Source organism: Falsigemmobacter faecalis, from assembly GCF_003863335.1.
GTDB lineage: Bacteria > Pseudomonadota > Alphaproteobacteria > Rhodobacterales > Rhodobacteraceae > Wagnerdoeblera > Wagnerdoeblera faecalis.
In genome coordinates this window covers 113684-168232 of record NZ_RRAZ01000005.1, presented here as the reverse complement: position 1 = coordinate 168232, position 54549 = coordinate 113684, and the positions used below count along the sequence as shown (strand labels likewise).

The following is a 54549-nucleotide window of genomic DNA, read 5'->3' as shown; positions in this document are numbered from 1 at the left end:
GAGGAGCCCCCCATGCTGACCGATGATCCGCTGTTTTTTGTCGCCGTCGCCGCGACCGTTTTCGTCGCCGCAATCCTGATTTTTGGCGTCGTGACCTTCGCGCGCGGGGGGGAATTCAACCGTAAGCACGGCAACCGCATCATGCGATGGCGGGTGGGGGCGCAGTTCGTGGCCGTTCTGCTCATCATCCTCTTCGCCTGGTCGCGCATGAATGGAGGCAACTGACATGGTTGTTTTGTCAAAAATCTACACCCGTACCGGCGACAAAGGCGACACCGCCCTGGTCGACGGCACCCGCGTCGCCAAATCCTCTGCCCGGGTTGAGGCCTATGGCACCGTGGATGAGACCAATGCCACCGTGGGCCTTGCGCGCCTTCACGCGCATGGCGATCTTGATGCGGCCCTCGCGCGGATTTCGAACGATCTCTTTGATCTCGGCGCGGACCTGGGCCGCCCGGCGATGGAAAAAGATGCTGAAGCCGGATATCCGGTGCTGCGGATGATCGACCCCCAGGTCGACCGGCTTGAACGCGAGATTGACGCGATGAACGCGGATCTGTCGCCGCTGCGCAGTTTCATCCTGCCCGGCGGCTCTGCCCTGGCGGCGCATCTGCACCTCTGCCGCACCGTCTGCCGCCGTGCAGAGCGGCTGGCCGTTGCGCTCTCGCAGCACGAATCAGTGAACCCGGCGGCAATCCGCTACCTCAACCGCCTGTCAGACTGGTTTTTCGTGGCCGGGCGAATTGCAAATGATAGCGGAACCAAGGATGTGCTCTGGGTCCCGGGCCTGACAAGGGGCTAATGGCAACGCCACGTTATGATCTGTCCTGCGTCTTTTTGACCTGTCCTAAAAGATGTGGACAGGCTAACACCGCTTCGGATCGGATCTGTGACCTGCGCGTCAGGTCACGTCAGGATGGAGAGATGTGCCGATGAAGGTTCTTGTCCCCGTAAAGCGGGTCATCGACTATAACGTGAAGGCCCGTGTGAAAGCGGACGGCTCGGGGGTTGACCTCGCCAACGTGAAAATGTCGATGAACCCCTTTGACGAAATCGCCGTCGAAGAGGCGATCCGTCTGAAGGAAAAAGGCGTGGCCACCGAGATCGTCGTGGTCTCGATCGGCGTGAAACAGGCTCAGGAAACCCTGCGCACCGCGCTGGCCATGGGCGCGGACCGCGCGATCCTGATTGAAGCCTCTTCGGACGTTCACACCGACATCGAGCCGCTGGCCGTTGCCAAACTTCTGGCCGCCGTCGCCAAAGAAGAGCAGCCGCAGATCATTCTGGCTGGCAAGCAGGCGATCGACAACGATCTGAACGCCACCGGTCAGATGCTGGCGGCCCTGCTGGGCTGGGCTCAGGCAACTTTTGCGTCGGAAGTCTCGGTTGAGGGCGATGCCGCCACCGTGACCCGCGAAGTCGACGGCGGTCTGCAGACCATCAAAGTGAAGCTCCCGGCGGTCATCACCGCTGACCTGCGCCTCAACGAGCCGCGCTATGCCTCGCTGCCGAACATCATGAAGGCGAAGAAAAAGCCGCTCGAGGAAAAGACCGCTGCCGATTACGGCGTCGATGTCACCCCGCGCCTGACCGTGGTGAAAACCGCAGAGCCCGCCGGTCGTAAAGCCGGTGTGAAAGTCGGCTCGGTGGATGAGCTGATTGCGAAACTGAAAGACGAAGCGGGGGTTCTCTGATGGCTGTTCTGCTGCTTGCTGATGTCAACAACGGCGCACTGGCAACCGATGCCGTCGCCAAAACCCTCTCGGCGGTGAAAGCCCTGGGCGAGGTCCATATCCTCGTCACGGGCCCCGCTTCGGCGGCCGCGGAGGCTGCAAAGCTCGACGGTGCGGCCAAAGTTCTGCACGCCGAAGACGCAGGCCACGGCCTTGCGGAATCGGTCGCGGATCTGATCGTTTCGCTTGCGGGCAACTATAGCCACATCGCGGCGGCGGCCACCGCCTTCTCGAAGAACGTGCTGCCCCGCGCAGCGGCGCTTCTGGATGTCATGGTTCTCTCCGATGTTGTGGACGTCGTGGACGCCGAGACCTTCTCGCGCCCGATCTATGCCGGTAACGCCATTCAAACCGTAAAGTCTTCCGATAAGGTTAAGGTCTTTACCGTTCGGACCGCTGCTTTCGCGGCGGCGGGTCAGACCGGTTCGGCGGCGGTCGAAGCGGTGGCTGCCAAAGCCTCGGACCTCTCGGCCTGGGTGGAAGACAAGGTTGCGGCCTCGGATCGTCCGGACCTGACCTCGGCGAAGATCGTCGTTTCGGGCGGTCGTGGCGTCGGCTCGGAAGAGAACTTCGCGATTGTGGGCCAGCTGGCTGACAAACTCGGCGCGGCTGTTGGCGCCTCGCGCGCGGCGGTCGATTCGGGCTATGCACCGAACGATCTGCAGGTCGGCCAGACCGGTAAGGTCGTGGCACCGCAGCTTTATATCGCGGTCGGCATCTCGGGTGCGATCCAGCACCTTGCGGGGATGAAGGACTCAAAGGTCATCGTTGCGATCAACAAAGACGAAGAAGCACCGATCTTCCAGGTCGCGGACTACGGCCTTGTTGGCGATCTCTTCCAGATCGTTCCGGAACTGACCGGCAAACTCTGATCCGCTTCGGCGGGGCAGGATGCGGAAAGGGCGCCTTCGGGCGCCCTTTTTGACATCCCTGTCAGAGCATGTCGCGCAGACGATCCGCTATTCTGCGGTGGGAGGCGGCGTCCGGGAAGTGGCCTTCGGGGCCCTGCGCCCCTGGCGGCGGAGAGACATTCACCTCAACCACCGCACGGACCTGATTGCGCAGCGCCTGCACCAGATCCGCGCCGGGCGACAGCGCCCGCGGCTGTGGCATATGCAGCCATAAAAGCACAACGGGTCCCGGAAGATCCGCCAGAAGCGCGCCCATACGGTCCAGCCAGGCCCTTGCAGCCGCCTCCTGCACCAGGGCGAAGCGGCGCGGGCAGATGCTTTCAAGCAGCCGCAGGAGATGGCCCGAAAAGATCACTTCCGCCAGATCCAGCTCCGGATAAAGCGCCTTCAGCGGCGGCAGCACACGGATGATACGGTCATTGCGGCGCGGATGCAGCTGCCAGAAGCGGTTTGAGACGCGCAGGCAGCAGGGCAGTTCGACAATCTGCAGCGACGACCGCAGGGCAAGGGCCATCAGATCATCATCCTGCGCCCAGGCCTCCGGCCCTGTTTGCGGCACAGCGAGGTTGCGCAGCCGCAGCCCCGCACCGCGTGCCAGAAGATCAGGCCATGGCTCGCGGCAGAACCGCCCGAAACTGATCCCACTGCCGAGTACCGTAACATCAGCGCGCCCCAATACAGTCTCCTGCGCACGAAACCGCAGACGCGACTGCCCGAACTGGCACGTCGCAAACACCGGCTCGGCGCTGAGCGGCATATGCCTGCTCATGACCACCCCCTTATTTCACACCCGCTCTCTGTTTAGCCGGGGAGTGATAAAATCGGGTTAAGCGCTGCGGCCTTGCACTTCTGCAGCCACGCGGCCTAATGTCGCTCTCGGACATCTCCCGGAGGCAAATATGGAAATCCGTTCAGTTGGCGTCATTGGTGCCGGACAGATGGGAAACGGCATCGCGCATGTCTTTGCGCAATCGGGATATGATGTTGTTCTGACTGATATTTCCGCTGAGGCACTGGAAAAGGCCGTGGCCCTGATTGCGCGCAATCTGGAGCGTCAGGTGAGCCGGGGGAAAACCACGGAAGGGGAGATGACGGCAGCGCTCGGGCGCATCCGCACGACCCAGGTCCTGGCCGAGCTTGGCCCCTCTGATCTGATCATCGAGGCCGCGACGGAGCGGGAAGCGGTGAAGGTGAAGCTTTTTGAGGAGCTGCGCCCGCATCTGGGGCCTGAGACGATTCTCACCTCCAATACCTCCTCGATCTCGATTACGCGTCTGGCTGCAGGGACCGAGCGTCCCGAGCGCTTCATGGGCTTTCACTTTATGAACCCGGTGCCGGTGATGCAGCTTGTGGAGCTGATCCGGGGCATTCAGACCAGCGAAGAGACCTATCAGGCGCTGCTGAAGGTGGTGGCGACGCTGGGTAAGACCGCCGCTTCGGCAGAGGATTTTCCCGCCTTTATCGTCAACCGCATCCTGATCCCGATGATCAATGAGGCGGTCTATGCGCTTTATGAAGGGGTGGGGAATGTGCGCTCGATCGATCAGTCGATGAAGCTGGGGGCCAATCATCCGATGGGGCCGCTGGAGCTTGCGGATTTCATCGGGCTTGATACCTGCCTCTCCATCATGAATGTGCTGCATGAGGGGCTGGCAGATACCAAATACCGCCCCTGCCCGCTTTTGGTAAAATATGTCGAAGCCGGCTGGCTGGGCCGCAAGGTCAAGCGCGGATTTTACGATTACAGCGGTGAAGAGCCGGTGCCGACGCGCTGAGGCGGAGTGAAAGACGGCGAGGCCGGGGGCGCTGCCCCCGGGCCCCCGGAGTATTTCTAAAAAGCCAAAGCCTTAGGGTGCTTCAGATCGCGAGATCGTCGCGGTGGATCAGTGCTGCGCGGCCGGGATAGCCGAGGATCCCCTCAATGGCAGAGCTGTGGTGGCCGGCAATGGCGCGGGCTTCGGCATCGGTGTAGCGGATCAGACCCTTGGCCAGTTCTGCCCCGTTCGGGTCGGTGATCTGAACCGCCTCTCCGCGCCCGAAACTGCCGCTGACGCGGGTAACACCAGCCGGGAGAAGCGATTTTCCGGCATGAAGCGCCCGCACTGCCCCCTCGTCGAGTTGCACAGCGCCGCGGGGCTTCATCGCGGCAATCCAGCGCTTGCGGGCATGTTGCGGATCTGAAAGCGGCAGGAACCAGGTGCGGTTGGCATCCTTTGCCAGTGCTGAGAGCGGCCGGTAGACCGAGCCCTCCATGATCGCCATGGCGCAGCCACCGGCCACGGCCGTTTTGGCGGCCATCAGCTTGGTCTTCATACCGCCCTTGGAGAGGCCCGAGATCGGGTCCCCGGCCATGGCTTCAATGTCGGGGGTGATGTGATCGAGCAGATCAAAGCGCCGCGCGGTGGGGTCGGTCTTCGGATTGGCGCTGTAGAAGCCGTCGACATCGGAGAGCAGAAGCAGCTGATCCGCCCCGATGGTCACGGCGATCTGTGCTGCCAGCCGGTCGTTGTCGCCAAAGCGGATCTCATCCGTGGCGACGGTGTCATTTTCATTGACGATCGGGATGACACCGAGGCTCAGCAGCGTTTCCAGCGTCGCGCGGCTGTTGAGGTAGCGGCGGCGGTCCTCGGTGTCCTCAAGGGTCACCAGGACCTGGGCCGCCTTCAGCCCATGCGGGGCCAGGACTTCTTCGTAAGCGCGCGCAAGACGGATCTGCCCCACTGCGGCGGCAGCCTGAGACTGCTCAAGCGGCAGTGCGCCCTCTGGCAGGCCAAGGACGCGGCGGCCAAGCGCGATCGAGCCTGAGGACACGAGCACAACATCGGTCCCCCGCGCACGTGCGCTGGCGACATCTTCGGCCAGGCCGCGCAGCCAGTCACCGCGCAGGCCCGTCACTCGGTCCACCAGCAAAGCGGAGCCGATTTTCACCACCAGGCGGCGCGCCCGGGTCACATCAGGGGCAGTCATCTCAGGGCCTCACCTCAGGGGCGCCAGGGCCCCGCCTCATCATCTGCTGCTTCAGCTTTACGGGCTTCGATTTCGCTCATCAATGCCCGAAGCACCTCCTGCAGACCGATGCCTGCCGCGCCCGAGATAGCATGAACCGGGCCACCGGCGGCTTCTTTCAATTCTGCCAGACGCTCAGCCAGAGTGTCAGGGTCCAGCGCGTCAACCTTATTCAGGCAGGTGATGCGGCGTTTCTCAGCCAGTTCCCCGCCATAGGCTTCCAGCTCACCGATGATGGTGCGGTAATCATCCGCCACCGTCTCGGAGGTGCCGTCGACGAGGTGCAGAAGAACGGCGCAACGCTCAACGTGGCCAAGGAACTGATCGCCAAGGCCGCGCCCTTCGGAAGCGCCCTCGATCAGGCCCGGGATATCGGCCATGACGAATTCTTTGCCATCAACACCCACAACACCGAGGTTCGGGACCAGGGTGGTGAAGGGGTAATCCGCGATCTTCGGACGCGCATTGGAGGTGGCAGCGAGGAAGGTCGATTTGCCCGCATTGGGCAGGCCCAGCAGGCCCGCGTCTGCAATCAGCTTCAGACGCAGCCAGAGGGTCCGCTCCACGCCTTCCTGACCAGGATTCGCGCGGGAGGGGGCGCGGTTGGTCGAAGATTTGAAGCGAAGGTTGCCCCAGCCGCCGTTACCGCCATGCGCCAGCTCAACGCGCTGCCCCACTTCGGTCAGATCGGCGATCACGGTTTCTTCGTCTTCGTCGAGGATCTCAGTGCCGACGGGAACGCGCAGCACGATGTCTTCGCCGTTGCGCCCGGTGCGCTGGCTGCCCATGCCGTATTGGCCGTTCTTGGCAAAGAAGTGCTGCTGATAGCGGAAGTCGATCAGCGTGTTCAGCCCGTCCACCGCTTCGGCATAGACCGAGCCGCCGTTGCCGCCATCGCCGCCGTCAGGGCCGCCGAATTCGATAAACTTCTCACGCCGGAAGGAGACCGCACCGCCGCCGCCGCCGCCCGACCGGATATAGACCTTGCACAGATCAAGAAACTTCATGGCAATATCCTTTCGCGCGGCACCCAAAGGTTGCTCCTACCCCGAAATGGGGTGGAGGCTCAATCGGGAAAGTGCCGCAGGCTCAGCTCTGCAGGCAGCGCAGAACCCAGACATCGTAACGCGGATGATCCAGCGCCGAAAGCGCCGGTGAACTCGCCAGCATCCAGCCGTTGAAGACCGCCTTATCTGCCACCGAGTCGCGGATGGTCAGATGGGCCCAGGCCTCCGAGGTGGAATTGTCCGCCGGAGAGCGGCAGCTGTCGAGCTGAATGGTCAGCCGCCCCCAGACCGCAGCCTGGCCGCGCGACAACTCCACATCCGCCGTCTCGCCCGACATCTTATCAAGCCAGCGCAGCTCCGCTCCACGCCCCTCTGTTACCGCCTGCGCCGCCGCAGGCGTGGCCATCAGCAAAGCCAGAAGGGCCACACGGATCATTCCGCCTCATCCTTTTTGTCGCCGCCCACGAATTTCATCAGCAGCGAAATCAGCCCGACCGCCCCTTGGGTATCCTCAACCTCTGCCCCAGGCGGCAGCACGTCGGGCGAACCGCCAGGCGAGATTTCCACAAAGTTGCCGCCCAGCAGCCCCTCAGAGGAGATCATCACGGTGCTGTCCTCGGGGATCTCCACGCCGTCACGCACGGTAAACCGCGCCTCCGCCATGAAGCTCTGCGGATCGAGCGAAGTCGAGGTCACGGTGCCAACCTTCACACCCGCGATCCGCACATCCGTCCCGGCGCGCACCCCTTCAATCGAGCGAAACTGCGCCCGCAACTCATAAGCGCCACCCGAGGGACCAAGACCGGTCACCTGGGCTGCGTAAATCAGAAACCCGGCTGCGACCGCGAGCACTGCTGCTCCGACCGCGACCTCTGCCTTGCTGCCCTCGCTCATTCGGGCTGCCAGGCCTCATAATCGCGGCGCTGCACAGGGGCCGCACGCATCAGCGAGCCGGCGGGCGCATAGGCCGCAGAGGTGCCCGTCGGGTTCTCCATATGCGGCTTTTCCCAGACCTTATGGGCCAGCGGCGCTTTGGTCGGCGGCTCAGCGAAGGTGTGATGCATCCAGCCATGCCAGTCGGTCGGCACCCGGCTTGCCTGCATCTCACCATTGAAGATGACCCAGCGGCGCTTGCCGTCTTTCGACTGGTAATAGATATTACCCTGCGGATCTTCGCCGACCTTCACCCCGTGACGCCAGGTGTGGAAGCGGGTGTTCAGCGTCTGGCCATTCCACCAGGTCGCGAAACTGAGGAGAAAGTTCTTCATGGCGACTCCACGCGTTCAGTTGGCCCGGTTATAAAAAAACCGCAGCCCGGGGTCCAGAGGGCCTGCGTTTATTCGCCACAGACCGCCGTCACTTCAATCTCGATTTTCATCGCATCCTCCATCAGACGCGCCTCAATCATCGTCGCCGCCGGGCGCGCCTGCGCAAAGGCCACCCTCAACTGCGGCCAGCATTTCGGAAAATCCCGCCGGTCCGGCAAAATATAACGCACCCGCACCACCTGATCGAGCGAGGATCCGGCCTCCTCCAGCACCCGGCCAAGGGTCGCAATCGTATTGGCGCATTGCGCCTCCACCTCTTCCGGCAGGGTCATGGTCGCATAATCATAGCCCGTCGTGCCCGAGACATAGACCATCCCGCCCTGTACCACCGCCCGACTATAGCCGATCTCCGCCTCAAAGACCGAGCCGGACGAAATCCGCCGCACCATCCCACGCCCCCTGACTTTGGCTTTTTCAAAAATACTCTGCGGGGGTCCGGGGGCGCAAAGCCCCCGGGTGCCGGCCACAAAAGCAAAGGGCGGGAGTTTCCTCCCGCCCTCATCCGTCTCAGGCGCTTGCCGCCTGCTTTTTCTTCGCCGCATCGGTATGCACCAGCAGCGGTTTTGACGCGCCGTTCACGACGTCGTCACTGATCACCACTTCCTGCACATCCTCCATGCCCGGCAGCTCAAACATGGTATCCAGCAGGATATCTTCCATGATCGAGCGCAGACCCCGCGCACCGGTTTTGCGCTTGATGGCGCGCTTGGCGACGGCCGACAGCGCATCACCCGTGAAGGTCAGCTTCACATTCTCGATCTCAAAGAGCTTCTGGTACTGCTTGACCAGCGCGTTCTTCGGCTCCGAGAGAATCGTGATCAGCGCGTCTTCATCCAGATCAGCAAGCGTCGCGATCACCGGCAGACGGCCAACGAATTCCGGAATCAGACCGAATTTCAGCAGATCTTCCGGCTCCAGCTCTTTGAAAAGCTCGCCCGTGCCCCGCTCTTCCGGACCCCGCACTGCCGCGCCAAAGCCAATACCCTTCGCGGAACCGCGCTGTGCAATGATCTTTTCCAGACCCGCAAACGCGCCGCCGCAGATGAAAAGGATATTGGTGGTATCGACCTGCAGAAACTCCTGCTGCGGATGCTTGCGCCCGCCCTGCGGCGGCACAGAGGCCACGGTGCCCTCCATGATCTTCAGAAGTGCCTGCTGAACACCCTCGCCCGAAACGTCCCGGGTGATCGAAGGGTTGTCCGACTTGCGGGTGATCTTATCCACCTCATCGATATAAACGATGCCGCGCTGCGCGCGCTCAACGTTATATTCCGAGGCCTGAAGAAGCTTCAGGATGATATTCTCAACATCCTCCCCCACATAGCCCGCTTCCGTCAGCGTGGTCGCATCGGCCATGGTGAAAGGCACATCGAGGATCCGCGCCAGGGTCTGCGCCAGCAGGGTTTTCCCCGTGCCGGTCGGCCCGATCAGCAGGATGTTCGATTTCGCAAGCTCGATGTCACCGGCTTTGCCGCCCGAATGGTTCAGACGTTTGTAGTGGTTATGAACCGCCACCGCGAGGACGCGCTTGGCATGTTCCTGTCCCACCACATAATCATCGAGCACCTTCGCGATCTCGCGCGGCGTCGGCACACCATCTGCAGATTTCAGCCCCGAAGACTTGGTCTCTTCGCGGATGATATCCATGCAAAGCTCAACGCATTCATCGCAGATGAACACCGTCGGCCCGGCGATCAGCTTGCGCACCTCGTGCTGGCTCTTACCGCAGAACGAGCAGTAGAGGGTGTTTTTGCTGTCGCCCGAATTGCTTGCCATGCGTTCCGTTCCTTTGGCCCTGCCGGGCCCTCATAAGCTGCTCCCGCGAGATTACGGGAGCACGGAGTCTCTCTCAACCCCCGAAGGCGTTACTTTGCGTCCGGGTCGGCTTTGCCGCGGGTCTCGACGATTTCGTCGATCAGACCCCAGGCTTTCGCCTCTTCGGCCGACATGAAATTGTCACGCTCAAGACCGGCTTCAATGGTCTCATAGCTGTTGCCGGTGTGTTTGACGTAAATCTCGTTCAGACGGCGCTTCAGCTTTTCGGTCTCGCGGGCGTGGATCATGATATCCGTCGCCTGGCCCTGATAGCCGCCCGAAGGCTGGTGCACCATGACGCGGCTGTTGGGCAGCGAATAGCGCATGCCCGGCTCACCCGCGGTCAGCAGCAGCGAGCCCATCGAGGCCGCCTGGCCGACCACCAGGGTCGAGACCTTCGGTTTGATATACTGCATCGTGTCATAGATCGACAGGCCCGAGGTCACAACACCGCCGGGGCTGTTGATATACATGCTGATTTCTTTGTTCGGGTTTTCCGCTTCCAGAAACAGCAGCTGCGCCACGATCAGCGTCGACATGCCGTCATGCACGGGGCCCGACAGAAAGATGATCCGCTCCTTCAGCAGGCGCGAGAAGATGTCATAGGCCCGCTCGCCACGGCTGGTCTGCTCAACCACCATGGGCACGAGGGTGTTCATGTAGAAGTCTGCCGGATCACGCATCTTTGCCCGCCTCTGATTTCACTGGCTCTGGAACCGCCCTGACAGGGTTATGCCACAGCACTCTTGTCAGAGTCTTAGTATCGCGTCCGCCCCCCCGCAAGGGGCGCAGGGAAATTGCGGCCCCAGACCGCAGGTCCGCCCGCCCCCGCACAGCGCCCCGGCTGAGGCTGCGCCGCAACAGACAGGGGCCATCAGCCATGGCTTCAAACTGCCCTCTTGCAGGCCGTGACGCCCGGGCCTAGCGTCCCCGCTTATGAGCCAGACAGCCCCCCTCACCCCCGCCCCCGATGACCGGCTTGCCCGGAAGAACGTGTTTGTGCTCGTCGCGGCTCAGGCCGTGCTGGGCGCGCAGATGCCGATGATCTTTACGATCGCGGGCCTGGCGGGGCAGTCTCTCGCCTCCAACCCCTGCTGGGCCACGCTGCCGATCTCGGCCACGGTGATCGGCTCGATGCTCTCGGCCACGCCTTTGTCGTCGATGATGCAAAAGCACGGCCGCCGCGCGGGCTTTGTGGCGGGGGCAGTCGGGGGCATGTTCGGGGCGATCCTTGGGGCAATTGCGCTTTATATTCAAAGCTTTCCGCTTTTCGTTCTCGGTGCGCTGTTCACCGGGATCTATATGAGCGCCCAGGGGTTTTACCGCTTCGCCGCCACCGATACAGCTTCTGAGGCTTTCCGCCCCAAGGCGATTTCCTGGGTGATGGCGGGGGGGCTGCTGTCCGCCCTCCTTGGCCCGCAACTGGTCAAACTGACGGCTGAGGCCTTCGTTTTCCCCTTCCTCGGCACCTATCTGGCGGTCATTGGTCTTAACGTTGTCGGCGTGTTCCTGTTCGCCGGGCTGAAGATCCCCAAGCCCCCGGCCCCGGTGCCCGGAGCCTTCCAGGGCCGCAGCCGGATGGAGCTGTTGAAAACCCCCGCCATTGCGGTCTCGGTGATCTGCGCCACGGTCTCTTATGCGCTGATGAACCTCATTATGACCTCCTCGCCGCTGGCGGTGGTGGGCTGCGGCTTTGAGACCTCCGATGCGGCCAATGTGGTCACCGCCCATGTGCTGGCGATGTATGCGCCTTCATTTTTCACCGGCCATATCATCGCGCGCTTCGGGGCCACCAAAGTTGTGGGCATGGGCCTTGTGATCCTCGCCTCCGCCGGTGCCGTCGCCATGAGCGGCGTCGCGCTGGAGAATTTCTTCCTTGCGCTGATCCTTCTCGGGGTCGGCTGGAACTTCGGCTTTGTCGGTGCCACCGCCATGCTGACCGCCCATCACAGCCCCGCCGAGCGCGGCCGGATGCAGGGTCTGAATGATCTGATCGTCTTTGGCGGCGTGACCATGGCCAGCTTTTCCTCGGGCGGTCTGATGAACTGCGCCGGAGGCTCGGTGGAAGAGGGCTGGCAGGCGGTGAATATGGCCATGCTGCCCTTCCTCGTGCTGGCGGGGGCCGCGCTGATCTGGCTGTTGGCGCAGCCCAAAGCCGAGGCGCGCTGATCCGGAAAGCCCCGCCTTATCAGAGGCTTCGAATTTTTCTCCTGGCGCGTTTTTTCCTCTTGCAGAGCGCCACGGCGGGACGTAAACACCCCCTCACAGAGAGCGGGCGTAGCTCAGGGGTAGAGCATAACCTTGCCAAGGTTAGGGTCGGGCGTTCGAATCGCCTCGCCCGCTCCAGTAACAAAAAAGCCATCCTTCGGGATGGCTTTTTTGTTGTTCCAGGCTGTGCACCGGGCAATCTTTACCAATCCGAAATATGGTGCGGCCATACTTCCCTCTCCGCTGTGCAAGAGGAGAAGTCATGGAAGCTGTAATCGCATCTCTGCTCCTTCTGGCTTCACTGGCAATGGCCAGAAGCCGGAAGCCCTGCTGTGATTCTCTCACATCCTCTGTACCTGGGACGTCAGGAAGCTTCATTGAAAGGTTCGGCCCGCATGCCACCCCGGGTGACACAGGACCGGTCGGGGAAATAATCCCGAATGCAGCCCCGCCCTGAGAGGGCCGTTCAGATCAGCCGGGCGATGGCAGAGGTTCGCAACGCTGTGATCCCCCTCTGCTTCTCGGCTCAGCGTTTCAGCGGGCATCCTCCAGGATCATCTTCGCCGCTTTCTCCGCGATCATCAGCGTGGGCGAATTGGTATTGCCTGAAGTGATGACCGGCATCACTGACGCATCAGCGATCCGCAGACGGCCCAGAGCCTTCATCCGCAGACGCGGATCCACCACCGCGCCGTCATCTGCGCCCATGCGGCAGGTGCCGACAGGGTGGAAAATGGTGGTGCCGATATCGCGGGCGGCGCGCCGCAGATCTTCATCTGTGCTGTAGGACGGACCTGGCTTGAACTCTTCCGGGCTGTAACGCGCGAAGGCGGGCTGCGCCGCAATCTCGCGCGTGCGCCGGATGGAGCGGGCGGCGACCTCCAGATCGCCCTCAGTCGAGAGGTAGTTCGGCCGGATCGAAGGGCCTTCGCGGAAGTCGCCGGATTTAATGTGAATGCTGCCCCGGCTTTCGGGGCGCAGATTGCAGACGCTGGCGGTAATGGCGGGAAAGCTGTGCACCGGATCGCCGAATTTATCGAGGCTGACCGGCTGCACATGCCACTCCAGATCCGGGGTCGCCTTTTCCGGACCCGAAGCTGAGAAAATCCCCAGCTGGCTGGGGGCCATCGACATCGGGCCGGAGCGGTTGAAGAGATATTCCGCTCCGATCATCGCCTTACCGAACAGGCTTGAGGCCCTTTCATTCAGGGTGCGCACGCCCTTTACCTTATAAATCAGCCGAAGCTGGAGGTGATCCTGCAGATTTTCCCCGACCCCCGCGACCTCTGCGACCTGGCTGACCCCGGCTGCAGACAGCACCTCCCCGCGCCCGACGCCCGACAGCTCCAGCAGCTGCGGCGTGCCGACCGCGCCCGCACAAAGCACCGTTTCACGCCGCGCCCGGGCCGACATCTCCTGCCCGTTCACGCTCCAGCGCACGCCCTGAACCTCACCGCCCTCAATCATCAGCCGCCCGGCCTGAGCGCCGGTGATCACCTTCAGATTGGGCCGCCCCATAACCGGATGCAGGAAGGCCTTCGAGGCATTCCAGCGGATCCCGCGCCGCTGGTTCACCTCAAAGTAGCCCGCGCCCTCATTGGTGCCTTTATTAAAATCATCGGTTGCCGGGATCCCCGCCTGCAGCGCCGCATCGCGGAAGGCATCCAGAACCGGCCAGTGCAGCCGCGCCTTTTCCACCCGCCACTCACCACCCGCGCCATGCAGATCAGAGCCGCCCCTGTAGTGGTCCTCCATGCCCGTAAAGAGCGGCAGAACATCCTCCCAGCCCCAGCCGGTGCAGCCCATCTGCGCCCAGGTGTCATAATCCTGCGCCTGACCGCGCATATAGATCATGCCATTGATCGAGGAGCAGCCCCCCAGCACCTTGCCGCGCGGATAGATCAGGCTGCGCCCGTTCAGCCCCGCTTCGGCTTCGGTCCGGAAGCGCCAGTCCGTGCGGGGATTGTCGATGCAGTAAAGATAGCCGACCGGGATATGGATCCAATGGTAATTGTCCTTCCCCCCGGCCTCCAGCAGCAGCACCCGGTTGCGCGGATCGGCGGAGAGGCGGTTGGCCATGACGCAGCCCGCGCTGCCGGCACCGACGATGATATAGTCGAAGTCTTCCATGGCTGCCCCCCAAGGCGCTGTGCAGATCCGTTCAGAACCCGCCGCGCGGCCCGCTCTCCCCCGGCCGCAACAGCGCCGGAGTTTCCGGCAGGTCAGCCATTTGCACAAGGGGGCAAGGCGTGAAACTCTGCGCACAGCAACTGAACGAAAATGAACAGAGATGGATCACTTCAACTGGGACGACCTGCGGTTCTTTCTGGCGCTGGCCCGCGACGGGCAGCTCAGTGGCGCGGCGCGGGCGCTTGGCACCTCGCATGTCACCGTTGCGCGGCGGATTGAGCGGCTGGAGGAGGGTCTGGGCCAGCGGCTCTTTGAGCGCTCGGCGCGGGGCTATGGGCTGACCCCGGCGGGGCGGCGGCTGATCGCCCAGGCCGAAAAGATGGAAGAGGCCTCGGCCCTTGTCAGCCCCGATGAGGCCCGCGACCCCGGCCTCTCGGGCGTGCTGCGCATGGCGGTGCCCGAGGGGTTTGGCGCGTTTTTCAGTGACCGTCTGCTGGGGCGGTTTCTGACGCGCTTTCCGGGACTGACGCTGGATCTGATTACGCTGACCCAGGTGCTGTCGCTTTCGCGGCGGGAGGCGGATGTGACCGTGACCCTTGATCCGGTGCAGCGCGGCGGCTGGCAGTCGGAGAAGCTTTGCGACTATGCGCTGTCGCTTTATGGCGCGCCCGCGCTTCTGGACGAGAAGGGCCTGCCGGAGCGCGCGGCCGACCTCAGCGCGCTGCCCTTTGTGGGCTATATTGAGGAGATGCTGATCACCCCGGCGCTGGATTATCTCGATGAGCTGCGCCCCGGCCTGCGCCCGGTCTTTCGAAGCGCCAGCATTTTCAATCAGGCGGTGGCGGCGCAGCGCGGCCTCGGCCTGGCGGTGCTGCCCTGCTATGTGGCGCGCACCACGCCGGGGCTGGTGCCGGTGCTCAGCGATCAGATCCGGCTGCGGCGCAGCTATTGGCTGACCGCGCACCGCGATCATATTGGCACGCGGCGGCTGCGGCTGGTGCGAAGCTGGCTGATGAGCGAACTGGCCGCCCATCAGCCGGAGCTGTTGTAAACCTTAGTCTTTGCGCCCGCCCCGCGGACGCGGCGGGGCTTCGGCCTTTTTCACCTCGACCTCCAGACGGTCGGCAAAGGCGCGGCGGCGGCTGTCGTCCATGGCAATGACGTGATCGCGGATCAGCTCATTGCCAAGCGACATCCGCTCCATGGCGCGGGCGGTGATGCGGTCGGTGATGGCGGCAAAGGCTGCGGCCTCAAAGGGCGTGGCGCGCAGCGCGTCGAGAAGCGCGCGGCGGTCGGCCATTTCGGCCTGGCGCAGCCCGCGGAAATCCATCCCCCGCGCGTCAAAGGCCTGGCGCAGCGCACGATGATCCTCGCGCTCCAGCCCGGCGGCCCATTGGCCAAAGCCCAGACGACGCTCAGCCTGGGGCGGCTCGGGCGGCGGGCCGGAGTGGCGCATCCAGGTCCCCAGACCCAGCCCCGCCACCAGCACATTCGCAGCCAGCGAGAGTGTCAGGATCCAGGTCCGCGCCCGGGCTTTGCGGGCCGGAGGGGTTACCAAAGGCTCAGTCATTGCTTTCGTCCGTCCCCAGATCCATGCCCAGCTCCTGCGCCCAGATATCGAGCCCATCGGGCAGAAGTTCAATCGTCTCAATCAGTTCGGCGTCGATATTTCCGGCAACCCCAAGGCTTACGGGCTGCACCAGCCCCATCCAGACCCCGGCCACGGCGGCCAGTGCAATCCCCGCCAGCTGCCCGGCGTAAAGACTGCCGCCGAAAAGCCCGCGCAGAACACCCGCAATCGTGCCGCGCCGCGCGGGGGTGCGCGGGGGCAGAGCCGCCACCGCGGGCTGCATCTCAGCGGCGAGTTGCAACACCCGGTCGCTCAGCGCCTCCGGCACCGGCTGAGGTTCTGCCCGGGCAGCCGCAAAGAAGGCATCGAGGAATGCATCATCATCGTGATCTCTCAGCGATTTATCAGCGGTCATCTTCATACCCCAACTCCTGCTTCTGCCCTGCGAGAAGGGCGCTTAAGGCGCGTTTGCCACGCGCCGTCAGACTTTCCACGGCCTCAACCCCGATCTCCATCACCTCCGAGATCTCAGGATTGCTTAAGCCCTCAAGGTGGCGCAGCACCACCGCCTGGCGCTGCCGCTCGGGCAGCTTTTGCAAGGCGGCCTCCAGGGCTGCGGCACGATTGGCCTGAACCATCTGCTGCAGCGCCGTGGGCGCGTCATCTTCCGGCTCGGGCGCATCTTCCAGCGCCACCCCACCGCGCCTGCGCCGCAGACGGTCGGTGCACAGATTGGCCGTCACCCGCCAGAGCCAGGTCGAGACCTGCGCCTCTCCGGCCCGCCACTCGGGCGCAATCCGCCAGAGCCGCACCATGGCCTCCTGAGCCACATCCTGCGCCTCATCGCCATCGCCCAGCATCCGCCGCCCATAGGCCAGAACCCGCGGCAGAAAGCGCCGCGACAGCTCCCGCGCCGCCTGATCGTCGCCATTGGCATAGAGACGCAGCAGCGCCTCCTCAGAGGCCGGGCCGAGATCAGAATCCAACGCCATTTTCCTTGACCACACCCCCACACAGACCGAAGGCCCTGCCCCCGGCGAAGGTCAGACCTTCGCCGGGGAAACTGTCAGTTTGCGGCGGGTTTGTCAGCCCCTGCTTCAGGGGCAGCCCCGGGGCGCGGGCCACGGGGGCCGCGGTCGCCATCAGGACCGTGGTGGCCGTGGTGGGTTTTGGCACCATGGCGCGGGCCGCGCTCCATCATCCTTTTCGCGGCCTCAAGCTCTTCGGCGCTCAGCACGCCGTCTTTGTCGGTATCGAGGCGGTCAAAGAGACTGGCGTGGAAATCGCCCCCCATTGGGCCCATGCGCTTGCCCTGCGGGCCATGGCCTTTACCGCCTTTCGGACCCGGACGACCCTCAGGGCCTGCCATCATGGCCTCTGCCGCCGAGATTTTGCCGTCGCCGTCGGCGTCGAGACGCTGGAAGCGGCGCTCTGCCATGGCTTCGGCGCGTTTGGTGGCGCGGGCCACGGCATCAGCCTTCATCTCTTCCAGGGTGACAAAGCCATCCTGATCGGGATCCATGGCCTTCAGCCGCTCAAGACGGGGGGCGTCATATTCGGCGCGGGTGATGCGGCCATCGCCATCGGTGTCGAGCTGCATCAGCGGGGCCGGGCGTTTCGCCGGTGCCGCGCCTGCATCCTGTGCGCTGACCGCGCCGGTTGCAAGCACGAGGGCCAGAACCGAAGCGAGAGCCGGTGCCACCGGGCGAAGGGTCTTGCTGATCATTTCCGTCTCCTTTTCCTCCGGGCTCAGTGCCCGTCGATACAAGTCAAACGGCGGGGCGCGGAGTTTCCGTCGCCAGGGGGATCGAAAAATTTCGCAAAGGTCTTTCACAGCCCTGTGAGGTGCAGGAATGGCGCAAAGCGCAAATGCCCGGAAAACAGGCTATTGCGGCACCTTGCCGCAGTCTGGCACAAGCGAAGTGCGCTATGCCTTCGGGCGACCCATATACGTTCAGGATCTGAGGGAAGGGCACTACCATGAGCCAGGCAATCACCGCTACGCTTGCAGACGATCGTCCGATGTGGCCGGCAATGAAAAAGGGCTATCTGCGCCGCTGCCCTCATTGTGGCGAGGGATCGCTGTTTGACGGCTATCTGAAAGTGAATGCCGGCTGCGCGGAATGCGGCGAAGAGTTTCATCACCACCGCGCCGATGACGGCCCGGCCTATCTGACCATCGTGCTGGTCGGCAAAATCCTCGGGCCGCTGCTTTATGTGGCGTTTACGAAGTTTCGTCCTGACCCGCTGATGCTTTCGCTGATCTTCTCGGTGGCGGCGATTGCGATGTCGCTTTATTTTCTGCCCCGTCTGAAAGGCGCGCTGATTGGTATTCAGTGGTCGCGCCGTATGCATGGCTTTGGCCGCGTGACGGCAGGCTGACGCGCGATCAGGGGGGGGAGAGGAAGAGCATGTCTGAGGATAAAAGCCGCCTGCGCGATGCCGCAACGATCATCCTGGCGCGCGAGGGCCGCGAAGGGCCGGAAGTGCTGATGGGCCAGCGCGGTGCGGCTGCGGCCTTTATGCCCAATAAATTCGTCTTCCCCGGCGGCGCGGTGGACCGCGAAGATGGCGCTGTGCCGCTTGCCCGCCCGCTCAATCCGCGCTGCGAGGCGCTGCTCTCGGCCTGGCCGCAGGAGACCGTCCTGCCCGGCCTGACGGCCTCGACCCTCGCCGTCACCGCAGTGCGCGAATTGTGGGAGGAGACCGGCCTTACCCTTGCGCAGCCCGGGGTCTGGCCCGTCAGCGCGGCGAAAGACTGGGAAAAGCTGGCCGCCCGGAATTTGCTGCCGGATGCAGCGGGGCTGGAGTTCGTCTTTCGCGCCATCACGCCGCCCGGGCGTCCGCGCCGCTTTGATGCGCGGTTTTTCCTCGCCGATGCGACGGCGGTGACGGGCGATACGGATGACTTCTCCGACGCCCAGGATGAGCTGTCACATCTGCAGTGGATCCCGCTGCGCCGGGTGCGCGCCTTTGATCTGCCCTTCATCACCGAAGTGGTGCTGGCCGAGATCGGCCATCACTTTGACGGCCGCAGCCGCGATGAAGGCGTGCCGTTTTTCGACAACTCCGGCCCGAAGCCGCAGTTTCGCCGCATCACCTGAGCGGCAGCCACTCTGTCAGCCCACCGATGTCGCGCAGCACGACATCGGCCACCGGGGCCAGATCGCGCTCGGTGGCGATGCCGGTCAGAACGGCCACCGCCGTCATCCCCGCAGCTTCCGCCGCATGCAGATCATGGGTGCTGTCGCCGATCATCGCGACCTCTTCGGGCACCAGTCCCGTCACCCGACAAAAGGCTTTCAGCTGACCCGCCGCGGGTTTGGCGCCAAAGCCGGAATCGCACCCCGCCACAAAGTCGAAATATTCGGCAATGCCGCTGCGGCTCAGATGCGCCCGCGCCGGGGCTTCGGCATCATTGGTCGCGAGCCCAAGGACATAACCCTTGGCGATCAACCCCTCCAGCAGCGGCTTCAGCGGCACCACCTCTGAGAGCGGCACATCTTCCGCCAGACGGTTCATCAGATCCACCAGAGGGGCCAGGTCCTGCCCCGGCAGGAAGGGCAGCAGAAGTGCCGCCACCTCTGCGGGGGTTCCGGCGATCACAGGGCTCAGGGGGCGGAAATCGAGTTCCTGCAGACAAAAGCCAATGGCCCCGGCCATAGCCTGCTGGCGGGGCGTATCACCTGGTGCCAGATGCTCCAGCAGTTGCGCCGCCCAGGCCGCCCAGGTGCGGCGGAAGTCGAAAAGCGTGCCGTCTTTGTCGAAAAGAAGGCCCCGGATCGGCAATACCGTCAGATCTGTCAGGTCCAATGCGGGGTCTCCCCGCCCGGCAGAGCCTGGCGCGCCTGACCGGGCGAAGTGGGCGCCACGCCCGCCGCTTCTGCAAAGCGCAGCACGCGGTCATCTTCCATCAGAATGAAGTCCAGAACGGCGCCCAGAAAATGCGCATTGCCCGCCTGCTCGCGCAGATCATCGCGGCTGGCCCCGGTGGCGTTCATGAATTGCCCAAACAGATCATCCTGCCCCGCGATCCAGCCAAGCGCCTGAAGCGCAAGCGTTTCCGCCATATCCCGTTTCATCTCAAACCCCTGCCGCCGCGCTCTCTCGCGCGTCCGGCAGGGCCGGCGCTCCGGGTCTGCGCAACGAATTGTTAACCAATGGTCTGCAAGGTGACGCAAAGGCGGAGCCAAGGCAAGGCTCCGGGGTCTCAGGCGGAGGAAAGGAACCCGGATGCTGCGCCGCATACTCATTATTGACGAGGCAGCGACACGCCGGGTCGGGCTGCAGGCAAGGCTGCGCGCCGCCTGCTATGATCTGCGCGCCGCCTGCGGTCTGCGTGAGGGGCTGGCGCAGCTGCGCGATCATTCGCCCGATCTGATGCTGCTCAGCGGCTCGATCCCGGGCTTTGGCGGCGCTTCGGCCTGTGAGCTGCTGCGCAGGCGTTCCGGGCTGCCCGGACTGCCGGTTCTGACGCTGCTGCGCAGCGCAGATGGCCCGGCGCGTCTTACCGCGCTGATGGCGGGGGCCAGCGATGTGCTGTCAGCTGAAGCGCCCTCAGCGCTGTTGATGGCGCAGATCCGCAGCCTTCTGCGCCAGAGCGGCCCCCTGCTGCGCGACCCCCTCAGCCTTTCCGAAGAGATGATCGACGGCTTCCGCGAACCCTCACCCGCCCCGCTTCTGCCCGCTCAGATCGCGGTGGTCGCGCCAAACCCCCTGGCAGAGCGGCTGAGCGGGCGCCTGACCCCGCTGATCGCCCCGCACCGGCTGGTGCCCGTCTCCCCCGCCGCCGTGCTGGAGCTGGGCGATGCAGACACCGACGCCATCCTGCTTTGCCCCGACACCGCGCCCTGTGGTCAGGGCCTGGATCTGCTGGCCGAACTTCTGGCACGGCGGCTGCCCTCCGGCGCCCCCGTGATCTGGGCCAGTCCGCCCGAAGGGGAGGCTGCGGCCGCCGCAGCCCTTGATCTGGGCGCAGACGGCGTGCTGCCCGCCGGTTTTACCCCGCCTGAGGCGGCCCTGCGCCTGCGCCGCCTGCTTCAGCGCCGTCAAAGCGCCAATGCCCGCCTGCGCCTGCTGCATGACGGCCTGCGCCTCGCGCTGACCGATCCGCTGACCGGCCTCAGCAACCGCCGACACGCGCTGCCCGCCCTGTCGCGGATGCTGGAGGAGGCCGCGGCCTCCGGCGAGACCTGCGCGGTGATGCTGCTTGATCTCGACCACTTCAAGGCGGTCAATGACACCTTCGGCCATGCGGCGGGGGATGATGTGCTGACGGAAGTTGCGCGACGTCTGCGCAGCGACCTTCCCCCCGGCGATCTGGTCGCACGCTATGGCGGCGAAGAATTTCTCATCGCAGCAAGGCTTTGCAACGGCCGCGATGCGCTGGCGCTGGCCGATCGTCTGCGGCGCAACCTGACGCTGAGCCCGTTTTTATTACCCGCAGAGCGCCGGTCGCTGCCCGTCACCGCCTCCATCGGCCTTGCCCTGAGCGGCGGCGCTGCCTGCCAGGCGGGAGAGATGCTCAGACGCGCCGATGAGGCGTTGCTGATCGCCAAGCGTCAGGGCCGCGATCAGGTCTGCCTTGCCCGGCAGATTGCAGCCTGACCTGAAGAGACGGTGGCGCCCCTGCGCCCTCTGAACCGAACCGAACCGGAAGATGTGGAGATGAACTTCGGGGGATCTGCCGCGCATCCTCACTCAATCCCTGTGCAGCTCTACAGCCACCGGCCCGGCAAAACTGCGCGATTTTGGCAGCCCTCAGGTGATGGCGCGAAGAGCCTTGCCGATATCCGGACGCCTGGGGGCGATTGCTCTGACGGAACTGAAACGGGGATCTTCCGACACCGCGCTGAAGCGAAGATGAAGGGCATCAGGCGTCCCCGGCATCGCCGCACAGCCAGAACGCCCGACAGGCAGGCGGCTGAAGTGCAAATCTGTGCCGCCATCCTGAATCGCTTCACAGCTTCCGGACCCGGGATCACCGAGGCTGTTGCATGAAACCCAAGGAATAAGGGGCAGAATACCAGACAGCTTATTTGCGTAACAAAGCCGCAGGTCAGGGGCTATGGGGCGTTGCACTCTGGCGTGAGGCTGCGAAAGCTGTGGACAGCTGCAGGACCCTCACCGGCGTGGTCAGGCGCTGCGCTGCAAAAAAACGCCCCGCCGATTTTGGCGGGGCGTTTTTCGTGACCGGAAAAACGGCGCTCAGCCGGCGTGGATGCTCGGAGCGTCCAGCGCGCCGAAGCCGTAGTGGCGCAGCCAGCGCAGGTCACTCTCAAAGAAGGCACGCAGATCGGGAATGCCGTATTTCAGCATGGCCATGCGGTCGATGCCCATCCCGAAGGCAAAGCCCTGCCATTCGTTCGGGTCAATGCCACCGGCCTGCAGCACTTTGGGATGCATCATGCCCGAGCCGAGAACCTCCAGCCAGCCATCACCCTCGCCGACTTTCAGCTGACCGCCGACCCAGGAGCATTGGATGTCGACCTCCGCCGAAGGCTCGGTGAAGGGGAAATGCGAGGCGCGGAAACGGGTCTTCACCTTGGTGCCGAAATAGGCCGAGAAGAACTCCTCCAGCACCCATTTCAGATTCGCCATCGAGATGTCCCGGTCGATCGCCATGCCCTCGATCTGGTGGAACATCGGCGTATGGGTCTGGTCCATATCCATGCGGTAAACCCGGCCCGGCGCGATCACGCGGATCGGCGCGCCCTGATCCAGCATGGCGCGGATCTGCACCGGCGAGGTATGGGTGCGCAGCACATGCGGCGGGCGGGCATCGCCCTCGGCGCGGTGCATAAAGAAAGTGTCATGCTCCTGACGCGCGGGATGCTCAGGCGCGATGTTCAGCGCATCGAAGTTATACCAGTCGGTCTCAATCTGCGGACCTTCGGCGACGCGGAAACCCATATCGGCGAAGATGGCCGAGCATTCTTCCATCACCTGGCTGACCGGGTGAATGGTGCCCATGCGGCGCGGACGACCCGGCAGGGTCACATCCAGCCATTCGGCCTTCAGACGCTCATCGAGAGCCGCATCGGCGAAAGCCGCTTTGCGCGCGCGCAGCAGAGCGTCGATTTCGTCTTTCAGCTCATTGAGCGATTTGCCGGTGGTCTGGCGCTCTTCGGCGCTCATTTTGCCCAGTTCGCGCATCAGAAGGGCCACTTCGCCCTTTTTGCCCAGGGCGGCCAGGCGCAGCTCTTCCAGCGCAGCCTCATCAGCGGCCGCACGGATACCCTCCAGATAACGGGCGCGCAGCGTATCAAGCGGGATCATCGGAACCTCTCCAGAAGTGTCGGCTCGTGCTAGCGCCGGGGGCGCGGTTTGTCCAGAACCGCGGGGCTGCTTCACAGCGCCCCGGGGCGGGGCGCGACGATAATCCGCGATTTTTGCAGAACCGTCGCATTGTCACTGCTCTGTTACAAACATGCAGCAGAAGCGTCACAGAACCGCATTAGGACAGCCCGTGAGAGGCCAAGACCCGGCCCGGACCCTGAAGGAGCGATCCATGTCTTTTCTGAAGATCTCCGTTTCTGCTTTAGCGATTTCCACAGTGGCGGCTTCTGCTGCTTTTGCACGTGACAACATTCAGGCTGCAGGCTCCTCGACGGTGCTGCCCTATGCCACCATCGTTGCCGAAGCCTTTGGCGAAAACTTTGACTTCGCAACCCCGGTCGTCGAATCGGGCGGCACCGGCGGCGGCATCAAGCGCTTTTGTGAAGGCACCGGCCCGACCACCGCCGATATCGCCAATGCCTCGCGCCCGATCCGCGACAAAGAGCTTGCTGACTGCGCCGCCAATGGCGTGACGGATGTCATGGAAGTCCGCATCGGCTATGACGGCATCGTCTTTGCCTCGGATATCAATGGCGCGGAATTCGCCTTCACGCCGTCGCAGTGGTTCAATGCCCTGGCCGCCGAAGTCGTCGTCGACGGCAAGCTGGTCCCGAACACCCGCAAGTCCTGGAAAGAGGTTGACGCAAGCCTGCCCGACCAGCCGATCCTGGCCTTCGTTCCGGGCACCAAACACGGCACCCGCGAAGTCTTTGAGGAAAAAGTGCTGCACGCAGGCTGCAAGGCCACCGGCGCGGAAGATCTCTTCAAAGCCGCCAAGGGCGACGCGAAAGCCTGCACCCTGCTGCGCACCGACGGCGTTTCGGTTGATATCGACGGCGATTACACCGAGACCCTGGCCCGCGTGGCGGCCAATAAAAACGGCATCGGCATCTTCGGTCTGTCCTTCTATGAGAACAACACCGACAAGCTGCGCGTGGCCACCATCGACGGCGTGATGCCCTCGACCGAGACCATCGCGACCGGCACCTATCCGGTGTCACGTCCGCTCTACTTCTACGTCAAGAAAGCGCATATCGGCGTGATCCCGGGCCTGCAGGAATTCGTGGAATTCTTCGTCTCGGACGATATGGCCGGCCCGGAAGGCCCGCTGGCACAATACGGCCTCGTCTCGGATCCCGAGCTGGCCGCGACCCAGGCTGCTGTGGCCGCTCAGGACGTTCTGAAAAAGTAATCTGTCCCGCGGGCAGCGCGAAGGCTCGCGCTGCCCGCCTTTCGCGCGGAGAGACATGATGTCCCCTGGCCTTCTGATCCTCATCATTCTTTGCACCGGGATCGCCGGGCTGGTGCTGGGCCGCCGTCGGGCGCTGCTCCGCTCTGAAAGCTCGGGGCAACGTCTGCACTCGCTGCCCATGGCCTATGGTCAGTCGGTTTTCCTTTTCGCCACCGTGCCTGCGCTTTTGCTGGTTGCAGTCTGGCTCCTGCTGCAGCCGGTTTTCCTTGAAGGCCGCGCTGCGGGCATGATCCCCACCTCGGATATTCCGGCCGGATCGGGGATCGCACTGCTGCTTGATGAAGCGCGGCGGATCGCAAACGGTCTGCCGGCGACCGCGGCCACCCTGCCCTCTGTCATCGCCGCCGCGCAGGCCCTGAACGAAGGATATGAAAGCGCGCGCCTGAGCCTGAGCATCGCAGCCCTTGCGCTCGCCCTTGGGGGGGCGATCTGGGCGTTTTTGCGCATCAAGCCCGAGGCCCGCGCCCGCAATCTGGTCGAGCAGTTCATTCTGGCAATGCTGATGGGCGCCTCGCTGATTGCCATTCTGACCACCTTTGCCATCGTCGCCTCGCTGATCTTTGAGACGGTGCATTTCTTCCAGGTCTATGAGGCGCGGGACTTCTTCCTCAGCCTGACCTGGTCGCCGCGCTTTGGCGGTGGCTCGCAACTCGGCCTCTGGCCGCTGTTGTGGGGCACGCTTTACATCTCCTTCATCGCGCTTTTGTTCGCGGTGCCGGTGGGGCTGATGGCGGCGATTTATCTCTCGGAATATGCCGGGCCGCGGATGCGCGCGGTGGCAAAGCCGCTGATTGAGATCCTGGCCGGTATTCCGACCATCGTTTACGGGCTTTTCGCGCTGATCACCGTGGGCCCCCTGCTGCGCGATTATCTGGCGCAGCCCATGGGCCTGGGCGACAGCTCCTCCTCGGTGCTGACGGCGGGTCTGGTCATGGGCATCATGCTGATCCCCTTTGTCTCTTCGCTCTCGGATGACATCATCAACGCGGTGCCGCAGTCTTTGCGCGACGGCTCTTATGGCCTTGGCGCCACGCGCAGTGAGACCATCCGTCAGGTGGTTCTGCCCGCAGCCCTCCCCGGCGTGGTCGGCGCGGTGCTGCTGGCCGCCAGCCGCGCGATTGGGGAGACGATGATCGTGGTGATGGGCGCAGGCGCTGCGGCGAAACTTGACCTCAACCCCTTTGAGGCCATGACCACCATCACCGTGAAAATCGTCAGCCAGCTGACCGGCGACACCGAATTTGCCAGCCCCGAGACTCTGGTGGCCTTTGCACTTGGCCTGACGCTTTTCATCTTCACCCTTGGGTTGAACATCCTGGCGCTGGTGATCGTGCGCAAATACCGGGAGCAATACGAATGAGCACCCCGTCTTCACTCTATGTCGCAGATCCGCGCAGCAAAGCCCGCCGTCGCTCGGAAAGCCGCTTTCGTCTGATGGGGCTGGGCGCCGTGGGGCTCGCGGTGGCGGCCCTGGTTTTCCTGCTGTCCTCGGTGCTGGGCAATGGCCTTGGTGCTTTCCGTCAGGGCGTCATCACGCTGGATATGACGCTTGATGCGGCGATCATCGCCCCCAAAGGCACCGATCCGGAGGCCCTGCAAAAGGTCACCACCATCGCTTATAAGCGCCTTCTCGACCGCGAGCTTGCGCAGGATCTGGCGGCAAAGGGCCTCAGCACCGAAGGTCTGAGCGACAAAGCCATCGCGGGTCTGCTGTCGCAGGAAGCCCCGGCGGTGCTGCGCCGCATGGTGCTGGCGGATCCCGCGCTCATCGGGCAACCGATCCGCTTTGAGGCTCTCGCCAATGGTCGTGTCGACGGCTTCCTGAAGGGCCGCGTGACGATGGAAAGCGCAAAGCTCGACAGTAATATCAGCCCCGAGCAGCTGACCCTGGCGACCGTCATGCGCGACGCGGGCATGCTGAACCTCAGCTTCAACCCTTCGTTCCTGACGGCACCCGATGCCTCTGAGCTGCGCCCCGAAGCTGCGGGCCTGGGCGTGGCGATCCTCGGCTCGGCCTATATGATGCTGATTGTGCTGTGCATTTCAGTGCCGCTGGGGGTCGCTGCCTCGATCTATCTTGAGGAATTTGCCCCGCAGAACCGGCTGACCGATCTGATTGAGGTGAATATCTCGAACCTCGCGGCGGTGCCCTCGATCGTCTTCGGGATCCTGGGGCTTGCGATCTTCATCAATTTCGCGGGCCTGCCGCAGTCTGCGCCGATCGTGGGCGGACTGGTGCTGACGCTGATGACGCTGCCGACCATCATCATCTCAACCCGCGCGGCGCTGAAGGCGGTGCCGCCCTCAATCCGTGATGCGGCGCTTGGGGTCGGGGCCTCAAAAATGCAGGCGATCTTCCACCATGTGCTGCCGCTGGCGATGCCGGGGATCCTGACTGGAACCATCATTGGTCTCGCCCAGGCCCTGGGGGAGACCGCACCGCTGCTGCTGATCGGGATGGTTGCCTTTGTGCGCGATTATCCCGCCGCCCCGCCGGAGGGCTTCTTTGATCCCGCCTCTGCCCTGCCGGTTCAGGTTTATAACTGGACCACCCGGGCAGATCCCGCCTTTATGGAACGCGCATCCGGAGCCATCATTGTCCTGCTGCTGTTCCTGATCGTGATGAATGCCATCGCCATTCTGCTGCGTCGCCGCTTTGAGCGTCGCTGGTAAGGAGCCGCCCCGTGAAAGACATGCGAATTGCGGAGAGAACCGTGGACAGCCAGACCTCAAAAATGATCGCCCGGGGCGTGCAGGTTCACTACGGAACCACCCATGCGCTGAAGGATGTTGATGTCGACATTCTCGACAAAACGGTCACCGCCTTCATCGGCCCCTCGGGCTGCGGGAAATCGACCTTTCTGCGCTGCCTGAACCGGATGAATGACACCGTGGCCTCGGCCCGGGTGACCGGCCGGATTGAGCTGGACGGCGAAGACATCTACGACCGCCGCGTCGATCCGGTGCAGCTGCGCGCGCGGGTCGGGATGGTGTTCCAAAAGCCAAACCCTTTCCCGAAGTCGATCTATGACAATGTGGCCTATGGCCCGCGCATCCACGGCCTTGCGCGCGGCAAAGCTGAACTCGATGAGATCGTTGAGAAAAGCCTGCGCAAAGCGGCGATCTGGAACGAGGTCAAGGACCGTCTGAACGCGCCGGGCACCGGGCTTTCAGGCGGGCAGCAGCAGCGCCTTTGCATCGCGCGCGCCATTGCCACCTCACCGGAAGTGCTTTTGATGGATGAGCCCTGCTCGGCGCTTGATCCCATTGCCACCGCCCAGGTCGAAGAGCTGATCGATGAGCTGCGCGGGCAGTTCTCGGTGGTGATCGTCACCCATTCCATGCAGCAGGCCGCCCGCGTCAGCCAGCGCACCGCCTTTTTTCACCTTGGCAACCTGGTGGAATATGGTGAGACCGGACAGATCTTTACCAATCCGACCGATCCGCGCACCGAATCCTATATCACCGGCCGCATCGGCTGATGTCTGAGGGAGACGACATGACCCGCCAACCGCATATTTCCTCGGCTTTTGACCGCGATCTTGAGGCCATTCAGGCGCTTATCATGAAGATGGGCGGGCTGGTTGAGAATGCGATCCTCGACTGTACCCGCGCGCTTGAAACCCGCGACGAAGACCTCGCGCGCGAAGTCATCAAGACCGACAAAGCCATCGACGGCCTTGAGCAGCAGATCAACGAAGAGGCCGCCCGCCTCATCGCGCTGCGTGCCCCCGCCGCCAAAGACCTGCGCACCGCGCTGACCGTTCTGAAAATCTCGGGCTCGCTGGAGCGGATGGGCGATTACGCGAAAAACATCGCCAAACGCTCAACCGTGCTGTCGCAGGCGGCCCCGGTGGGTGACACCGCAGGCACCGCGCGGCGCATGGCGCGTCAGGTGCAGCAGATGCTTTCGGATGCGCTCGATGCCTATATCCGCCAGGATGTGGCGCTGGCCGAAGACGTGCGCAACCGCGACCGCGATGTCGATCAGGTCTATAACGCGCTTTTCCGGGTGCTGTTGACCCATATGCTGGAGGCGCCCTCCAGCATCACCAATGCGATGCATCTGCATTTCATCGCCAAAAACCTCGAGCGCATGGGCGATCACGCCACCGGCATTGCCGAGCAGGTGATCTATCTTGCCACCGGGCAACTGCCGGATGAGGCGCGGCTGAAGGCGGATAAAACCGCCTATGTCACCTCTCCCGCAGATCAGAGCTGAAGGACGGCCGGATGAATACCCAACGAAAGCCCGTCGTGCTGCTGGTTGAGGATGAAAGCGCGCAGCGCGAAGTCCTGCATTACAACCTGACCGCTGAGGGCTTCCACGTTGTTGAGGCGCTCAACGGCGATGAGGCGCTGCTGAAGGTCGAAGAAGAGGTCCCCGATCTGATCCTTCTCGACTGGATGCTGCCCAATGTCTCCGGCATCGAAGTCTGCCGGCGGATCAAATCGCGCCCCGAAACCCGCTCGATCCCGATCATCATGCTTTCAGCCCGCTCTGAGGAGCTCGACCGCGTGCGCGGGCTGGAGACCGGGGCGGATGACTATGTGGTCAAACCCTATTCGGTGGCCGAACTGATGGCACGGCTGCGCACGCAACTGCGCCGCGTGCGCCCGGCGGCTGCCGGAGAGCGGCTGGTGTTTCAGGATATCCTTCTGGATCCCGAAGAGCACCGCGTCTGGCGCAATGGCCAGGCCCTCTCGCTTGGCCCGACCGAGTTCCGCCTTCTGGTGACCTTTATGGAGCGTCCGGGGCGGGTGCTGTCGCGCGAGCAGCTGCTCGACCGGGTCTGGGGGCGCGACATCTATGTCGACACCCGCACCGTCGATGTGCATGTCGGGCGTCTGCGGCGCAACCTGATGAAGGACGGCGGCGAAGATCCGATCCGCACCGTGCGCGGGGCCGGATACGCGCTCGGCTGAAAAATGCCGGCCCGCCGCGCTGTCGGCGGGTTCTCCGGCGGGCCGTTGTAACACCCCCGACCATGGTCTAAGGTCGTGAAAAAGCAGGGCAGAGGCAGGCCGGACGGGACCATATGACCGCGTTGAAAAAATACGCCCGTCTGGAAACAACGGGCCTGTGGCGCCCCGTTCCCGGAGAGCAGCGCCGTGAGGTCGTGGTCTCTTTCGGTGAGGCCTCGCTGGTTTTATCGGATATCTCCACCGGGCTGGCGCTGACGCATTGGTCGCTGGCCGCGCTGCAGCGGCGCAACCCGGGCGATAAGGCGGCGATCTATTCGCCGGGTCCTGAAGAAGATGCCGAACTGATTGAGATCTCAGAGCCCGAGATGATCGAGGCCATTGAGACCGTTCGCACCGCCATCACCCGCCGCAGGCCGCGCCGTGGCCGGCTTCGCTTTATCACCACCGGGGTTCTGGCAGCGACGGTCCTGCTGGCCGGGGTGTTCTGGCTGCCCGATGCGCTGATCTCTCACACCACCCGCGTGGTGCCTTTTGTCAAACGCCAGCAGATCGGGACTTCGCTTCTCAAAGAGATGACCCGTTTCACCGGCGCGCCCTGTGCCTCGCGTGAAGGGCTGGCGGCGCTGGATCGGCTGACGACGCGGCTCTTTGGCTCGGGCACGGTACAGGTGGTGATCCTGCGCGAAGGCCTGACCGAGGGCGGCAGCGCCAATCTTCCGGGCCGTTTCCTGCTGGTCGATCACCGCCTGATTGAAAATTACGACACCCCGGAGGTTCTGGCGGGCCATCTTCTGGCCGAAAAGCTGCGCACCGATCAGGCCGATCCGATGGTGCGGGTGCTGAAGGACAGCGGGATGACCCCCACTCTCACGCTGCTTGCGACGGGCGATCTGCCCGCAGGCACCCTGCGCAAACAGGCAGCAGAACAACTGCAGGCCAGCCCGGTTGCCCTGAGCGACGAGGACCTTCTGGCCGAGTTTACCCGCGCCCAGGTCTCGATCACCGCCTATGCGCTGTCGCTGGATCCGACCGCCACGACCACGCGCGGGCTGATTGAGAAGGACCCGGTTCCGCCCGCCCGCGCCCGCGTTCTGATGCCCGATGCGGAATGGCTGGCCCTGCAAAACGTCTGCAGCCGCTGAGACCTGAGCCTGCAGCTGCCGATCGGCTGCTGCAGGCTCAGGTCTCAGACAAAAGCCGCCCCGGGGGGCGGCTTTTTGCTGTGATGTCAGGGGGATCAGCGGCGCAGAACGGCATCGCCATAGCCTGCCGCGCGCAGCGCGTTCAGCGCCTGCGCGGCCTCCTGCGGTGAGGCGAAGGGACCTGCGCTGACGACCTGAACGGGTTTACCGCGCAGGGTGGTGCGACCGACCTGAACCGGCAGTCCCATGCCCTGCAGCCGCGCAACCGCACGTCCGGCATTCTCCCGCTGCGCGAAGCTGCCGATCTGCACAAAGCGACCGCCTGCCGCTGCGGCCACCGGCACAGTCGCCGGGGTGCCACGACTGCTTACACGGCTCTGCGCGGGCTGCGCGAACTCCGCGCTGCGCAGCTCCTGCGGGGTTTGCTCTGTCCAGACCCGGGCCATGGCCGCATTCCCCTCGGCCGAGCGCGGACCACGATTCGGGTTCAGCCGGTCATCGCTCCAGGCCGATTTATAGCCGGGCGGCGGCGTCATCAGATCGGCGCGCTGCGGGTAAGAAACGCGGTATCCCGTGCCCCCCACCAGCGGCGGATCGACATAGCCACGCCCCGCCGCAGCGGGAGCCACCGCGCGCGGCTGCACAGGCGCGGGCTGCACCGCAACGCCGGGTGCGCCGGTGGGGCGCACACCCTGCAGACTATGGGGCTTGTTTGAGCACAGCAGCGTTTTGCGCCCGTCCTGCAGCTCATACCAGACGGCATGCGGGGTCTGCGCCGGGCAGCCCACACGGCGGTCCACCATGGTCGGATGCCCGCCGATGGTTGCCGGAGGCTGGCTGCGCTGCGCCAGCCGGACGGGGGCCGGCGCCGGGGCGGGCGCAACCGCGCGGGGGGCCGCAGGGGCAGCCGCCAGCGGGCGCGGTGCGCCATAGGTAACCGGCGGAGGAACATAATCCGCCGCCGGGATCTGCTGGCGGGACGGGGCCGTGCGCGGGGCCCGGACGGCAGCAGGGGCGGCAGCCACAGCGGCCACAGGCGGGGCGGCAGGGATCACGGCCGGTGCCACTGCGGGCGCGGGGGCGTTCAGCGCAGCGCGAGCCTGAGCCATTTCCGTCAGGCTCGGCGTCTGGCCGCAGATGGCGCGGCGCGCGCGGTCGATCCGGGCGACCCAGTTGACCTGGCCGCCATGGCCTGCGCGGACGTAAACGCAGCCGCGGCTGTCGACATATTGCTGGCCGGCATAGCCTGCGGGCGGCGCTTCGGCGGGAGGACGACTCTGCGCGGCGGCAGCACCCGCAGTCAGCATGGCCGCGGCAATTGCGGCCGGAAGCGATTTAATAAACATAGACTACCCCCTGGTGTCAGGGGGCAATCATGGCTTTATTCGGGCAGTGAGTAAAGCGGGGGCTTACCCCACTCCCCCTTATTTGGTGCCAAACATCCGGTCACCCGCATCCCCCAGGCCCGGCACGATATAGCCGTGGTCATCGAGATGGCTGTCGAGCGAGGCGGTGACGATCGGCACATCGGGATGCGCGGCCTTCATCCGCGCCACACCCTCGGGCGAGGCCAGCAGGCACAGGAAGATGATATTCGTCGCGCCCTTCTCTTTCAGAAGGTCAATGGCGGCCACCGAGGAGTTGCCGGTTGCCAGCATCGGATCGACGGCAATGGTCAGACGCTCATCCAGATTTTCCGGCACTTTGCAGTAATATTGCACCGGCAGCAGGGTCTCGGGGTCGCGGTACATGCCAAGGAAGCCCACGCGCGCCGCCGGGATCAGCTCAAGAATACCGTCCATCAGACCATTGCCCGCGCGCAGAATCGAGACCAGCGCCAGCTTTTTGCCCTCAATCGCCGGGGCATCCATCGCCATCATCGGCGTGTCGATTCGGCGGGTGGTCAGCGGCAGATTGCGGGTCACCTCATAGGCCAGCAGCAGCGAGATCTCGCGCAGAAGGCGGCGGAATGAGGCGGTGGAGGTGTTTTTATCCCGCATGATCGACAGCTTATGCTGCACCAGCGGATGCGACACGATGGTCAGATGCTCGGTGGTGTAATCGGTCATGCGGTGCTCTCCAGCTTCTTTAAAATTCGGGCTTTGGTATCAGTGTCACAGAATGCCGCGTCAAGCGCAGTGTGACCAAGGCGCATAAACTGCCCCTCGTCCCAGTCAAATGCGGCATGGAGTCCCTCATACTCACGGGTGAGTGAGGTGTGAAAGAAAGGAGGATCATCGGTTGAGATCGTCACCTTCACCCCCCGCCGGTCCAATTCGCTGATCGGATGGTGGCGCAGATCGGGATAAAGCCCAAGCGCGATGTTTGAGCCCGGGCAGACCTCCAGCGTGATTCCGCGCTCGGCCAGCTCATCGACCAGCGCCAGATCCTCAATCGCCCGCACGCCGTGACCGATGCGCGTGACACCCAGATCCTGCAGCGCATCGCGGATTTCCTGCGGCCCGCGCCATTCCCCGGCATGGGTGGTCAGGCCCAGCCCCGCCTCCCGCGCGCAGTCAAAGGACCAGGCGTAGTCTTTTTGCGCCCCCACCGTCTCATCGCCGCCCATGCCGAAGCCGGTGACAAAGCGCCCCGCCGTCTCGGCGGCACAAAGCGCTGCGCGTTTCGCGCGCTCAGGGCCAAAGTGGCGCACGCAGGTCAGGATCCCGCGCAGCTCAGGCCCGCCCTGCGCGGCACACTGCGCCGCGGCCTCTTCAATGGCTGCCAGATAGTCCCGCCAGGCCGACAGATCGCCGCCGCCACAAAAATCGGGCGACAGGAAAGTCTCGGCATAGACCACGCCCTGATCCGCGCTGTCTTCCAGCACGGCGCGGGTCAGGCGGGCGTAATCTTCAGGGCTTTGCAGCACGGAAGTCGCCGCTTCATAAACCGCCAGAAAGCCTGCGAAATCGGTGAATTTATAGCGGCCGCGCTCGTCAAAAATGCCGCTGATGTCGATATGGCGGCGCGCGGCCAGATCGCGGATCAGCGCGGGCGGTGCCGCCCCTTCGAGATGCAGGTGTAACTCTAATTTCGGGATCACAGAAAGCTCCTTCCGGGGCCGGGGGTTTTCACCCCGAAATGGGCGGCGACCGAGGCCGCCACATCGACGAAACCGCACTGCCCGATCGCCCCCGCCCCCGCGCCGGCACAAAGCACCGGAACCCGCTCACGGGTATGTTCGGTGCCGCGGAAGGTCGGGTCATTGCCGTGATCGGCGGTGAAAATCGCCAGATCGCCAGGGCGCAGCCTGGCAAGGAAGGCCCCTGCCCGCGCATCAAACCACTCCAGCGCCCGGGCATAGCCTGCGACATCGCGGGTATGACCATAAAGCGTGTCAAATTCGACGAAATTCGCGAAGATCAGCGCGCCTTCTTCGGCCTCATCCGCCAGCCGGATCAGGTGATCGGCCAGATCCGCGTCGCTTTTGCCCTTATGCAGATGGGACACGCCCCGCATCGAGAAAATATCGCCGATTTTTCCGATGGCATGGGTCACCCGCCCCGCATCGGAGACCGCATCCAGCAGCGTCGGCCCCGGAGGGGTGATCGCATAATCGCGCCGATTGGGGGTGCGCCGGAAATCCTCGGCCCCGCCGAGGAAGGGGCGCGCGATGACGCGGCCCACCCCACGCTCATGAAGCCAGGGCGCGAGGTCCTCGCAGAGCTTTAAAAGCCGCTCCAGACCGAAATGCTCCTCATGCGCCGCAATCTGAAAGACACTGTCGGCGGAGGTATAACAGATCGGCCAGCCGGTCCGCAGATGCTCTCCGGCAAGCTCGCTTAAGATGCGCAGACCTGAGGAATGGCAGTTGCCAAGGATCCCCGCGGTTCCGGCAATCTCGCAGACCTTTGCCACCAGATCGGGCGGAAAGGCCGGAGTTTCATCGGGAAAATAGGTCCACTCAAAAGGCACCGGCAGCCCGGCAAGCTCCCAGTGACCCGAGGGGGTATCCTTGCCGCGCGAGACCTCTGTCGCCGCGCCCCAGCGCCCCTCAGGTTGAGCAACGAGCCCGGGCGCGGCAGAACCACAGGCCAGATGAACGGCCCGCCCAAGGCCCAGCGCATCAAGGACCGGCATCTTCAGCGGGCCGCTGCGCCCCTGATCGGCGCGGCCTTCGGCGCAGGCCTGCGCGATATGCAGCAGGGTATTGGCGCCCTCATCGCCAAAGAAGGCCGCATCCGGTGCGCCGCCGATGCCCACCGAATCCATCACAATCAGAAATGCCCGCGCCATTCAGCTGACCCGATCCTGCACCAGTTTCACCGGCGCGGGAGTGCCCTCCCGAAAGGCATTTTGCAAGCGCGCAATCGCAGTATGTGCCGCCGCCTCATCCTCCGCATGGACCCTGCACAGCGGATCGCCCGCCCGCACCTCGGTGCCCGGCGCGAGCAGCGCACTCAGCCCCACGGCCGGGTTCACGGCATCGCTTTCGCGCAGCCGGCCGCCGCCGAGATGGACGACAGCTTCGCCCAGCTCACGGGTATTGATCGCGCCAATCCTGCCGCTGAAGGGCGCGGGACAGTGCAGAACCACCGGGGCCTTTGGCAGCAGATCACCGTAGCGCGCCAGCAGATCCGACGGCCCGCCCTGCGCCGCGATCATCCGGCCAAACCGCTCTGCCGCGCGGCCTGATGAAAGGGCCTCGCTGATCCGCGCGCGCCCTGCCGCCGGGCTGCCCTCCGCGCCGCAAAGCGCCAGCAGTTCGCCGCCCAGCGCGATGGTCAGCTCACGCAGCCGGGCGCTGTCTTCGGCTCCCGTCAGAAGATCAAGCGTTTCAATGACTTCAAGCGCGTTCCCGGCACTCCGGCACAGCGGTTGATCCATATCGGTTATCAGCGCCACCGTGGCACAGCCCGCGCCCTTTGACGTCTCCACCAGCGCCCGCGCAAGCGCCTGAGCCGAGGCCGCATCGGGCAAAAACGCCCCCGAGCCGCATTTGACATCCAGAACCAGCGCCTCAAGTCCCGCCGCCAGTTTCTTCGAAAGGATCGAGGCGGTGATCAGATCGATGCTCTCAACCGTGGCGGTGACATCGCGGACCGCGTAAAGCCGCCGGTCCGCCGGGGCCAGATCGCGCGAGGCCGCGACGATGGCGGCCCCCTCGCGGGCGACAATGGCGCGAAACTCTGCTTGCTCAAAATTGACCCGCAGCCCCGGGATCGCCTCCAGTTTATCGAGGGTGCCCCCGGTGTGACCCAGCCCCCGGCCCGAGATCATCGGCACATAGACCCCGCAGTCCGCAAGCGCCGGGGCCAGCGCCAGCGAGACCACATCGCCGACGCCACCGGTGGAATGTTTGTCGACCACCGGCCCTGGCAGATCCCAGCGCAGGGCAGAACCGCTGTCGCGCATGGCCGATGTCAGCGCGACACGCCCGCCTTCTGAAAGCCCCCGCAACAGGACGGCCATGGCAAAAGCCCCGGCCTGGGCATCGCTGACCGCCCCGGAGGCCAGCCCCGCCGCAAACCAGCGCAGATCCTCAGGCGAAGGCTCAGCGCCGTCGCGCAGCGCGGCAATGATGGCGCGGGCCGAGCTCATTTCGCACCCATATGTGTCGCCCCGAACGCACCCGGCAACAGATCCCCGATGGTGGTGCGCCGCTCCAGCCCGGATGTGGTGCAAAGCGTCACCTGCACCTCAGGCCCGCCAAATTCCGCCAGCTTTTGCCGACAGCCGCCGCAGGGCGGCACCGGATGCGGGCTGTCTGCAATGACCAGAACCTCCCTCAGCCGCGTCTCGCCTGCGGCGACCATGGCGGCAATTGCCCCGGCTTCGGCGCAGGTGCCTTCGGGATAAGCGGCGTTCTCAACATTGCAGCCGCGATAAACCGCGCCGGAGGCACCGCGCACCGCCGCTCCGACCCGAAAGCCCGAATAGGGCGCCCAGGCATTCAGTCGCACCTCAGTTGCCGCCTGCAAAAGTGACATGCCTTCCCCCCGCGTTGCTGCGGTCAGACTGCCTGCGGGCCGGAGCCATGTCCAGCGCGGCGGGCGGCCCAAAGCGGCCCCCCGCCCGCAGGGTTACTGCGCGGCCTGCAGCGCCTTTGCCCTGGCGGTCAGAAGGGCTGCGCCCTGCTGCACCCTGTCGCGGTAGCGCCGGTTCATCCCGCTGCGCGCGAGTTTCAGCGACTGCAAAAAGAGCCGCGCCGCCAGCGTGCGGGGCCGGATCTCAGAGGTAACGGTCAGGCGGCAATGCAAAGGCGAGAGCGGCAGCAGCTCCAGCCGCACCGAGCCTTCGGCCGCTTTGCCGGTGATGTCAAAGGCCAGAAGCTCAGGGGTGAGGATCTGAGCAATCCGCAATTCAACCTCACGCGCGCGCTGTCGGAAGCGGAATTCGGTCTTCCAGGCCGGAGAGGCCCCGCGCTCCAGCCGCTTCAGACCTGCGCCGCGTGCGCGGGCCTCGGCCTCAAGCCCGTCGATATCTGACAGCACCGCCCAGACATCCGCCACCGGTGCCCCGATTTCCTCACTGGTGATGAATTTCATCTCTGCTCCTGCTGTATTGGGGCGACGCGTAAGGGGGAAACCCCGCTCACTCTGTCGCCGAGGTCTTTCAATCCAGTGAATCCGCGACCCAGGCCTGCATCAGAAAATGCGCGATCGCACCTCTGCGCGCGCCTTTCACCACAGCGTGCCGGCCCGCCAGCACCTCCACCATCTCTTCGCGACTGATCCACAAAGCATGTTCCAGCTCTTCGGGGTCAATGTCGATCTCTTCGCTCAGCGCCTCGCCGTGGCAGCCCAGCATCAGAGAGGCCGGGAAGGGCCAGGGCTGGCTGGCCAGATAGCTGACCCGGCCGACACGGATCCCCGCTTCTTCGAAAACCTCCCGCCGCACCGCCGCCTCCAGCGTCTCACCCGGCTCAATGAAACCTGCGAGCAGCGAATACATCCCCGGCGGCCAGCCGCGCGAGCGCCCGAGCAGCAGATGATCCCCCCGCGTCACCAGCATGATCGCCACCGGATCGGTGCGCGGAAAATGCGAGGACCCACAGGCGGTGCAATTGCGCTGCCAGCCCGAGACCGCAGGCTCAGAGGGCTGACCACAGCGCGCACAAAAGGCATGGCTGCGGTGCCATTCAAAAAGCCCGCGCGCCGTGGCCGCAATTTCCGCCTCAAGGGGCGACAGGCCGGTCATGACGCCGCGCAGTTCGGTAAAGCGCAGATCGCCGGGCAGATCAGGATGCGACTGCTCGCCGGGATCAAAGAAGGCGACCTCCGCGGCGGCATCCACACCCGTCGGCTGAAAGCCCGACATTTCAGCCGCAAAAATCGCGCGCTCGTCGATCTGGCCGAGAAAAAGCCACAGGCCCGCATCGCGCAGAGCCGGGTGATCGACCGGCAGCAGGCCCAGATCGTCGCGGCTTTCTCCGGCGATCAGGGGCCTGCCCCGCCAGACCGGCAGCACGCGGCTGGTGGGAGAAGTGCGCAAAATGCGCTGGCGTGTCTCATCGCCGCGCAGCCATGCTGCCCGGTCAAGCCCGCCAAGTCCCCCGAATGTCACCGTTTCTGCTGCCTGCATCCGCCTGTCTCCCCGGTCTGGTCAAAGTGATGACATGCCGGACCCGCAACGGAAAGGGGTTCTGCGGGTAAGAGTGAGCCCCCCCGCCCGCTTCGGCGGGGTAAAATGTTGCACATTCGCAACTCTGCGGTGTAACTTTTTGACAAGGTTGTGTCAGTGCTGGTAACGCAAACGTCCAGTTGAGCAACTTCATTCCTTGCGATCCGAAAAGCTACCAGGCAGACGTGTGATCCCAGCCGTAACTTCATTTCCTCAGCCGCTGCGCTGCAATCTCACGATTCTGGCGACGAGTGATCTGCATCTGCAACTCTGCCCCTGGGATTATTACGCCAATCGCGCCGCACCCGGCACCGGTCTGGCGGCTGTCTCGGGCGCTCTGGCGCGGCTGCGGGCGGAAAGCGGCAATACGCTTCTGGTGGATAACGGCGATTTCCTGCAGGGCTCGGCCCTGGGCGATGCGCTGCTGGCAGAGCGGCACGGCAAGGCCCGGGCGCATCCGATGATTGCGGCCATGAACCTTGCGGGCTTTGATGCGGTCTCGCTGGGCAATCACGATTTCGATTATGGCCTCGGGGTGCTGAGTGCGGCGCTGTCGGAGGCAAAATTCCCGGCGCTCTGCGCCAATCTGACCGGGGCAGAGCGCGTGGCGGTGCCCTATGCGGGCTGGACGATCCTGCACCGCGAGATGATCGACAGCGCGGGCAATCCCTGCCGTCTGCGAATCGGCCTTTTTGGGGTCACGCCACCCCAGGTGATGATGTGGAACCAGCCAAAGCTGGCCGGACGGCTCCGGGCGCGGGGGATGATTTCAGCGGCGCGTGACGCGATTGCCGGCATGCAAAAGACGGGCGTGGATCTGATCGTCGGGCTTTGCCACTGCGGGATCGGCACGCCGGGCGCACAGGACAGTGATGAAAATGCGGCCCTTGCCATTGCCGCCCTGCCCGGGGTCGATGCGCTGGTCGCCGGCCACACCCATGATGTCTTTCCCGGGCCCGATTTTGCCGGAACCAGGGGCGTCGACATTGAGACTAGCACACTGGCGGGTAAGCCGGCCTGCATGCCGGGATTTGGCGCAAGCCACGTCGGCCTGCTGCATCTTGAGCTGTCTCCCCGCGCGGGCGGCGGCTGGCAGGTGCAGACCGGGCGCGGCGAGGCCCGTCCCCTGACGCCTCCGCGCTCCGCCGGCCCCCCGCCGGAGATGAGTTTTCGCGAGGCCTGCGACGCCTCGGCCGGGCTGTCGCCCGAATTTGCAGCCCTTTGCCTGCAGGCCCATGAGGCCACGGTCAGCCATCTTGACCGCGCGGTCGGGCGCAGTGAGAGCCACCTTTCAAGCTATTTCGCCATGACGGGCGACTGCCCCGTCACCGGCCTCGTGACCGATGCCATGCTATGGTATCTCAAAAGCCGCCTGCCCCAGGCCGAGCGCGGCACGGCGCGGCTCCTGGCCGCAGCCTCGCCCTGGCGGGCAGGCGGGCGGCGCGGACCTTCGCATTACACCAACCTGCCCCCCGGCCCGGTGCTGGCGCGCGATGTGGCAGCCCTTTGTCCCTTCCCCGATGAGCTGCGCGCTCTGCGGCTGACGGGGCGCGAGCTGGCCGACTGGCTGGAGCATTCGGCGCGGGCCTTCAATACGATCCCTCCGGGCAGCCGCGACATGGCACTGCTGGCCGATGACTGGGCGAGCTATAATTTCGACGTCATCCGCGGCCTGACCTATGAGATCGACCTCAGCGGCCCGGGGCCCCGTATCCGCAACCTCTGCTGCGAGGGCCTCCCGGTCCGGGAGAGTGACAGCTTCCTTCTGGCCACCACCTCTTACCGGGCGGCGGGGGGCGGCGGATTTCCCGCCACCGGCCCCGAAGGACGGGTGCTTTTTGACACCGCGCTGACCATCGGGCGCATTGTGGAAGAGTTTCTCACCCGCAACGGGGCCTACCGCGCCGCAGCCACCACGCCCTGGTCCTTCACGCCGGTCCCGGAGGCCACGGCGATCTTTGAAACCGGACCCTGCGCCATCGCCCTGTTGCCGCGGCGCGGCTTTGAAAGCCTGGGCAACGAGCCGGACGGATTTTTGCGGCTGCGAATGAACATGGGTGAAATCGGCCCCTTGCATCCGGCAGACTGACAGCGTATCTGCAGCGTCGAGAGGCTGGCGCGGGCAGGCGCCTCGCCAACCCGGTCAGGTCCGGAAGGAAGCAGCCGTAACGAGCCCCGTCTGGGTCGCTGTCCGGTCTCTCACCTATCCCCCCACACTCTCCCAACTGATGCATTCGCCCCTTACCCTGCGTAAGGTGATGCGCATTCGTATCACTTCCCCTCGCGGCCCATTGACGCACGTGGGGCAGGCCCCCTATCTCCCGACGGTCTGATTGCAAGATCGCCTGCGGAGAACGCCTGGAATGACTGCCCCCTCACGACATCCGACGATCCGCAGCTCTCTGCCCTTTTCCGCCGCCCTCTGCGCGGCTGTGATGGCCTTTGCGCCCCCGGTTCCGGCAGCCCCTGCGATGCCTGCGCCCGAAACCACCGTGAACCGCCCGGCAATTTCGGTGGTCGCCGTGCGGCCTGCCGCCCTGCGCGACCGGATTTTTACCGGCGGGCTGATCCAGGCTCAGGAGACTGTGCTGGTCACGCCCCTCATCGAAGGGCAGTCGGTTGAGGCGCTTCTGGCAGAGGTTGGTCAGATTGTGAAGGCGGGTGAGGTGCTGGCACGGCTCTCGCCGACCACGCTAGAGCTGAACCGCAGCCAGCTCGTCGCCTCGGTGGCGGCGGCCAATGCCACGGTGGCCCAGGCCGCAGCGCAGGTCACCGACGCCGAAGCCGCGCTGGCTGAGGCCGAACGTGCCGCCACCCGGGTCCTCAGCCTGCAGGAGCGCGGCAATGCCTCTGAGGCGGCCGCCGATCAGGCGAGAACCGCCTCTGTCTCAGCCGTGGCACGGCTCACTGTGGTACGCCAGTCGCTGGAGGCCGCAAAGGCCCAGGCCGATTCCACCGCGGCGCAGCTTGCCAATGTGGAGCTGAACCTTTCACGCACCGAAGTCCGCGCACCGGTTGCGGGCGAGATCGTTGCCCGCAACGCCCAGGTCGGCGGCGTGGCCAGTGCCGCCGGGGCGCCGATGTTCACGCTGATGCGCGACGGCGCTTTAGAGCTGCGGGCCGAACTGAGCGCCACGGATCTGCTGCGCATCGCCCCCGGACAGGCGGCCGATCTGCGCCTGCCCGGCCAGCACGAAACGCTGCGCGCAACCGTGCGGCTGGTGGAGCCCGCCCTCGATCTCAGCAGCCGTCTTGGCTATGCGCGGCTGGCGCTGGATGCACCGGGCACCGCGCGCGCGGGGATGTATGGGGAAGCGGTGGTGCTGATTGCCGCGCGCGAAGGGCTGACCCTGCCGCTGACGGCGGTGACCACGGGCACGAGGGGCGCTTTTGTGATGGTGGTGGACACCGAAGGCCGCGTCAGCCGCCGTCCCGTCACGACGGGCATTCGCGACGGCGATCTGGTCGAAGTGCTGAGCGGTCTGACAGAGGGCGAGACGGTGGTCGCCCGCGCCGGATCCTTCGTGCGCGAGGGCGATCAGATCACCCCGGTCGCAGAAACCACGAAATAGAGAAGGCGGCGCGATGAATTTCTCTGCCTGGGCCATCCGCAACCCCGTCGCGCCGATCCTGGCCTTTGTGATCCTGATGCTGCTGGGCTGGCAGAGCTTCAATGCCCTGCCGATCACGCGTTTCCCGAATATCGACGTGCCGCTGGTCGCGGTCACGGTGGCGCAGAACGGTGCCGCCCCCGCGGAGCTGGAAAGCCAGGTCACCCGCGAGGTTGAGGATGCCGTCGCGGGCATCGCGGGCGTCAAAAACGTCTTCTCCAAGGTGCAGGATGGCGTCTCGACCACCTCGGTTGAGTTCCGCATGGATGTGACCACCGACCGCGCGCTGCAGGATGTGAAGGACGCGGTCGACCGCGTGCGCTCCTCCCTGCCTGCCGATGCGGAAGTGCCGGTGGTCTCAAAGATCGACGTTGAGGGCCAGGCGATCCAGACCTTTGCGGTCTCGGCCCCCGCCATGACCATCGAGGAACTGTCGTGGTTCGTCGACGATACCATCAAGCGCGCCCTTCAGGGCAAGCCCGGCATCGGGCGGATCGACCGCTATGGCGGGGCCAACCGCGAGATCCGGATTGAGCTTGATCCCCTGCTGCTCGACAGCTGGGGGGTGACCGCTCAGGCCGTCAGCCAGCAATTGCGCGCCACCAACAGCAATATCGGCTCGGGCCGGGCGGAACTGGCGGGATCCGAGCAGGCGATCCGCACCATCGGCAATGCCGCCACCGTGCGCGACCTCTCGGAGACGATGATCGCCGTGGGCGGCGGGCGGCATGTGCGGCTGTCGGAACTGGGCGTGGTGCGCGACACCTACGAGGAACTGCGCAGCTTCTCGCGCTTCAACGGCGATCCTGTGGTCACCTTTGCGGTCTTCCGCGCCAAGGGAGCCTCTGAGGTGACGGTGGCTGAAACGGTGGCTGAGGGCCTGCAGGGGCTGGCCGTCTCTCACCCCGATGTGACCGTAAGCCTGGTCGATGACACGGTTTTCTACACCTATGGCAATTATGAAAGCGCGCTCCACACCCTGATTGAAGGGGCGGCGCTGGCCGTTCTGGTGGTCTTTGCCTTCCTGCGGAACTGGCGCGCCACGCTGATCGCGGCGGTGGCGCTGCCGCTGTCGGCGGTGCCCACCTTCTTTGTGATGGAGCTTCTGGGCTTCTCGCTGAACCTGGTGTCCTTTCTGGCGATCACGCTGGCGACGGGGATCCTGGTCGATGATGCCATCGTCGAGGTCGAAAACATCGCCCGACATATGCGAATGGGCAAAAGCCCCTACCGCGCCTCCATCGAGGCCGCCGATGAGATCGGTCTTGCGGTGATTGCCACCGCCTTCACCATCGTGGCGGTTTTTGTGCCAGTCAGTTTTATGCCAGGGATTCCGGGGCAGTATTTCCGGCAGTTCGGCATGACGGTGGCGATCTCGGTGCTGTTCTCGCTGGTGGTGGCGCGGCTCATCACGCCGATGATGGCCGCCTATCTCATGCGCGAAAAAGACGCCGCCCATGACGAAAACCCGCAGGACGGGATCTTCATGCGCAGCTATCTGCGCTTTGTCCGCCGTTCAACCTCGGGTCATTTTCTGTTCATTCCGGCGCGCTATCTGACGCTGTTGTCGGGGATTGGCGCGCTGGTCGTCTCGGTTCATTTCATGCTTCAGGTGCCGGGTGAGTTCATGCCGCCCGAGGATGTGAGCCGGGTGTCCATCTCCGTCGAACTGCCCCCCGGCAGCACCCTGACCCGCACCGGCGAGACCACCGATGCCATGGTCGCCGCGATCAGCGACATTGAAGGAATTGAGAATATCTTCGTTCTGGGCGGCGCTTCGCCCAAGGGCGATCTCGATATCCGCCGCGCCACCATCACGGTGCTTTTGGAGAAACTCGATCACCGGCTGAGTTACCGGGTGGCCAATCTGGCGCGGCGGCTGCCGCTTTTTGGCAATCTGGTGCCGGTCATGGCGCCTCAGGGCCGCATCCGTGACCAGCGCGCCATTGAGACCGAGATTTTCAACCGTCTCGCGCCGATCCCGGATGTGCGGGCGATCAAACTCAATGACCGGGGTGAGCGGGAACTCTCTTTCTCGATCCTGAGCCAGGATGAGGCGGCCCTCGCTGAAGCCGTCTCGCGCCTTGAGGCGGCCTTTGTGGGAGAGCCGCTGCTGGCCGATGTCTCGACCGAAGGCGCGCTGCCGCGGCCTGAGCTGCAGATCACCCCGCGCATGGAAGAGGCCGCGCGGCTGGGGATCACCACCGCCGCCATGGCCAGTGTGCTCAGGGTGGCCACCATCGGGGATGCCGATGCGGCGCTGGCAAAGCTTTCGATCGACAATCGGATGATCCCGGTGCGGGTGCGCCTGAATGATGAAACCCGCAGTGACCCCTCGCGCATTGCGGCGCTGCGGGTGGTCGCGGCCAGCGGGATATCGGTGCCGCTTTCGGCGGTGGCGGGGATCACGCTCTCGGAAGGCCCTTCGCTGATTGACCGCCTGAACCGCGAGCGGCGGGCGGTCATCGGGGCGAACCTGCCGCCGGGGGTGGCGCTTGGCACCGCCACGGCGCGGTTCAAAGAGATCCTCGAAAGCGTCGATCTGCCCGAGGGCGTGCGCGTGGCGGAATCAGGCGATGCCGAAATTCAGGCTGAACTGAATGTCAGCTTCGTCAACGCCATGATCATGGGGCTGCTGTTCGTGCTGACCGTGCTGATTTTGCTGTTCAAATCGGTCATTCAGCCTTTCACCATCCTGCTGTCGCTGCCGCTGGCCATCGGCGGCGTGGCGGGGGCGCTGATCCTGACCAATTCGGCGCTGTCGATGCCGGTGCTGATCGGGATTCTGATGCTGATGGGGATTGTGACGAAAAACGCCATCCTGCTGGTCGATTTCGCCATCGAGATGCGCGCCCGCGGGATGGAGCGTTTTGCCGCCGTGATTGAGGCCGGTCACAAGCGCGCGCAGCCTATCGTCATGACCTCTATCGCGATGTCGGCGGGGATGCTGCCCTCGGCGCTTGGGGTGGGCGAGGGCGGCTCGTTCCGCGCGCCCATGGCCACGGCGGTGATCGGCGGGATCATCGTCTCAACGGTGCTGAGCCTGGTGGTGGTGCCGGCGTTTTATCTGATCATGGATGATCTGTCGCGGCTGGTCTCACGGCTGATGCGCGGGCTGATCGGCCCGAAAGAAGAAGAGATTGAGGCGCTGCCCGCAGAAGAGCTGACCCGCAGGCTGCTGGCGCTTGAAAAAGACGCCCCTGCCGCAAAGCCGGGAGAGGGCTGAGGCCGGGGCTCAGATCAGCGGGCTTTCGGCCCCTCAGGCCGGGTGATGAGAAACAGCGCCACGCAGCTCAGCACAATGGCCTGCGGGATCAGCGCCACGGCAGGCAGCCCAAGTGCCAGGCTGAAGGCGAAGGTCACCGCCATCATGGCCACCGCGATCACCTTGGCGCGGCGCGGAATCGCGCCATGCGCGCGCCAGTTTGAAATCAGCGGCCCGAAGGTTTTATGGCTGAGAAGCCAGGCATGGAGCCGTGGCGAGCCCTTGGCAAAACAGCCCGCCGCCAGCAGCATGAAAGGCGTGGTCGGCAGCAGCGGCAGCACCGCCCCGATCACGCCCAGCGCAAAGAACAGCCCGCCGAGCGCGACCCAGAGCGCGCGCATCAGCCCGCGTCCGGCATACGCAGCAGCGTGACGATGGTATCGCCATATTTGCGCTGATCGAGCATCTGAAAGGGCGCAGGGAGAAGGGGGGCGGAACTCTCCTCCCAGACCACCATGGCACCGGGGGCGATCCACTTGCCCTCCAGCGCCGAGGCGAGAGCCTTTTCGCCCAGACCCAGACCATAGGGCGGATCGAGGAAGATCAGATCATAGCCCGCACCGCGGTTGATCCCGAGGCGCGTGGCATCGCGGCGCCAGATCTCGGTCACGCCCATGGCGCGCATCTTCTCGACATTGCGGCGCTGAAGCGCGCGGGCGGCGGCACCGTCATCGACCATGGCGACCTTCACCGCACCGCGGCTCAGGGCCTCAAGGCCCAGCGCACCGGTTCCGGCAAAGAGATCAAGCACGCGGGCGCCGCGCACCGGATCGCCGTAATTGCCGTTCACCAGCAGATTGAAGATCGATTCGCGCACGCGGTCGGTGGTCGGGCGCAGATGCGCCGCCTGATCGCCTTCGCCGACATCGGCCAGATGCAGGCCACGAAACTGGCCGGAAATGATGCGCATGGGGGTTCTCCGAAATTCGCCGCGACCATAGCCGCGATGGCCGCCGCGCGAAAGGCGGCGGCGGCGCTCTCAGGTGTCGCAGGTCACATCAGGGTTTTGAGATCCGTTGCCGGATCGGCAACGAGCGCCGGATCGGCACTGCGGCCCGCCTCAATCAAACGGCGCGCGATCATGAAGGCGCGCGGATCGTTCATCGCATCCACCGCCAGCAGACGCCCGCCCTGGTAATACCAATGCGAGCGGGCGGGTGGCGCATCGCGCACAATCACCCGGTCATAGCCGGTGTTCAGCCCCGCGATCTGCAGCTTGACCTCATATTGATCCGACCAGAACCAGGGCTTTGGCTGATAATCCGCACCCTGCCCCGCGAGATCCGCCGCCACGCAGTCGCCCATATCGATGGCATGGGGCACCGATTCCAGGCGGATGCGCCCGGCTACGGTGGGAAAGCTTGCACAATCGCCGATCGCCCAGATCGCCGGATCCGAGGTGCGCCCGCGCAGGTCGGTGGCAATCCCGTTGTCGATCATAAGGCCCGCCGCTTCGGCGAGGCCGGTCTCAGGCAGAATGCCGATGCCCAGGATCACGAAATCACAGGCGATGTGACGGCCATCGGCCAGCTCGGCCCCGGTGACGCGGCCCGCCGCTCCGGTCAGACGCTCGACCCCGGTGCCTTCGATGATCGCAACGCCCCGCGCCTGGTGCAGGTCACGAAACCAGGTCGAGGTCTCGGGTGCGGCCACACGTTGCAGGATGCGCGGTGCCGCCTCGACCAGCGTCACCCGCAGGCCCTTTTTGCGGGCCACGGCCGCAGCCTCCAGCCCGATATAGCCGCCGCCAAGGATCAGCACATGGCGGCCCTCAGCATATTCGGGGGCCATGGCATCCACATCGACAAGCGCACGCACCGGATAGATCCCCGCCAGATCGCCCCCCCGATCCGCCGGCCAGCGCCGCGGGCGCGAGCCGGTGGCAAGGATCAGATGATCATAGGAAAAGCGCCCCTGAGAGGTCTCAACCGCTTTGGCCTCCCGGTCGATCGCGCTCACCTCAACCCCGGTGCGCAGATCGATGCGCTGCAACTCCCAGAAATCGGGGGCGCGCAGCATCAGACGCTCCAGCGGCATCTCGCCCAGCAGATAGCCCTTGGACAGCGGCGGGCGCTGGTAGGGGGCCGCGGGTTCCGCACCCAGCAGCGTGATCCCTGCCTCAGGGGCCAGCGCACGTAATTTCGCCGCCGCCGCCGCACCGGCCTGACCGGCCCCGACTATCACCACATCCATATGCGCCCCCTCTGGTCAAACCGAGGTTGGAGCCTATAGTTTGCTCCCTGTCAAATGCAACGCGCGAGGAGACCCCGATGACCATTTCTGCCGGTGATAAACTGCCTGAGGCCAATCTGATCCGTCTGGGCGCCAATGGCCCCGAAGCGGTCTCGACCGGCGCTCTCACCAAAGGCCGCAAGGTCGTGATCTTCGCGGTGCCGGGCGCTTTCACCCCCACCTGCCACTCGGCCCATGTGCCGAGCTTTGTGCGCACCATCGATCAGTTCAAAGCCAAAGGCGTGGACGAAGTGGTCTGCGTCGCGGTGAACGATGTCTTCGTGATGAAAGCCTGGGGCGAGGCCACTGGTGCTACGGCAGCGGGCATCACCATGCTGTCAGACGCGGGCGATTACACCAAAGCCCTGGGGCTGAGCTTTGACGGCGCGGCAGCGGGTCTGATCGGCCGCTCCAAGCGCTATGCGATGTATGTGGTTGATGGCGTGGTCGAAAAACTGCAGCTGGAAGCAAGCCCCGGCGTCTGCGAGATTTCGGGCGGCGAAGCGCTTCTTGCCGAAATCTGAGCGGGTTTCAGACCTGTGACAGGCGGCCTCCCGCAGGGGGGGCCGCTTTTTCATTGCAGCCTGCCCACGGGCCTGGCAAAGCTTGGCAAAAATACCGGAGGGACCGATGGCCGCTATCACCTGCATCGAAGATCTGCGCCGCATCTACAAGCGCCGCGCGCCGAAGATGTTTTACGATTATGCCGAATCCGGGGCCTGGACCGAGCAGACTTTCCGCGACAATACCGCCGATTTCTCTGAGATCCGTCTGCGCCAGAAAGTGGCGGTGGATATGTCGAACCGCAACCTGCGCTCGCAGATGATCGGCCAGGATGTCACCATGCCGGTGGCGCTGGCTCCGGTGGGTATGACGGGGATGCAGCATGCCGATGGTGAGATCCTGGCCGCCCGCGCGGCCGAAGCCTTTGGCGTGCCCTTCACGCTCTCGACCATGTCGATCTGTTCGCTGGAAGATGTCGCCGCCCATACCACGCGGCCCTTCTGGTTTCAGCTTTATGTCATGCGGGATGAGGATTTCGTGCGCCGCCTGATTGAGCGGGCGAAGGCGGCGAAAGTCTCGGCCCTGGTGATTACGCTCGATCTGCAGATCCTCGGGCAGCGCCATAAGGATCTGAAAAACGGCCTCTCCGCGCCGCCGAAGCTGACGCCTGCGACCCTGGCCGATCTGGCGCTGCGCTGGCGCTGGGGCATGGGGATGCTGCAGACCAAACGGCGCAGCTTTGGCAATATCGTCGGTCACGCGAAGAATGTCGGCGATACCTCCTCGCTGTCGAGCTGGACCGCCGAGCAGTTTGATCCCCAGCTTGACTGGAACAAGATCGCGAAGCTGAAAGAGATGTGGGGCGGCAAGGTGATCCTGAAGGGGATCCTGGATGCCGAAGACGCGAAGATGGCCGCCAAAGTCGGGGCCGATGCCATTGTGGTCTCAAACCACGGCGGGCGTCAGCTCGACGGGGCGCTGTCTTCCATCCGGATGCTGCCTGCGATCATGGATGCGGTCGGCGATCAGGTGGAGGTCCATCTCGATGGCGGCATCCGCTCGGGCCAGGACGTGCTGAAGGCGCTCGCACTCGGGGCAAAGGGGACCTATATCGGGCGCTCTTTCGTCTATGGCCTGGGTGCCATGGGGCAAAAGGGTGTGACCACCGCGCTGGAACTGATCCGGCGTGAGCTGGATCTGAGCATGGCTTTGTGCGGTGAGCGTGACATTCACAACATCCGCCGCGACAACCTGCTGGTCCCTGAGGGCTTCTTTACCCGCTACAGCTGAAGCCCCGTTGCAGGCCAGGCGGCTCCGGTCTAGAAGACCGGGCTGCCCTCTGCGGCTCTCTCTGACACTTTGCGAAAGCACAGGGTGCCAATCCCTGTAACCCGGCTTATAATTCCCCCATGTCCCTGCCCCCTGGTTTCCTTGATGAACTGCGCAACCGACTGTCGCTCGCACAGGTCGTCGGGCGCAAAGTCACATGGGATCCCCGCAAGTCGAACCAGGGCAAGGGCGACTGGTGGGCACCCTGCCCGTTTCACCAGGAAAAATCTGCGTCTTTTCATGTGGATGACCGCAAGGGCTATTATTATTGCTTCGGCTGCCAGGCCAAGGGCGATGCTGTCTCCTTTGTGATGAACAGCGAAAACGTCGCCTTCATGGAGGCGGTGGAGATCCTCGCCCGGGAGGCCGGGGTGCAGATGCCTGCCCGCGACCCAAGGGCCGCCCAGGTCGCCGACAAACGCGGCAAGCTGACGGAAGTCATGGAAGCCGCGGTTCAGCACTACCGCCTGATGCTGCGCGGCTCTCAGGGCCAGCAGGCGCGCGACTATCTGGCCCGCCGCCGCCTGACCGAGCAGGCCCAGGACCGCTGGCAGATCGGCTGGGCGCCCAATATCCGCAACGGCCTGACCCAGGCGCTGATCGCCAAAGGCTTCACCCCTGAGCAGGTGGTGGAAGCGGGCCTTGCCATCAAGCCCGATGACGGCGGCGCGCCCTTTGACCGTTTCCGCGGCCGGGTGATCTTTCCGATCCGCGATGCGCGGGGCCGTGCGATTTCGCTGGGCGGGCGGGCGCTTGATCCCAATGCTCAGGCGAAATACCTCAACGGGCCTGAGACCGCGCTTTTCGACAAGGGCCGCTCGCTCTTTAACCACGGCCCCGCCCGGGAGGCGGCTGGCAAGGGCCAGCCCCTGGTGGTGGCTGAGGGCTATATGGATGTCATCGCCCTCTCTGAGGCGGGCTTTCAGGCCACGGTGGCCCCTCTGGGCACCGCCGTCACCGCCGATCAGCTGGCGCTTTTGTGGCGCATCTCCGATGAGCCGGTGATCGCGCTCGACGGCGATGCCGCGGGCACCCGTGCCGCGCTGCGGGTGATTGATCTGGCACTGCCGCTGCTGGTCGCGGGCAAGGGTCTGCGCTTTGCGGTGCTGCCCCAGGGGCTGGACCCCGATGATCTGATCAAGGCTGAGGGGCCCCAGGCCTTCCAGCGCGTCCTTAAGAAGGCCCAGCCCATGGCGCGGCTGATCTGGACCCGCGAGACCGAAGGCAAGGTCATCGACAGCCCCGAGCGCCGCGCAGCACTCGATAAATCTTTGCGCACGCTTTTGGGCAAGATCGCGGATCCCTCGATCCGGACGCATTACGGGCTGGAACTCAAACGCCTGCGCGAAGAGCTCTTTGGCACCGGTGTGGCCGCCCCCCGCGGCTTCCTGCCGCCCAAGCATCTGCGCCCGCGCAACGCGCCAGGCGGGCGTGGCACAGCGCCACAGGCGATCGCGCCCAGCCCCGGCGCACTCAACTCGCTGCTGGCCTCGGAAGGCACCGCCGTCGAAGAGCGTCTGCGCGAAGCGGTGATCCTTGCGCTGCTGGCCCATTTCCCGGCATTGATGGCGGAATTCGAAACTTCGCTTTCGATGATGGATTGTCTTGATCCGGTCTGTCAGTCTCTGCGTCAGACCCTGTTTCGGGCGCTGCTGACCGAGCGGCCGGAAGAAATCATCCGCTCCCTCGGGGCGGGTGACCTTGAAACCCTGATGGCCATGCGCCATGTCTCTATTGTTCCGGCTTTGCGAAATCCGTCAGATATCAGTTCTGCACGTATGTGCCTTGCTGAGGAATTCGCCAAGCTGGAAGCCCGCCGTGCCGCACGGCGGGAAATTGCGGAAGCGATGGATGAAGTTGAGGCCCTTGCCGATGAGGGCCTGACATGGCGGCTCGGACAGGCGGCAGAGGCCGTCAACCGGGCCGGACGAGTGAGTAATGAGGATTCGAGTGACCTTGGTGAAGACCGTTCTGCCCTTTCAGGCCACCTGCAAAGCCTCATTGATTCGCAGGTTTGGGTAAAGAAGCGGAGCTGAGGCTTCCCCTCGCCGCGATTCGCGGTATTGAGTGAAAGATCGGGCCCGGGTGATTCGCGACTCACCGGGCCATACGCGCGTAAGGAGCATCCATGGCGATGAAGGACACCGACGACGTCAAGCCGGCCGAACAGGACGCCGAAATCACCCTGGACATGAGCCAGGCTGCTGTCCGGAAGATGATCGCCGATGCGCGTGAGCGGGGCTTTATCACCTACGAGCAGCTGAACACGGTTCTGCCGCCCGAGCAGGTGGCATCGGAACAGATCGAAGACGTTATGTCGATGCTCTCAGAAATGGGCATCAACGTCATCGAGGAAGAAGAAGTCGAAGAAGGCGAGACCGCGGGTGAGCTGGTGGAAACCGGCTCGGGCTCGCGTGAGATCGCGATTGCCGGCGTGCAGTCTGAGACGCTGGACCGCACCGATGACCCGGTGCGGATGTATCTGCGTGAGATGGGCTCGGTGGAGCTTTTGTCGCGCGAGGGCGAAATCGCCATCGCCAAGCGCATCGAGGCCGGCCGCAACACCATGATCGCCGGGCTTTGTGAAAGCCCGCTGACCTTCCAGGCTATCACGATCTGGCGCGACGAACTTCTGTCGGAAGACATTCTTCTGCGCGACGTGATCGACCTTGAAGCGACCTTCGGCCGCTCGGTCGAGGGGGAGGAAGGCCTCGAAGGCGCTGAGATCGAGGGCATCGAGCCGGGCAGCGCCGAGGCCTCGGCAGCCCCGCGCCGCACGTCGTCTGAGCCGGAATATGACGCCGACGGAAATCTTCTGTCGCGCGGCGATGACGATGAGGACGACGATGACGCGTCGAACATGTCGCTTGCCGCCATGGAAGCGGCGCTGAAGCCCAAGGTTCTCGAAACCCTGGAAGTCATCGCCCGCGACTATGAGACCCTTGCAGAAATGCAGGATCTGCGGATGACCGCGACGATGTCCGAAAAGAGCAAATATTCGGCCGCCGATGAGGCCGCTTATCAAAAGCTCCGCTCGGAAATCGTTATGCTGGTGAACGAGCTGCACCTGCACAACAACCGGATCGAAGCGCTGGTCGACCAGATCTACGGTATCAACCGCCGGATCATGTCGATCAACTCGGGCATGGTGAAGCTGGCGGATCAGGCCCGCATCAACCGCCAGGAGTTCATCCAGGAATACCAGGGCTACGAACTGGACCCGACCTGGATCGACCGCATGTCCGCCAAAGGCGGCCGCGGCTGGACGGCGCTGATTGAAAAGAACCGCGCCCAGGTCGAAGAGCTTCGCGGCGATATGGCCCAGGTCGGCCAATATATCGGCGTCGATATCTCGGAATTCCGCCGCATCGTGAACCAGGTCCAGAAGGGCGAGAAAGAAGCCCGTCAGGCTAAGAAGGAAATGGTGGAAGCCAACCTTCGTCTGGTGATCTCGATTGCGAAGAAATACACCAACCGCGGTCTGCAGTTCCTCGACCTGATCCAGGAAGGCAACATCGGTCTGATGAAGGCCGTGGATAAGTTCGAATACCGCCGCGGCTATAAGTTCTCGACCTATGCGACCTGGTGGATCCGTCAGGCGATCACCCGCTCGATCGCCGATCAGGCACGGACCATCCGTATCCCGGTCCATATGATCGAGACGATCAACAAGCTGGTCCGCACCGGCCGTCAGATGCTCCATGAGATCGGCCGTGAGCCGACCCCGGAAGAGCTGGCCGAAAAGCTGCAGATGCCGCTGGAGAAGGTTCGCAAGGTGATGAAGATCGCCAAAGAACCGATCTCGCTGGAAACCCCGATCGGGGACGAAGAAGACAGCCAGCTCGGCGATTTCATCGAGGACAAAAACGCGGTTCTTCCGCTGGATTCGGCGATTCAGGAAAACCTGAAAGAGACCACGACCCGTGTGCTCGCCTCGCTGACCCCGCGCGAAGAGCGTGTTTTGCGGATGCGCTTTGGCATCGGCATGAACACCGACCACACCCTTGAGGAAGTCGGCCAGCAGTTCAGCGTGACCCGCGAACGGATCCGTCAGATTGAGGCCAAGGCGCTGCGCAAGCTGAAGCACCCCTCGCGGTCGCGCAAGCTTCGCAGCTTCCTCGACCAGTAATCTGCTGAAAATGCAACAACGCCGGCTCTGTCCTCAGAGCCGGCGTTTTGCTTTCTGCCGGGCTGTGGCAGAAGGCCCGGGAACGGAGAACCCCATGCGCGCCCTGCCCCTTCTGCTGCTGCCCTTCCTTGCCACGCCCGCCCCTGCCGATGAGGCCGCCCTTGCCAAAGGCCGCGCCTTTACCGAGGCCAATTGCGCGCGCTGCCATGCGGTGGGCAGCACGGATCACAGCCCGAACCCGCGCTCGATCCCCTTTCGGTTTGTGGCGCGGCTCTATCCGATTGATTATCTGGCAGAAGCACTGGCCGAGGGCATTGCCGTCAGCCATGAGATGCCGGAATTCGTGCTGGAAGCCGATGAGATCGAGCCGCTTTTGCTCTATCTCGACTCGATTCAGGTTCGCTGAACCTCAGGGCGCAATCGAGCAGCAGCCCGAGAGCATCGGCCGCTCACCACCCCGCAGCGACAGCACCACCTGCAGCGCAAAGCTGCGCTCAGACATGCCATCCGAGCAGTCCTGCGGAAAGATCACCGCCGTCAGATCACCGGCCTGAACCGCGCGGATCCGGTCCTCGGGAAAGCCCCGATCACTGACCGAGGTGATTGCATAACTCTGCTCACCGCTGTCAGGGCTGCGCAGATGCAGGCTGCTGCCGCTTTGACGCAGATCCCAGAAGGGCTCCGTGCCAAAGCAGGCCAGCCCCTCGGGCAGTTGCCCGCTCTGCCAGAGAGAGCCGGGGAAGCTCAGATAGCGCATGGCCACCCAGCCGCTGCCCTCGCCCGCATTGATCTGCGCCCAGGCCCCGTCAGAAGACTGCCCCGTCACCTCAATCTGCACGCGGTCAGGCGCAAGACGCCCGAGGATCGGGGCGCTGGCCGAGGGTTCGGCGCGGATATTGAGCATATCCCCCGCCCCGACACCGGTGACGTTATAAAGCTCCGGCAGGACCACAGGCTCTGCCCAGGCGATGGCGGGCAAAAGCGATAAGGCTAAGAACATGGATTTCATCGGATCCTCCCTCTGCGCCCATCATCCCGTCTGACCGCCGGAAGAGCAAGGAAAGCGAGGCCTGACACAGCAAAAGCCAGGGCACATCGGCGTGAGGCGTGTGATGATCTTCAGGGGAGGAAGTGGTGCCCGGAGACGGATTCGAACCGCCGACACGCGGATTTTCAATCCGCTGCTCTACCAACTGAGCTATCCGGGCACTAAGGGGCAGCGCTGGCTGCCGTCTGCGTTTTACATAGCCAAAGGGGCGCAGCCTGTCCAGCACTGATTTCATCTAAGTGTCAGATCAGATTGAAAAATATGCCCGATCAAAACGGAAATGACTCCCAACCGGCATCAGGAGTGTTCAGCATATAATCTGGGGGAGGAAGTGGTGCCCGGAGACGGATTCGAACCGCCGACACGCGGATTTTCAATCCGCTGCTCTACCAACTGAGCTATCCGGGCACTAAGGGGCAGCGCTGGCTGCCGTCTGCGTTTTACATAGCCAAAGGGGCGCAGCCTGTCCAGCACTGATTTCATCTAAGTGTCAGATCAGATT

At 64.3% G+C, this 54549-nt stretch carries 54 protein-coding genes, 3 tRNA genes and 1 other RNA gene; 27 read left to right on the top strand and 31 right to left on the bottom strand.

The annotated features are described in order from the left end of the window. Positions 1-15: 15 nt before the first annotated feature. The 4 genes from EG244_RS05005 to EG244_RS04990 all read left to right on the top strand — a co-directional run bounded on the left by EG244_RS05005 (position 16) and on the right by EG244_RS04990 (position 2605). Positions 16-225, top strand: coding sequence for a twin transmembrane helix small protein (locus EG244_RS05005; protein ID WP_124963935.1), 210 nt, complete (start codon positions 16-18; stop codon positions 223-225). Position 226: 1 nt separating this feature from the next. Next, positions 227-802, top strand: coding sequence for a cob(I)yrinic acid a,c-diamide adenosyltransferase (locus EG244_RS05000; protein ID WP_124963908.1), 576 nt, complete (start codon positions 227-229; stop codon positions 800-802). A 130-nt stretch (positions 803-932) separates the two neighbouring features. Next, positions 933-1694 (top strand): electron transfer flavoprotein subunit beta/FixA family protein, encoded by a 762-nt coding sequence (locus tag EG244_RS04995; RefSeq protein WP_124963907.1) that lies wholly within the window; start codon positions 933-935, stop codon positions 1692-1694. Continuing rightward, positions 1694-2605, top strand: a complete 912-nt coding sequence (locus EG244_RS04990) for an electron transfer flavoprotein subunit alpha/FixB family protein (protein ID WP_124963906.1) — start codon at positions 1694-1696, stop codon at positions 2603-2605. The genes EG244_RS04995 and EG244_RS04990 overlap by 1 nt, the downstream gene beginning before the upstream one ends. Before the next feature lie 61 nt (positions 2606-2666). Here EG244_RS04990 and EG244_RS04985 read toward each other — a convergent pair whose 3' ends face one another. Continuing rightward, the gene (locus EG244_RS04985; protein WP_124963905.1) at positions 2667-3413 is read right to left on the bottom strand and encodes a DUF6473 family protein; all 747 of its coding nucleotides are present in this window, start codon (positions 3411-3413) and stop codon (positions 2667-2669) included. A 130-nt stretch (positions 3414-3543) separates the two neighbouring features. Here EG244_RS04985 and EG244_RS04980 point away from each other — a divergent pair, with 130 nt between their 5' ends. Next, positions 3544-4419 (top strand): 3-hydroxybutyryl-CoA dehydrogenase, encoded by an 876-nt coding sequence (locus EG244_RS04980; protein WP_124963904.1) that lies wholly within the window; start codon positions 3544-3546, stop codon positions 4417-4419. An 82-nt stretch (positions 4420-4501) separates the two neighbouring features. On the opposite strand, the gene proB is transcribed toward EG244_RS04980, so the two are convergent. The 8 genes from proB to EG244_RS04940 all read right to left on the bottom strand — a co-directional run bounded on the left by proB (position 4502) and on the right by EG244_RS04940 (position 10483). Beyond that, positions 4502-5611: a glutamate 5-kinase gene (gene proB / locus EG244_RS04975; protein ID WP_124963903.1), complete on the bottom strand. Its 1110-nt coding sequence runs from the start codon at positions 5609-5611 to the stop codon at positions 4502-4504. A gap of 14 nt (positions 5612-5625) precedes the next feature. Then, positions 5626-6657, bottom strand: a complete 1032-nt coding sequence (obgE, locus tag EG244_RS04970) for a GTPase ObgE (RefSeq protein WP_124963902.1) — start codon at positions 6655-6657, stop codon at positions 5626-5628. Between the two features lie 82 nt (positions 6658-6739). Beyond that, positions 6740-7093 (bottom strand): DUF2155 domain-containing protein, encoded by a 354-nt coding sequence (locus tag EG244_RS04965; protein WP_199737788.1) that lies wholly within the window; start codon positions 7091-7093, stop codon positions 6740-6742. Next, positions 7090-7551, bottom strand: a complete 462-nt coding sequence (gene mlaD, locus EG244_RS04960) for an outer membrane lipid asymmetry maintenance protein MlaD (protein WP_124963901.1) — start codon at positions 7549-7551, stop codon at positions 7090-7092. The genes EG244_RS04965 and mlaD overlap by 4 nt, the downstream gene beginning before the upstream one ends. Beyond that, the gene (locus EG244_RS04955) at positions 7548-7925 is read right to left on the bottom strand and encodes an NADH:ubiquinone oxidoreductase subunit NDUFA12 (protein WP_124963900.1); all 378 of its coding nucleotides are present in this window, start codon (positions 7923-7925) and stop codon (positions 7548-7550) included. The genes mlaD and EG244_RS04955 overlap by 4 nt, the downstream gene beginning before the upstream one ends. 68 nt (positions 7926-7993) lie before the next feature. Then, a complete protein-coding gene (locus tag EG244_RS04950; protein WP_407644032.1) occupies positions 7994-8371 on the bottom strand; it encodes a RidA family protein in 378 nt (125 codons plus the stop codon). Positions 8372-8492: 121 nt separating this feature from the next. Then, positions 8493-9761: an ATP-dependent Clp protease ATP-binding subunit ClpX gene (clpX, locus tag EG244_RS04945; protein WP_124963898.1), complete on the bottom strand. Its 1269-nt coding sequence runs from the start codon at positions 9759-9761 to the stop codon at positions 8493-8495. Positions 9762-9850: 89 nt separating this feature from the next. Continuing rightward, complete coding sequence (locus tag EG244_RS04940; RefSeq protein ID WP_124963897.1) at positions 9851-10483, bottom strand: ATP-dependent Clp protease proteolytic subunit; 633 nt, start codon at positions 10481-10483, stop codon at positions 9851-9853. Between the two features lie 253 nt (positions 10484-10736). Between EG244_RS04940 and EG244_RS04935 the strand changes: the two genes are divergently transcribed. Together EG244_RS04935 and EG244_RS04930 are read left to right on the top strand one after the other, a co-directional pair. Beyond that, positions 10737-11969 carry an MFS transporter gene (locus tag EG244_RS04935; RefSeq protein ID WP_124963896.1) on the top strand — a complete coding sequence of 411 codons (1233 nt, stop codon included), beginning with the start codon at positions 10737-10739 and terminating at the stop codon, positions 11967-11969. A gap of 102 nt (positions 11970-12071) precedes the next feature. Beyond that, a tRNA-Gly gene (locus EG244_RS04930) sits at positions 12072-12146 on the top strand. A 396-nt stretch (positions 12147-12542) separates the two neighbouring features. Here EG244_RS04930 and EG244_RS04925 read toward each other — a convergent pair. Continuing rightward, positions 12543-14138, bottom strand: a complete 1596-nt coding sequence (locus EG244_RS04925) for a GMC family oxidoreductase (protein ID WP_124963895.1) — start codon at positions 14136-14138, stop codon at positions 12543-12545. A 160-nt stretch (positions 14139-14298) separates the two neighbouring features. On the opposite strand from EG244_RS04925, the gene EG244_RS04920 reads away from it, so the two are divergent. Continuing rightward, on the top strand, positions 14299-15189 hold the full coding sequence (locus tag EG244_RS04920; RefSeq protein WP_124963894.1) for a LysR family transcriptional regulator: 891 nt from the start codon (positions 14299-14301) through the stop codon (positions 15187-15189). A 3-nt stretch (positions 15190-15192) separates the two neighbouring features. On the opposite strand, the gene EG244_RS04915 is transcribed toward EG244_RS04920, so the two are convergent. The 4 genes from EG244_RS04915 to EG244_RS04900 form a co-directional block, all read right to left on the bottom strand. Continuing rightward, positions 15193-15708, bottom strand: a complete 516-nt coding sequence (locus EG244_RS04915) for a periplasmic heavy metal sensor (RefSeq protein WP_158617238.1) — start codon at positions 15706-15708, stop codon at positions 15193-15195. Next, complete coding sequence (locus EG244_RS04910) at positions 15701-16129, bottom strand: dihydroorotate dehydrogenase (RefSeq protein WP_124963892.1); 429 nt, start codon at positions 16127-16129, stop codon at positions 15701-15703. The genes EG244_RS04915 and EG244_RS04910 overlap by 8 nt, the downstream gene beginning before the upstream one ends. Then, on the bottom strand, positions 16113-16700 hold the full coding sequence (locus EG244_RS04905; protein WP_124963891.1) for an RNA polymerase sigma factor: 588 nt from the start codon (positions 16698-16700) through the stop codon (positions 16113-16115). Before EG244_RS04905 ends, EG244_RS04910 begins: the two co-directional genes overlap by 17 nt. Before the next feature lie 74 nt (positions 16701-16774). Continuing rightward, entirely contained in the window at positions 16775-17434 is a 660-nt protein-coding gene (locus tag EG244_RS04900; RefSeq protein ID WP_124963890.1) for an EF-hand domain-containing protein, read from the bottom strand. A 254-nt stretch (positions 17435-17688) separates the two neighbouring features. Between EG244_RS04900 and EG244_RS04895 the strand changes: the two genes are divergently transcribed. After that, entirely contained in the window at positions 17689-18090 is a 402-nt protein-coding gene (locus tag EG244_RS04895) for a DUF983 domain-containing protein (RefSeq protein WP_124963889.1), read from the top strand. Positions 18091-18119: 29 nt separating this feature from the next. Beyond that, a complete protein-coding gene (locus EG244_RS04890; protein WP_124963888.1) occupies positions 18120-18812 on the top strand; it encodes an NUDIX hydrolase in 693 nt (230 codons plus the stop codon). Here the strand turns inward: EG244_RS04890 and EG244_RS04885 are convergent. Together EG244_RS04885 and EG244_RS04880 are read right to left on the bottom strand one after the other, a co-directional pair. Beyond that, entirely contained in the window at positions 18805-19521 is a 717-nt protein-coding gene (locus EG244_RS04885) for an HAD family hydrolase (RefSeq protein WP_233588913.1), read from the bottom strand. The genes EG244_RS04890 and EG244_RS04885 overlap by 8 nt on opposite strands. Then, on the bottom strand, positions 19512-19790 hold the full coding sequence (locus tag EG244_RS04880; protein ID WP_124963887.1) for a DUF3572 domain-containing protein: 279 nt from the start codon (positions 19788-19790) through the stop codon (positions 19512-19514). The genes EG244_RS04885 and EG244_RS04880 overlap by 10 nt, the downstream gene beginning before the upstream one ends. A 151-nt stretch (positions 19791-19941) precedes the next feature. Here EG244_RS04880 and EG244_RS04875 point away from each other — a divergent pair, with 151 nt between their 5' ends. Continuing rightward, on the top strand, positions 19942-21315 hold the full coding sequence (locus tag EG244_RS04875) for a GGDEF domain-containing response regulator (protein ID WP_124963886.1): 1374 nt from the start codon (positions 19942-19944) through the stop codon (positions 21313-21315). Positions 21316-21915: 600 nt separating this feature from the next. Here EG244_RS04875 and pheS read toward each other — a convergent pair. Next, positions 21916-22986, bottom strand: a complete 1071-nt coding sequence (pheS, locus tag EG244_RS04870) for a phenylalanine--tRNA ligase subunit alpha (RefSeq protein ID WP_124963885.1) — start codon at positions 22984-22986, stop codon at positions 21916-21918. Positions 22987-23218: 232 nt separating this feature from the next. On the opposite strand from pheS, the gene EG244_RS04865 reads away from it, so the two are divergent. The 7 genes from EG244_RS04865 (at position 23219) to EG244_RS04835 (ending at position 30366) form a co-directional block, all read left to right on the top strand. Next, positions 23219-24238: a substrate-binding domain-containing protein gene (locus tag EG244_RS04865; RefSeq protein ID WP_124963884.1), complete on the top strand. Its 1020-nt coding sequence runs from the start codon at positions 23219-23221 to the stop codon at positions 24236-24238. 58 nt (positions 24239-24296) lie between these two features. Then, positions 24297-25658, top strand: a complete 1362-nt coding sequence (pstC, locus tag EG244_RS04860) for a phosphate ABC transporter permease subunit PstC (RefSeq protein ID WP_124963883.1) — start codon at positions 24297-24299, stop codon at positions 25656-25658. Then, positions 25655-26971, top strand: coding sequence for a phosphate ABC transporter permease PstA (gene pstA, locus EG244_RS04855; protein WP_124963882.1), 1317 nt, complete (start codon positions 25655-25657; stop codon positions 26969-26971). The genes pstC and pstA overlap by 4 nt, the downstream gene beginning before the upstream one ends. A gap of 20 nt (positions 26972-26991) precedes the next feature. Then, complete coding sequence (gene pstB / locus EG244_RS04850) at positions 26992-27780, top strand: phosphate ABC transporter ATP-binding protein PstB (protein WP_199737794.1); 789 nt, start codon at positions 26992-26994, stop codon at positions 27778-27780. A 17-nt stretch (positions 27781-27797) separates the two neighbouring features. Then, on the top strand, positions 27798-28520 hold the full coding sequence (gene phoU, locus EG244_RS04845; RefSeq protein ID WP_124963880.1) for a phosphate signaling complex protein PhoU: 723 nt from the start codon (positions 27798-27800) through the stop codon (positions 28518-28520). 11 nt (positions 28521-28531) lie between these two features. After that, the gene (phoB, locus tag EG244_RS04840; RefSeq protein ID WP_124963879.1) at positions 28532-29224 is read left to right on the top strand and encodes a phosphate regulon transcriptional regulator PhoB; all 693 of its coding nucleotides are present in this window, start codon (positions 28532-28534) and stop codon (positions 29222-29224) included. A 113-nt stretch (positions 29225-29337) separates the two neighbouring features. After that, positions 29338-30366, top strand: a complete 1029-nt coding sequence (locus EG244_RS04835) for a hypothetical protein (protein ID WP_124963878.1) — start codon at positions 29338-29340, stop codon at positions 30364-30366. Positions 30367-30461: 95 nt separating this feature from the next. On the opposite strand, the gene EG244_RS04830 is transcribed toward EG244_RS04835, so the two are convergent. The 8 genes from EG244_RS04830 to nudC all read right to left on the bottom strand — a co-directional run bounded on the left by EG244_RS04830 (position 30462) and on the right by nudC (position 37890). Next, positions 30462-31712, bottom strand: a complete 1251-nt coding sequence (locus EG244_RS04830) for an SPOR domain-containing protein (RefSeq protein WP_124963877.1) — start codon at positions 31710-31712, stop codon at positions 30462-30464. A gap of 78 nt (positions 31713-31790) precedes the next feature. Beyond that, the gene (gene upp / locus EG244_RS04825) at positions 31791-32435 is read right to left on the bottom strand and encodes a uracil phosphoribosyltransferase (RefSeq protein WP_124963876.1); all 645 of its coding nucleotides are present in this window, start codon (positions 32433-32435) and stop codon (positions 31791-31793) included. Beyond that, entirely contained in the window at positions 32432-33409 is a 978-nt protein-coding gene (locus EG244_RS04820) for an adenosine deaminase (RefSeq protein ID WP_124963875.1), read from the bottom strand. The genes upp and EG244_RS04820 overlap by 4 nt, the downstream gene beginning before the upstream one ends. After that, positions 33406-34602, bottom strand: a complete 1197-nt coding sequence (locus EG244_RS04815) for a phosphopentomutase (RefSeq protein ID WP_124963874.1) — start codon at positions 34600-34602, stop codon at positions 33406-33408. Before EG244_RS04815 ends, EG244_RS04820 begins: the two co-directional genes overlap by 4 nt. Further along, complete coding sequence (locus EG244_RS04810; RefSeq protein WP_124963873.1) at positions 34603-35907, bottom strand: thymidine phosphorylase; 1305 nt, start codon at positions 35905-35907, stop codon at positions 34603-34605. Beyond that, positions 35904-36296, bottom strand: a complete 393-nt coding sequence (locus tag EG244_RS04805) for a cytidine deaminase (RefSeq protein WP_124963872.1) — start codon at positions 36294-36296, stop codon at positions 35904-35906. The genes EG244_RS04810 and EG244_RS04805 overlap by 4 nt, the downstream gene beginning before the upstream one ends. Before the next feature lie 93 nt (positions 36297-36389). Further along, a complete protein-coding gene (locus EG244_RS04800; protein ID WP_124963871.1) occupies positions 36390-36854 on the bottom strand; it encodes an SRPBCC family protein in 465 nt (154 codons plus the stop codon). Positions 36855-36921: 67 nt separating this feature from the next. After that, entirely contained in the window at positions 36922-37890 is a 969-nt protein-coding gene (gene nudC, locus EG244_RS04795) for an NAD(+) diphosphatase (RefSeq protein WP_124963870.1), read from the bottom strand. A 226-nt stretch (positions 37891-38116) separates the two neighbouring features. Between nudC and EG244_RS04790 the strand changes: the two genes are divergently transcribed. The 4 genes from EG244_RS04790 to EG244_RS04775 all read left to right on the top strand — a co-directional run bounded on the left by EG244_RS04790 (position 38117) and on the right by EG244_RS04775 (position 44766). After that, positions 38117-40018, top strand: coding sequence for a 5'-nucleotidase C-terminal domain-containing protein (locus EG244_RS04790; RefSeq protein ID WP_158617237.1), 1902 nt, complete (start codon positions 38117-38119; stop codon positions 40016-40018). 17 nt (positions 40019-40035) lie between these two features. After that, positions 40036-40134: signal recognition particle sRNA small type (gene ffs / locus EG244_RS04785), an RNA gene on the top strand. A 158-nt stretch (positions 40135-40292) separates the two neighbouring features. Beyond that, the gene (locus EG244_RS04780; RefSeq protein WP_124963868.1) at positions 40293-41501 is read left to right on the top strand and encodes an efflux RND transporter periplasmic adaptor subunit; all 1209 of its coding nucleotides are present in this window, start codon (positions 40293-40295) and stop codon (positions 41499-41501) included. Positions 41502-41514: 13 nt separating this feature from the next. Beyond that, complete coding sequence (locus EG244_RS04775) at positions 41515-44766, top strand: efflux RND transporter permease subunit (RefSeq protein ID WP_124963867.1); 3252 nt, start codon at positions 41515-41517, stop codon at positions 44764-44766. 14 nt (positions 44767-44780) lie between these two features. Here EG244_RS04775 and EG244_RS04770 read toward each other — a convergent pair whose 3' ends face one another. The 3 genes from EG244_RS04770 to EG244_RS04760 all read right to left on the bottom strand — a co-directional run bounded on the left by EG244_RS04770 (position 44781) and on the right by EG244_RS04760 (position 46998). After that, on the bottom strand, positions 44781-45146 hold the full coding sequence (locus tag EG244_RS04770; RefSeq protein WP_124963866.1) for a YbaN family protein: 366 nt from the start codon (positions 45144-45146) through the stop codon (positions 44781-44783). After that, entirely contained in the window at positions 45146-45715 is a 570-nt protein-coding gene (gene rsmD / locus EG244_RS04765) for a 16S rRNA (guanine(966)-N(2))-methyltransferase RsmD (RefSeq protein ID WP_124963865.1), read from the bottom strand. Before rsmD ends, EG244_RS04770 begins: the two co-directional genes overlap by 1 nt. A gap of 83 nt (positions 45716-45798) precedes the next feature. Next, the gene (locus tag EG244_RS04760; RefSeq protein WP_124963864.1) at positions 45799-46998 is read right to left on the bottom strand and encodes an NAD(P)/FAD-dependent oxidoreductase; all 1200 of its coding nucleotides are present in this window, start codon (positions 46996-46998) and stop codon (positions 45799-45801) included. A 77-nt stretch (positions 46999-47075) separates the two neighbouring features. Here EG244_RS04760 and EG244_RS04755 point away from each other — a divergent pair, with 77 nt between their 5' ends. From EG244_RS04755 to EG244_RS04735, 5 genes are all read left to right on the top strand, one after another. Then, a complete protein-coding gene (locus tag EG244_RS04755; protein WP_124963863.1) occupies positions 47076-47561 on the top strand; it encodes a peroxiredoxin in 486 nt (161 codons plus the stop codon). Positions 47562-47667: 106 nt separating this feature from the next. After that, positions 47668-48831: an alpha-hydroxy acid oxidase gene (locus EG244_RS04750; protein ID WP_124963862.1), complete on the top strand. Its 1164-nt coding sequence runs from the start codon at positions 47668-47670 to the stop codon at positions 48829-48831. 119 nt (positions 48832-48950) lie between these two features. Further along, complete coding sequence (dnaG, locus tag EG244_RS04745) at positions 48951-50906, top strand: DNA primase (RefSeq protein WP_124963861.1); 1956 nt, start codon at positions 48951-48953, stop codon at positions 50904-50906. Positions 50907-50998: 92 nt separating this feature from the next. Continuing rightward, on the top strand, positions 50999-52999 hold the full coding sequence (gene rpoD, locus EG244_RS04740; protein ID WP_124963860.1) for an RNA polymerase sigma factor RpoD: 2001 nt from the start codon (positions 50999-51001) through the stop codon (positions 52997-52999). A gap of 94 nt (positions 53000-53093) precedes the next feature. After that, complete coding sequence (locus EG244_RS04735; RefSeq protein ID WP_124963859.1) at positions 53094-53405, top strand: c-type cytochrome; 312 nt, start codon at positions 53094-53096, stop codon at positions 53403-53405. 3 nt (positions 53406-53408) lie between these two features. On the opposite strand, the gene EG244_RS04730 is transcribed toward EG244_RS04735, so the two are convergent. The 3 genes from EG244_RS04730 to EG244_RS04720 form a co-directional block, all read right to left on the bottom strand. Continuing rightward, positions 53409-54008, bottom strand: coding sequence for an SH3 domain-containing protein (locus tag EG244_RS04730; RefSeq protein WP_124963858.1), 600 nt, complete (start codon positions 54006-54008; stop codon positions 53409-53411). Positions 54009-54131: 123 nt separating this feature from the next. Further along, positions 54132-54207: transfer RNA gene (locus EG244_RS04725), tRNA-Phe, on the bottom strand. Positions 54208-54379: 172 nt separating this feature from the next. Beyond that, positions 54380-54455: transfer RNA gene (locus EG244_RS04720), tRNA-Phe, on the bottom strand. Positions 54456-54549: the final 94 nt, after the last annotated feature.

What these genes read in the sequence shown, in the direction of transcription:
- EG244_RS05000 (WP_124963908.1), top strand. Translation starts at nt 227, where the DNA reads ATGGTTGTTTTGTCAAAAATCTACACCCGTACCGGCGACAAAGGCGAC.
- EG244_RS04995 (WP_124963907.1), top strand. Translation starts at nt 933, where the DNA reads ATGAAGGTTCTTGTCCCCGTAAAGCGGGTCATCGACTATAACGTGAAG.
- EG244_RS04990 (WP_124963906.1), top strand. Translation starts at nt 1,694, where the DNA reads ATGGCTGTTCTGCTGCTTGCTGATGTCAACAACGGCGCACTGGCAACC.
- EG244_RS04985 (WP_124963905.1), bottom strand. Translation starts at nt 3,413, where the DNA reads ATGAGCAGGCATATGCCGCTCAGCGCCGAGCCGGTGTTTGCGACGTGC.
- EG244_RS04980 (WP_124963904.1), top strand. Translation starts at nt 3,544, where the DNA reads ATGGAAATCCGTTCAGTTGGCGTCATTGGTGCCGGACAGATGGGAAAC.
- proB (WP_124963903.1), bottom strand. Translation starts at nt 5,611, where the DNA reads ATGACTGCCCCTGATGTGACCCGGGCGCGCCGCCTGGTGGTGAAAATC.
- obgE (WP_124963902.1), bottom strand. Translation starts at nt 6,657, where the DNA reads ATGAAGTTTCTTGATCTGTGCAAGGTCTATATCCGGTCGGGCGGCGGC.
- EG244_RS04965 (WP_199737788.1), bottom strand. Translation starts at nt 7,093, where the DNA reads ATGATCCGTGTGGCCCTTCTGGCTTTGCTGATGGCCACGCCTGCGGCG.
- mlaD (WP_124963901.1), bottom strand. Translation starts at nt 7,551, where the DNA reads ATGAGCGAGGGCAGCAAGGCAGAGGTCGCGGTCGGAGCAGCAGTGCTC.
- EG244_RS04955 (WP_124963900.1), bottom strand. Translation starts at nt 7,925, where the DNA reads ATGAAGAACTTTCTCCTCAGTTTCGCGACCTGGTGGAATGGCCAGACG.
- clpX (WP_124963898.1), bottom strand. Translation starts at nt 9,761, where the DNA reads ATGGCAAGCAATTCGGGCGACAGCAAAAACACCCTCTACTGCTCGTTC.
- EG244_RS04940 (WP_124963897.1), bottom strand. Translation starts at nt 10,483, where the DNA reads ATGCGTGATCCGGCAGACTTCTACATGAACACCCTCGTGCCCATGGTG.
- EG244_RS04935 (WP_124963896.1), top strand. Translation starts at nt 10,737, where the DNA reads ATGAGCCAGACAGCCCCCCTCACCCCCGCCCCCGATGACCGGCTTGCC.
- EG244_RS04925 (WP_124963895.1), bottom strand. Translation starts at nt 14,138, where the DNA reads ATGGAAGACTTCGACTATATCATCGTCGGTGCCGGCAGCGCGGGCTGC.
- EG244_RS04920 (WP_124963894.1), top strand. Translation starts at nt 14,299, where the DNA reads ATGGATCACTTCAACTGGGACGACCTGCGGTTCTTTCTGGCGCTGGCC.
- EG244_RS04915 (WP_158617238.1), bottom strand. Translation starts at nt 15,708, where the DNA reads ATGACTGAGCCTTTGGTAACCCCTCCGGCCCGCAAAGCCCGGGCGCGG.
- EG244_RS04910 (WP_124963892.1), bottom strand. Translation starts at nt 16,129, where the DNA reads ATGAAGATGACCGCTGATAAATCGCTGAGAGATCACGATGATGATGCA.
- EG244_RS04905 (WP_124963891.1), bottom strand. Translation starts at nt 16,700, where the DNA reads ATGGCGTTGGATTCTGATCTCGGCCCGGCCTCTGAGGAGGCGCTGCTG.
- EG244_RS04900 (WP_124963890.1), bottom strand. Translation starts at nt 17,434, where the DNA reads ATGATCAGCAAGACCCTTCGCCCGGTGGCACCGGCTCTCGCTTCGGTT.
- EG244_RS04895 (WP_124963889.1), top strand. Translation starts at nt 17,689, where the DNA reads ATGAGCCAGGCAATCACCGCTACGCTTGCAGACGATCGTCCGATGTGG.
- EG244_RS04890 (WP_124963888.1), top strand. Translation starts at nt 18,120, where the DNA reads ATGTCTGAGGATAAAAGCCGCCTGCGCGATGCCGCAACGATCATCCTG.
- EG244_RS04880 (WP_124963887.1), bottom strand. Translation starts at nt 19,790, where the DNA reads ATGAAACGGGATATGGCGGAAACGCTTGCGCTTCAGGCGCTTGGCTGG.
- EG244_RS04875 (WP_124963886.1), top strand. Translation starts at nt 19,942, where the DNA reads ATGCTGCGCCGCATACTCATTATTGACGAGGCAGCGACACGCCGGGTC.
- pheS (WP_124963885.1), bottom strand. Translation starts at nt 22,986, where the DNA reads ATGATCCCGCTTGATACGCTGCGCGCCCGTTATCTGGAGGGTATCCGT.
- EG244_RS04865 (WP_124963884.1), top strand. Translation starts at nt 23,219, where the DNA reads ATGTCTTTTCTGAAGATCTCCGTTTCTGCTTTAGCGATTTCCACAGTG.
- pstC (WP_124963883.1), top strand. Translation starts at nt 24,297, where the DNA reads ATGTCCCCTGGCCTTCTGATCCTCATCATTCTTTGCACCGGGATCGCC.
- pstA (WP_124963882.1), top strand. Translation starts at nt 25,655, where the DNA reads ATGAGCACCCCGTCTTCACTCTATGTCGCAGATCCGCGCAGCAAAGCC.
- pstB (WP_199737794.1), top strand. Translation starts at nt 26,992, where the DNA reads ATGCGAATTGCGGAGAGAACCGTGGACAGCCAGACCTCAAAAATGATC.
- phoU (WP_124963880.1), top strand. Translation starts at nt 27,798, where the DNA reads ATGACCCGCCAACCGCATATTTCCTCGGCTTTTGACCGCGATCTTGAG.
- phoB (WP_124963879.1), top strand. Translation starts at nt 28,532, where the DNA reads ATGAATACCCAACGAAAGCCCGTCGTGCTGCTGGTTGAGGATGAAAGC.
- EG244_RS04835 (WP_124963878.1), top strand. Translation starts at nt 29,338, where the DNA reads ATGACCGCGTTGAAAAAATACGCCCGTCTGGAAACAACGGGCCTGTGG.
- EG244_RS04830 (WP_124963877.1), bottom strand. Translation starts at nt 31,712, where the DNA reads ATGTTTATTAAATCGCTTCCGGCCGCAATTGCCGCGGCCATGCTGACT.
- upp (WP_124963876.1), bottom strand. Translation starts at nt 32,435, where the DNA reads ATGACCGATTACACCACCGAGCATCTGACCATCGTGTCGCATCCGCTG.
- EG244_RS04815 (WP_124963874.1), bottom strand. Translation starts at nt 34,602, where the DNA reads ATGGCGCGGGCATTTCTGATTGTGATGGATTCGGTGGGCATCGGCGGC.
- EG244_RS04810 (WP_124963873.1), bottom strand. Translation starts at nt 35,907, where the DNA reads ATGAGCTCGGCCCGCGCCATCATTGCCGCGCTGCGCGACGGCGCTGAG.
- EG244_RS04805 (WP_124963872.1), bottom strand. Translation starts at nt 36,296, where the DNA reads ATGTCACTTTTGCAGGCGGCAACTGAGGTGCGACTGAATGCCTGGGCG.
- EG244_RS04800 (WP_124963871.1), bottom strand. Translation starts at nt 36,854, where the DNA reads ATGAAATTCATCACCAGTGAGGAAATCGGGGCACCGGTGGCGGATGTC.
- nudC (WP_124963870.1), bottom strand. Translation starts at nt 37,890, where the DNA reads ATGCAGGCAGCAGAAACGGTGACATTCGGGGGACTTGGCGGGCTTGAC.
- EG244_RS04780 (WP_124963868.1), top strand. Translation starts at nt 40,293, where the DNA reads ATGACTGCCCCCTCACGACATCCGACGATCCGCAGCTCTCTGCCCTTT.
- EG244_RS04775 (WP_124963867.1), top strand. Translation starts at nt 41,515, where the DNA reads ATGAATTTCTCTGCCTGGGCCATCCGCAACCCCGTCGCGCCGATCCTG.
- EG244_RS04770 (WP_124963866.1), bottom strand. Translation starts at nt 45,146, where the DNA reads ATGCGCGCGCTCTGGGTCGCGCTCGGCGGGCTGTTCTTTGCGCTGGGC.
- rsmD (WP_124963865.1), bottom strand. Translation starts at nt 45,715, where the DNA reads ATGCGCATCATTTCCGGCCAGTTTCGTGGCCTGCATCTGGCCGATGTC.
- EG244_RS04760 (WP_124963864.1), bottom strand. Translation starts at nt 46,998, where the DNA reads ATGGATGTGGTGATAGTCGGGGCCGGTCAGGCCGGTGCGGCGGCGGCG.
- EG244_RS04755 (WP_124963863.1), top strand. Translation starts at nt 47,076, where the DNA reads ATGACCATTTCTGCCGGTGATAAACTGCCTGAGGCCAATCTGATCCGT.
- EG244_RS04750 (WP_124963862.1), top strand. Translation starts at nt 47,668, where the DNA reads ATGGCCGCTATCACCTGCATCGAAGATCTGCGCCGCATCTACAAGCGC.
- dnaG (WP_124963861.1), top strand. Translation starts at nt 48,951, where the DNA reads ATGTCCCTGCCCCCTGGTTTCCTTGATGAACTGCGCAACCGACTGTCG.
- rpoD (WP_124963860.1), top strand. Translation starts at nt 50,999, where the DNA reads ATGGCGATGAAGGACACCGACGACGTCAAGCCGGCCGAACAGGACGCC.
- EG244_RS04735 (WP_124963859.1), top strand. Translation starts at nt 53,094, where the DNA reads ATGCGCGCCCTGCCCCTTCTGCTGCTGCCCTTCCTTGCCACGCCCGCC.
- EG244_RS04730 (WP_124963858.1), bottom strand. Translation starts at nt 54,008, where the DNA reads ATGAAATCCATGTTCTTAGCCTTATCGCTTTTGCCCGCCATCGCCTGG.